Source organism: Burkholderia arboris, assembly GCF_902499125.1.
In the GTDB taxonomy this organism is placed as follows: Bacteria; Pseudomonadota; Gammaproteobacteria; order Burkholderiales; family Burkholderiaceae; genus Burkholderia; species Burkholderia arboris.
Genome location: NZ_CABVPX010000023.1, coordinates 1 through 57,671 on the forward strand (window position 1 = coordinate 1; position 57,671 = coordinate 57,671).

General features: G+C 64.4%; 52 protein-coding genes and 1 pseudogene (1 of these 53 running past the window's edge). 27 read left to right on the forward strand and 26 right to left on the reverse strand.

From position 1 onward, the window contains the following. The 5 genes from BLA15945_RS25030 to BLA15945_RS25050 all read right to left on the reverse strand — a co-directional run. The coding region (locus BLA15945_RS25030; RefSeq protein ID WP_217468167.1) for a hypothetical protein at window positions 1-230 on the reverse strand (230 nt) is incomplete at its 3' end. Between the two features lie 96 nt (window positions 231-326). Continuing rightward, entirely contained in the window at window positions 327-1,043 is a 717-nt protein-coding gene (locus BLA15945_RS25035) for an O-methyltransferase (protein ID WP_174993615.1), read from the reverse strand. 102 nt (window positions 1,044-1,145) lie between these two features. Then, on the reverse strand, window positions 1,146-1,442 hold the full coding sequence (locus tag BLA15945_RS25040) for a 4Fe-4S dicluster domain-containing protein (RefSeq protein WP_081052077.1): 297 nt from the start codon (window positions 1,440-1,442) through the stop codon (window positions 1,146-1,148). A gap of 2 nt (window positions 1,443-1,444) precedes the next feature. After that, the gene (locus BLA15945_RS25045) at window positions 1,445-1,753 is read right to left on the reverse strand and encodes a hypothetical protein (protein WP_059241051.1); all 309 of its coding nucleotides are present in this window, start codon (window positions 1,751-1,753) and stop codon (window positions 1,445-1,447) included. A gap of 12 nt (window positions 1,754-1,765) precedes the next feature. Further along, complete coding sequence (locus BLA15945_RS25050; RefSeq protein ID WP_174993616.1) at window positions 1,766-2,347, reverse strand: RNA polymerase sigma factor; 582 nt, start codon at window positions 2,345-2,347, stop codon at window positions 1,766-1,768. 273 nt (window positions 2,348-2,620) lie between these two features. Here BLA15945_RS25050 and BLA15945_RS25055 point away from each other — a divergent pair, with 273 nt between their 5' ends. After that, a complete protein-coding gene (locus BLA15945_RS25055; protein ID WP_174993617.1) occupies window positions 2,621-4,450 on the forward strand; it encodes a methyl-accepting chemotaxis protein in 1,830 nt (609 codons plus the stop codon). 259 nt (window positions 4,451-4,709) lie between these two features. On the opposite strand, the gene BLA15945_RS25060 is transcribed toward BLA15945_RS25055, so the two are convergent. Beyond that, entirely contained in the window at window positions 4,710-5,081 is a 372-nt protein-coding gene (locus tag BLA15945_RS25060) for a nuclear transport factor 2 family protein (protein ID WP_059241049.1), read from the reverse strand. Between the two features lie 62 nt (window positions 5,082-5,143). Beyond that, window positions 5,144-5,743: a hypothetical protein gene (locus BLA15945_RS25065; RefSeq protein WP_174993618.1), complete on the reverse strand. Its 600-nt coding sequence runs from the start codon at window positions 5,741-5,743 to the stop codon at window positions 5,144-5,146. 383 nt (window positions 5,744-6,126) lie between these two features. On the opposite strand from BLA15945_RS25065, the gene BLA15945_RS25070 reads away from it, so the two are divergent. From BLA15945_RS25070 to BLA15945_RS25080, 3 genes are all read left to right on the forward strand, one after another. Next, entirely contained in the window at window positions 6,127-7,632 is a 1,506-nt protein-coding gene (locus BLA15945_RS25070; RefSeq protein ID WP_174993619.1) for an aldehyde dehydrogenase, read from the forward strand. Between the two features lie 81 nt (window positions 7,633-7,713). After that, entirely contained in the window at window positions 7,714-9,105 is a 1,392-nt protein-coding gene (locus BLA15945_RS25075) for an aspartate aminotransferase family protein (protein WP_174993620.1), read from the forward strand. A 233-nt stretch (window positions 9,106-9,338) separates the two neighbouring features. Next, entirely contained in the window at window positions 9,339-10,736 is a 1,398-nt protein-coding gene (locus tag BLA15945_RS25080; RefSeq protein ID WP_174993621.1) for a purine-cytosine permease family protein, read from the forward strand. 177 nt (window positions 10,737-10,913) lie between these two features. On the opposite strand, the gene BLA15945_RS25085 is transcribed toward BLA15945_RS25080, so the two are convergent. Next, entirely contained in the window at window positions 10,914-11,918 is a 1,005-nt protein-coding gene (locus tag BLA15945_RS25085) for an AraC family transcriptional regulator (protein WP_174993622.1), read from the reverse strand. 144 nt (window positions 11,919-12,062) lie between these two features. Here BLA15945_RS25085 and BLA15945_RS25090 point away from each other — a divergent pair, with 144 nt between their 5' ends. Genes BLA15945_RS25090 through BLA15945_RS25100 form a run of 3 tightly spaced genes read left to right on the forward strand, consistent with a single transcriptional unit; the run spans window position 12,063 to window position 15,720 of the window. Further along, on the forward strand, window positions 12,063-13,730 hold the full coding sequence (locus BLA15945_RS25090; RefSeq protein WP_174993623.1) for an acyl-CoA synthetase: 1,668 nt from the start codon (window positions 12,063-12,065) through the stop codon (window positions 13,728-13,730). Between the two features lie 13 nt (window positions 13,731-13,743). Then, on the forward strand, window positions 13,744-14,511 hold the full coding sequence (locus BLA15945_RS25095; protein ID WP_174993624.1) for a 3-hydroxyacyl-CoA dehydrogenase: 768 nt from the start codon (window positions 13,744-13,746) through the stop codon (window positions 14,509-14,511). A gap of 18 nt (window positions 14,512-14,529) precedes the next feature. Next, window positions 14,530-15,720, forward strand: coding sequence for an acetyl-CoA C-acyltransferase (locus tag BLA15945_RS25100; protein WP_174993625.1), 1,191 nt, complete (start codon window positions 14,530-14,532; stop codon window positions 15,718-15,720). 81 nt (window positions 15,721-15,801) lie between these two features. Here the strand turns inward: BLA15945_RS25100 and BLA15945_RS25105 are convergent, their stop codons facing one another. Continuing rightward, window positions 15,802-16,500, reverse strand: a complete 699-nt coding sequence (locus BLA15945_RS25105) for a TetR/AcrR family transcriptional regulator (protein ID WP_174993626.1) — start codon at window positions 16,498-16,500, stop codon at window positions 15,802-15,804. A 321-nt stretch (window positions 16,501-16,821) separates the two neighbouring features. Here BLA15945_RS25105 and BLA15945_RS25110 point away from each other — a divergent pair, with 321 nt between their 5' ends. The 8 genes from BLA15945_RS25110 (at window position 16,822) to BLA15945_RS25145 (ending at window position 27,366) form a co-directional block, all read left to right on the forward strand. Beyond that, complete coding sequence (locus BLA15945_RS25110; protein WP_174993627.1) at window positions 16,822-18,102, forward strand: Zn-dependent hydrolase; 1,281 nt, start codon at window positions 16,822-16,824, stop codon at window positions 18,100-18,102. Between the two features lie 127 nt (window positions 18,103-18,229). Continuing rightward, entirely contained in the window at window positions 18,230-19,567 is a 1,338-nt protein-coding gene (locus BLA15945_RS25115; protein WP_059241038.1) for an NAD(P)-dependent oxidoreductase, read from the forward strand. A gap of 55 nt (window positions 19,568-19,622) precedes the next feature. Continuing rightward, window positions 19,623-20,933 (forward strand): NAD-dependent dihydropyrimidine dehydrogenase subunit PreA, encoded by a 1,311-nt coding sequence (gene preA / locus BLA15945_RS25120; protein WP_059241037.1) that lies wholly within the window; start codon window positions 19,623-19,625, stop codon window positions 20,931-20,933. Window positions 20,934-21,035: 102 nt separating this feature from the next. Then, window positions 21,036-22,544, forward strand: coding sequence for an NCS1 family nucleobase:cation symporter-1 (locus BLA15945_RS25125; RefSeq protein WP_059242370.1), 1,509 nt, complete (start codon window positions 21,036-21,038; stop codon window positions 22,542-22,544). Between the two features lie 63 nt (window positions 22,545-22,607). Next, complete coding sequence (gene hydA / locus BLA15945_RS25130) at window positions 22,608-24,065, forward strand: dihydropyrimidinase (protein ID WP_174993628.1); 1,458 nt, start codon at window positions 22,608-22,610, stop codon at window positions 24,063-24,065. Between the two features lie 255 nt (window positions 24,066-24,320). After that, complete coding sequence (locus BLA15945_RS25135; protein ID WP_059241035.1) at window positions 24,321-25,595, forward strand: NupC/NupG family nucleoside CNT transporter; 1,275 nt, start codon at window positions 24,321-24,323, stop codon at window positions 25,593-25,595. Window positions 25,596-25,634: 39 nt separating this feature from the next. Further along, window positions 25,635-26,951, forward strand: a complete 1,317-nt coding sequence (gene deoA / locus BLA15945_RS25140) for a thymidine phosphorylase (protein ID WP_174993629.1) — start codon at window positions 25,635-25,637, stop codon at window positions 26,949-26,951. A gap of 25 nt (window positions 26,952-26,976) precedes the next feature. Beyond that, window positions 26,977-27,366, forward strand: coding sequence for a cytidine deaminase (locus BLA15945_RS25145; RefSeq protein ID WP_059241033.1), 390 nt, complete (start codon window positions 26,977-26,979; stop codon window positions 27,364-27,366). A 28-nt stretch (window positions 27,367-27,394) separates the two neighbouring features. Here BLA15945_RS25145 and BLA15945_RS25150 read toward each other — a convergent pair whose 3' ends face one another. From BLA15945_RS25150 to msrB, 4 genes are all read right to left on the reverse strand, one after another. Beyond that, a complete protein-coding gene (locus BLA15945_RS25150; RefSeq protein WP_059241032.1) occupies window positions 27,395-28,510 on the reverse strand; it encodes an aromatic ring-hydroxylating oxygenase subunit alpha in 1,116 nt (371 codons plus the stop codon). A gap of 224 nt (window positions 28,511-28,734) precedes the next feature. After that, window positions 28,735-29,478 carry a peptide-methionine (S)-S-oxide reductase MsrA gene (gene msrA, locus BLA15945_RS25155; protein WP_059241031.1) on the reverse strand — a complete coding sequence of 248 codons (744 nt, stop codon included), beginning with the start codon at window positions 29,476-29,478 and terminating at the stop codon, window positions 28,735-28,737. A gap of 57 nt (window positions 29,479-29,535) precedes the next feature. Next, window positions 29,536-31,410: a cytochrome c biogenesis protein DipZ gene (locus BLA15945_RS25160; RefSeq protein ID WP_174993630.1), complete on the reverse strand. Its 1,875-nt coding sequence runs from the start codon at window positions 31,408-31,410 to the stop codon at window positions 29,536-29,538. Between the two features lie 35 nt (window positions 31,411-31,445). After that, window positions 31,446-31,976 carry a peptide-methionine (R)-S-oxide reductase MsrB gene (gene msrB / locus BLA15945_RS25165; RefSeq protein WP_059241029.1) on the reverse strand — a complete coding sequence of 177 codons (531 nt, stop codon included), beginning with the start codon at window positions 31,974-31,976 and terminating at the stop codon, window positions 31,446-31,448. 744 nt (window positions 31,977-32,720) lie between these two features. Between msrB and BLA15945_RS25170 the strand changes: the two genes are divergently transcribed. From BLA15945_RS25170 to BLA15945_RS38050, 7 genes are all read left to right on the forward strand, one after another. Beyond that, entirely contained in the window at window positions 32,721-33,053 is a 333-nt protein-coding gene (locus tag BLA15945_RS25170) for a hypothetical protein (RefSeq protein WP_233464288.1), read from the forward strand. 338 nt (window positions 33,054-33,391) lie between these two features. Then, a complete protein-coding gene (locus BLA15945_RS37745) occupies window positions 33,392-33,640 on the forward strand; it encodes a hypothetical protein (RefSeq protein ID WP_233464290.1) in 249 nt (82 codons plus the stop codon). A gap of 342 nt (window positions 33,641-33,982) precedes the next feature. Next, on the forward strand, window positions 33,983-36,880 hold the full coding sequence (locus tag BLA15945_RS25180; protein ID WP_174993632.1) for a type VI secretion system Vgr family protein: 2,898 nt from the start codon (window positions 33,983-33,985) through the stop codon (window positions 36,878-36,880). Window positions 36,881-36,922: 42 nt separating this feature from the next. Continuing rightward, a complete protein-coding gene (locus BLA15945_RS25185; protein WP_233464292.1) occupies window positions 36,923-38,437 on the forward strand; it encodes an N-acetylmuramidase family protein in 1,515 nt (504 codons plus the stop codon). After that, window positions 38,424-39,149 carry a hypothetical protein gene (locus tag BLA15945_RS25190; protein WP_174993633.1) on the forward strand — a complete coding sequence of 242 codons (726 nt, stop codon included), beginning with the start codon at window positions 38,424-38,426 and terminating at the stop codon, window positions 39,147-39,149. The genes BLA15945_RS25185 and BLA15945_RS25190 overlap by 14 nt, the downstream gene beginning before the upstream one ends. A gap of 681 nt (window positions 39,150-39,830) precedes the next feature. Beyond that, complete coding sequence (locus tag BLA15945_RS25195) at window positions 39,831-40,037, forward strand: hypothetical protein (protein WP_174993634.1); 207 nt, start codon at window positions 39,831-39,833, stop codon at window positions 40,035-40,037. A gap of 99 nt (window positions 40,038-40,136) precedes the next feature. Next, window positions 40,137-40,418: a PAAR domain-containing protein gene (locus tag BLA15945_RS38050; protein WP_174993635.1), complete on the forward strand. Its 282-nt coding sequence runs from the start codon at window positions 40,137-40,139 to the stop codon at window positions 40,416-40,418. On the opposite strand, the gene BLA15945_RS25205 is transcribed toward BLA15945_RS38050, so the two are convergent. Both BLA15945_RS25205 and BLA15945_RS25210 read right to left on the reverse strand, forming a co-directional pair. Then, window positions 40,300-40,605, reverse strand: a complete 306-nt coding sequence (locus BLA15945_RS25205) for a hypothetical protein (RefSeq protein ID WP_174993614.1) — start codon at window positions 40,603-40,605, stop codon at window positions 40,300-40,302. The two genes, BLA15945_RS38050 and BLA15945_RS25205, sit on opposite strands and share 119 nt — an antisense overlap. Window positions 40,606-40,643: 38 nt before the next feature. Further along, the gene (locus BLA15945_RS25210; RefSeq protein WP_174993636.1) at window positions 40,644-40,994 is read right to left on the reverse strand and encodes an effector protein Tle3 domain-containing protein; all 351 of its coding nucleotides are present in this window, start codon (window positions 40,992-40,994) and stop codon (window positions 40,644-40,646) included. A 1-nt stretch (window position 40,995) separates the two neighbouring features. Here BLA15945_RS25210 and BLA15945_RS25215 point away from each other — a divergent pair. From BLA15945_RS25215 to BLA15945_RS25230, 4 genes and pseudogenes are all read left to right on the forward strand, one after another. Beyond that, window positions 40,996-41,433: pseudogene (locus tag BLA15945_RS25215) on the forward strand (integrase core domain-containing protein); the annotation flags it as partial. 106 nt (window positions 41,434-41,539) lie between these two features. Next, entirely contained in the window at window positions 41,540-43,045 is a 1,506-nt protein-coding gene (locus BLA15945_RS25220; RefSeq protein ID WP_174993637.1) for a type VI lipase adapter Tla3 domain-containing protein, read from the forward strand. 9 nt (window positions 43,046-43,054) lie between these two features. After that, window positions 43,055-43,315 (forward strand): PAAR domain-containing protein, encoded by a 261-nt coding sequence (locus BLA15945_RS25225; RefSeq protein WP_174993638.1) that lies wholly within the window; start codon window positions 43,055-43,057, stop codon window positions 43,313-43,315. 937 nt (window positions 43,316-44,252) lie between these two features. Next, on the forward strand, window positions 44,253-44,546 hold the full coding sequence (locus tag BLA15945_RS25230) for a toxin-antitoxin system YwqK family antitoxin (protein WP_081052145.1): 294 nt from the start codon (window positions 44,253-44,255) through the stop codon (window positions 44,544-44,546). 156 nt (window positions 44,547-44,702) lie between these two features. Here BLA15945_RS25230 and BLA15945_RS25235 read toward each other — a convergent pair. After that, window positions 44,703-45,832 (reverse strand): IS3 family transposase gene (locus tag BLA15945_RS25235; protein WP_174993639.1). Its coding sequence is split into 2 segments (ribosomal slippage): window positions 44,703-45,571 and window positions 45,571-45,832, totalling 1,131 coding nucleotides; the frame shifts between segments, so codons are not numbered across the junction. Between the two features lie 250 nt (window positions 45,833-46,082). On the opposite strand from BLA15945_RS25235, the gene BLA15945_RS25240 reads away from it, so the two are divergent. Next, complete coding sequence (locus BLA15945_RS25240; protein ID WP_233464294.1) at window positions 46,083-48,011, forward strand: collagenase; 1,929 nt, start codon at window positions 46,083-46,085, stop codon at window positions 48,009-48,011. Between the two features lie 363 nt (window positions 48,012-48,374). Here BLA15945_RS25240 and BLA15945_RS25245 read toward each other — a convergent pair whose 3' ends face one another. The 10 genes from BLA15945_RS25245 to BLA15945_RS25290 all read right to left on the reverse strand — a co-directional run. Further along, on the reverse strand, window positions 48,375-49,247 hold the full coding sequence (locus BLA15945_RS25245) for a LysR substrate-binding domain-containing protein (protein ID WP_059241019.1): 873 nt from the start codon (window positions 49,245-49,247) through the stop codon (window positions 48,375-48,377). 47 nt (window positions 49,248-49,294) lie between these two features. After that, window positions 49,295-50,020: an amino acid ABC transporter ATP-binding protein gene (locus BLA15945_RS25250; RefSeq protein WP_174993640.1), complete on the reverse strand. Its 726-nt coding sequence runs from the start codon at window positions 50,018-50,020 to the stop codon at window positions 49,295-49,297. A 41-nt stretch (window positions 50,021-50,061) separates the two neighbouring features. Next, complete coding sequence (locus BLA15945_RS25255; RefSeq protein WP_174993641.1) at window positions 50,062-50,718, reverse strand: amino acid ABC transporter permease; 657 nt, start codon at window positions 50,716-50,718, stop codon at window positions 50,062-50,064. Beyond that, a complete protein-coding gene (locus BLA15945_RS25260) occupies window positions 50,715-51,479 on the reverse strand; it encodes an amino acid ABC transporter permease (RefSeq protein WP_174993642.1) in 765 nt (254 codons plus the stop codon). Before BLA15945_RS25260 ends, BLA15945_RS25255 begins: the two co-directional genes overlap by 4 nt. Window positions 51,480-51,522: 43 nt before the next feature. Beyond that, on the reverse strand, window positions 51,523-52,341 hold the full coding sequence (locus BLA15945_RS25265; RefSeq protein WP_059241015.1) for a transporter substrate-binding domain-containing protein: 819 nt from the start codon (window positions 52,339-52,341) through the stop codon (window positions 51,523-51,525). Window positions 52,342-52,381: 40 nt separating this feature from the next. Continuing rightward, window positions 52,382-53,455, reverse strand: coding sequence for an ABC transporter ATP-binding protein (locus tag BLA15945_RS25270; RefSeq protein WP_174993643.1), 1,074 nt, complete (start codon window positions 53,453-53,455; stop codon window positions 52,382-52,384). A 40-nt stretch (window positions 53,456-53,495) separates the two neighbouring features. Next, complete coding sequence (locus BLA15945_RS25275) at window positions 53,496-54,338, reverse strand: ABC transporter permease (protein ID WP_059241013.1); 843 nt, start codon at window positions 54,336-54,338, stop codon at window positions 53,496-53,498. Beyond that, window positions 54,335-55,261, reverse strand: coding sequence for an ABC transporter permease (locus tag BLA15945_RS25280; RefSeq protein WP_174993644.1), 927 nt, complete (start codon window positions 55,259-55,261; stop codon window positions 54,335-54,337). The genes BLA15945_RS25275 and BLA15945_RS25280 overlap by 4 nt, the downstream gene beginning before the upstream one ends. A gap of 4 nt (window positions 55,262-55,265) precedes the next feature. Then, on the reverse strand, window positions 55,266-56,363 hold the full coding sequence (locus BLA15945_RS25285) for an ABC transporter substrate-binding protein (protein WP_059241011.1): 1,098 nt from the start codon (window positions 56,361-56,363) through the stop codon (window positions 55,266-55,268). Between the two features lie 150 nt (window positions 56,364-56,513). Further along, a protein-coding gene (locus BLA15945_RS25290; RefSeq protein WP_174993645.1) for an aldehyde dehydrogenase family protein crosses the window boundary here: on the reverse strand, window positions 56,514-57,671 show its 3' portion. 315 nt of this gene lie beyond the right edge of the window; only the last 1,158 of its 1,473 coding nucleotides appear in the window; its start codon lies beyond the right edge, outside the window — the gene reads right to left on this strand; it ends in the stop codon at window positions 56,514-56,516.

Here is a 57,671-nt window from a genome sequence, read left to right on the forward strand (position 1 = left end):
GGTACTATCGAAGCTGGTGTCCTCTCAGGTATCTGCTGTCTTCGCGATCCACCGCCAGCACCTCTGAAATCCCCGGTACGTTCGTCGATGGGCTGCACCAGCGCACCGTTAGCCGACGTCCTGCCAAGGTCGACGCGCTCAGCTGAGACGTCGTGATAGCCGATGATGAGCGACGTTTGCCGACGATGATCGACAAATCCGGATTTCTGCCGAAAAACTCCCTGCATCATCCATCTGCCTTTCGGCGCGCCGCGTCGAGCTGATGCCCAGGCTTGGCTGCGGTAAATGGCATTCCCGCAAAACCAATCCCTCGACGACATCCCGGCTCAAGAAACGACGACCGTAAATTCAACTCCCGATTCAAATTCCAGTGTCGTGGTCGAAAACCGCGGATCGTCGTCGAGATAGCGCTTGTACGGTCGAGCGGCGTCCTCAGCCGTGTACATGTTGTCGGCAAGTACGATCGATCCCGGGCGCAGCAGACGCTCGATCTGCTTGAATACGGCGACATAGGCGTCGGCCCACACGTCGATGAATACCAAGTCGAAAATGCCGTCCAGTGCGGCAACGGTTTCGAATACGTCGCCCTCCCGCATATCGACATAGGCGTCCAGGCCCGCTGTGTCGACGTGAGCGCGCAGATGTGCGCACTTGAGCGCATCGCGTTCGGTTGCGACGACCACGCCCCGACCCAACGTGCGCAGTGCCTCGGCGAAATACAGCGTGGACACGCCGCGGGAACTGCCGAGCTCGAGGATTCTGGCCGGCCGTTGCGAGAGCACCATGTTGTGCAGGAATCTTCCTGTTTCCGCCGACACGGCTAACGACAGCGGGCTGCCTTCCGGGGACCCGAAGTCTTCGCTGGACAGCCCGATCATGTCGAGAAATCGTCCCCGCAGCCGGGGGGCCAGCGCCTCGTATTCGTCGCCGAGCGTCAGGAACGCTTCGTTCGATCCCTGGAACTGCGCGCGTGCGCGGGCGATGATTTCGGCTCGGCTCTCTTCATGAAGCCGTTGCAGCAGATCGATGGTGGATGAAGCCATTTGCATTCCTAATAGATTATTGAAGTCGACGACATATCCGGCGGCTGCCTCTCCGTCAGGCTTCCTGCGCTGCGGTTCCGTCATCGACGAACCCGGGTGATGCTAGGTCCTTCGGGCGAGCGTGATGGCGCGTTCAGGACACGCCGTCACACAAAGCCCGCATGACCGGCAGGCGTGCGCATTCGGCGTGTAGGCGACTTTCATGCCATGCACGCGCTGTTTCAGGCGATGCATCAGACCGAGGCCGAGGTAATCGGCCTGATCGATGCGCCGGATCTCGAACACGTTCTCAGGGCAGACGGTGACGCAATCCCCCTTGCCTTCGCAACGTTTCAGATCGACGACCGGCGCGATCACCCCCGGCTTCTGTTTGCAGTCGCCCGTTGATTTCTCGCGCATGTTCACTCTCCCGTGCGCGGGTTGCTGCCCGATCGCCATGCGGCCCGAAAACGCTCGCGTTCTTCCGGGGTCATGGATTCCCATTTGCGCCAGTGGCGCCGGCCGTGCCAGCCGCGGTGTCCGCGGAATCCGCCGAACAGAATGCGGCTCAACACGAGCAGGCCCAGCGCACGGGCGAAGTCGATCGTACGGGCACCGACGAATAGCGCCGGAATCACCCAGTTCCACAGCATCATGACGACCCATCCGAGCACGCCTATGGCGATCACCACGAGCACTGCTTTGCCCGCACATCTGATTCGAAAATTCATTCGCCGACTCCTTTAGAGATCCAGTTCGTCATAAATGGGCTGCAGCCGCGCGCGCAGATGCAAGACTGCATAGCGTTTGCGCGCGAGCAGGGTATTGAGCGCGATGCCGCTTTGCGCGGCCATTTCCTTGAAGGACTGCCCCTCGAGTTCATGCGCGATGAAAACCTCACGCTGATTCGATGGCAACTCGTCGAGCGCATCCTGCAAGGCCTTGAGCACGAGCGTGCGAGCGTAGAGCGCTTCGGGGCCGGCATCGTGTGCCGGTAGCGCGAGGTCCAGGCGATACTCGCTGCCCGCTTCGTCCTCGGCCTCGAGCAGGTCGGTCAGCGGCTGCTCCTTCTTCTTGCGAAAGCGATCGATGATGCGGTTGCGCGCGGTACGGAAAAGCCACGCGCTTGCCTGTTCGATTGGCGCAGGCAGTCGATACGCTTGCACGAATTCGTGAAACACATCCTGCAGGATGTCCTCGGCGTCGTCCGGGTCGCGTATTCGACGCCGGATGAAATTCACGAGCCTCGTTCGTTCACGCATCACTGTCGCTGTGATGTCGCGGTCTGGGTCGGTCATCATGTGCGAAGTGGGTGGCGATTCCATGCCTCTGAAGACGTTTCAGGCGCCCGAATATTGTGGCGCCTGTGAAAATCTGCTGCAGCACGCATTCCCGCTATGCGCCACGGGCAGCCGGCACGGTCGTCCGGCCCTGCCGAATCAAGCCGTCCCCTTCCGTTTTCGCCCCCCGCCGATCTCTTGTGTGAACTGGTCTGGCCAGTCAGGCCTTAAGTTCCCGCAGGCGCTGTCGTTAAACAGGACGTTGCCGGCCTTCGGCGACCCCATTCAAATAACGTAGTAACGGAGATCGAAGTCATCATGCTGTCCTCGATTCGTGCTCGGATACTCGCGACCTGCGTCGCCATCGTGGTCACGGCGCTGGCTGTGACGGGGGGGCTGGTCTATTGCGTCGTCAAGAACCACAACGACGAGACCATCGACCAGAATCACAAGTCGATCCTCGCCGGTCACGCGCTGGCGATCAACGAATGGGTGGCCAGCAGGGGACGGGAAACCCAGGCACTGGCCGATACGATCGCCATCGGCGAGGGCGACCCGCTGCCGGCGTTGAAGCTGCTCGGCAAGTCGGGCGGCTTCGAGGTGCTGACGCTTGGACTGCCGGACAAGACCGCCTTCTCGAATGTTCCGCTCGCGCCCGGCTACGACCCGACCGCACGGCCCTGGTACAAGCAAGCCGTCAGCGCGGGCCAGCTGGTCGTGACGGCGCTCTACCGTGATGCGACGACCGGCAAGCCGGCTGTTGCGTTCGCGGTGCCCGTGGTGCGAGACGGCACCGTGAAGGGCGTGCTCGCCGCCAGCCTGTTCATGGAGAGCGTAAGCGCGATTGTCACCTCCGTTCACCCGACACCGGCGAGCTTCGCGTTCCTGGTGGACAAGAGCGGGCGCGTGATCGCGTCGGCCAAGACCGACCTGATCATGAGGCCTGCGACCGGCTTGTCGCCTGCGCTCGACGCCGATCACCTCGGCGCGCTGCAAACGGCGTCCGCCCCCGTCGCGGTCGACATCGACGGGGCCACCAAGCTGATGCGCGCACAACCGATCGCCGGCACGGACTGGTCGCTGGTGCTCGCGCTCGACAAGGCTGACGTGACGGCCGGTATGCGTGCGGTCGCGACGACGACGCTGGCGGCGATCCTGATCGTCGCCGTCATCGCCGCGGCGCTCGTCGGCGCGATGACGAACGCGGCCTTCAAACGCATTCTGCTGGTTCGCGATGCGCTCACGGACGTCTCGAGCGGCAGCGGCGACCTGACGAAACGCCTGCCTGCCGACGGCACGGACGAAGCCGCGCAGATCGCGCATGCGTTCAACCTGTTCGCCGAAAAGATCAGCACGATCCTGCTGCAGATTCGCGAATTCAGCGCATCGGTCAACCTTGCGAGCGCCGAGATCGCCCAGGGCAACCAGGATCTGTCGAGCCGGACCGAACATGCGGCGTCGAGCCTGCAGGAAACGGCCGCTGCACTCGAGGAAATCGCCGGCACGGCCCGCAATTCGGCCGATGCCGCAAGCCAGGTGAGCCGTCTGGCGGAATCCGCGTCGAATGTCGCGCTGCGCGGCGGCTCGGTCGTGAGCGAGGTCGTCTCGACGATGAACGACATTACGCAGGCGTCCGGCGAGATCGCCAACATCGTCGGCGTGATCGACGGCATCGCGTTCCAGACCAACATTCTCGCGTTGAATGCCGCCGTCGAGGCAGCACGTGCGAACGAGCATGGCCGCGGCTTTGCGGTCGTCGCGGGCGAGGTGCGTGCACTCGCGCAGCGCAGCGCGCAGGCCGCCAAGGAGATCAAGCAGTTGATCCACTCGTCGGTCGAGAAGATCGAGGGGGGCTCCGGACTCGTCCAGACGGCCGGCGCGACGATGGATGAAATCGTCGAGGGCGTGCGCGGCATCACGGGCGTGATCGCCGAAATGACCGTCGCAGCGAAGGAGCAGAGCACCGGGCTCGAGCAGGTGAATCAGGCCGTGTCGCATCTCGACAATGCGACCCAGCAGAATGCGGCGCTCGTCGAGCAGTCGGCGGCCGCGGCGACGTTGCTGCGCGAGCAGGCCGCCAAACTCGCGCAGACGGTCGGCGAGTTCAAGCTCGAGGACAGGCGCGCATCGACGATGCAGCCTGTTTGACGACGCGCGACACCGGCCACGCTCGTCTGCTGGATGGGCGGGCGTGGCATCCCTCACGCGTGCCGGCGCGGCTGGCGCACGCAGAGGCGGCACCGCCTCCATCGACAGGCCGAAATGGACGTGACCCGCGACGGGTAGCCGTCCATCGATCCCGCGACGCAGCGATATCGAGAGCGGCCGGCGCCTGTTCCCGGTGGTGCGCGCTGAATGGGAAAGTCACGCGCACGCGGCTGTCCGGACAGACGGAATCCGGCGCAATCTACATGACCTGCGATGCATGCCCGGCAACGACGCGCCAGCCGGTGCCCGCGCGGCGCCAGAGGCGCGTATAGGCAAACGTGCCGTCGAACGCCGCGCCGTCGAAATGGCCGGCGAGGGTCGCCCTCGTCGTGGTCAGGATCATCTCGTCGATCGCGCATGCGCGCATGTCGTGGACGTCGAGTTTCTCCAGACGCAGCAGCTTCGCGCGATGCGCGGCCAGATCGTCCGCCTTCGAGATGACCTGCCCGGTCGGAACGGTGAATACCAGCGCGTCGTCGAGCAATGCGTCGAGCGTTTCGACATCGTTGGCCAGCATCGCCGCGCGCAGCGCGGCTTCAAAAGGTTCGACGACTGTACGGATTGCATCCATGTCAGGGCCTCGCATCATTCCGGAAGGGGCGCGGTTGGGCACACCGTGGTGACGGATCGTGTCTAGCGCGCGTTCGACAACGTTTGACGCCGCACCAGCATCACCATGCAGATGCCGATCGACGCGAGGAGGTTGACGGCCGGATAGAACGCGACCGCCACACTCCACGTACTCAGTGCCAGCAACGCCAGCGCGTACTTGAGCACGCACAGCGCGAAATAGGTGAGGCTCTCGCTCCACGGATCGCGAATCGTCTTGCGCACGGTCGGGCCGAGACCCGCAAGCTCGATCAGCGTGACCAGACAGATCGAGACCGTCGGATCGTCGGTCAGCACCCACAGCGGAATGGCCGACAGCGCCGCGCACAGAAACAACCAGTCGACGGCCGTCCAGCCGCGTTCGCCGCGAAACAGGCTGGCGACCAGCGTCAGGAAACACGTGACGGCAATCGCCGCCGTGCACCATGCGGACGGTCCCGCGCCGGCCACGAACTGGCCGACAGCCGCGATCGCCGTGACGACCGACCACACGAGCCACGTGAACAGATGCGGGCGAACGGTGCGCCGGTAGATCGCGAGCGCGTACGGAATGGCCGCCAGCAAGGACACGGCCGTTCCGATCACGCCAAAGACCGAAGCGGCACCCTGATCGACACCCACCATCGACGTAACCTCGTTCGGACTGGCCGACCAGTATGTGGTCTGACGGATCGGGGCGCAACGTCGTGCGCATCGCGTATCGCCGCGCGCAGGACGTTGAATCGCAGCGGAAAGCCGATGCGCGCGGACACCAACAAACGGCACCGGGACGGCGCGGTGACAGGAAAACCCACTGCACGACAGTCAAATGAATAGAAATAACCTCTTCAGTGAGAAGAAAAACTGTTCTTTCAAATCTCTTTTTGTTGACCGACAGTTTGCCAACCGGACGACGGCTGCGCATCACGGCTGACATGAAAGTCGGCCGTGCCCGCCGGCACTGTCGCCGGGTCGAACCCAGGCGGACAACAATGCACACGCGCCTGGTCGTCACAACGGAGTCTTGAATGAACCCAACTTCAGCAGAACACCATCAGCACGCGGACTGGAGACGTCTCGCGGCGCAGGTCGTCCCGGGAACGCTCGCCCATATCGGCGGCCACAGCGTGCCGGCGCGCAGCGGCCGGACGTTCGCCGCGATCAATCCGGCGACCGAGGCCGTCATCGCGGAGGTCGCATCGTGCGACGCGCCGGATGTCGATGACGCGGTGCGCGCCGCACGCAACGCGTTCGAGTCCGGTGTCTGGTCGCGCTGCGCACCGGCCGAGCGCAAGCGCGTGATGTGCCGCTTCGGTGAGCTCATCGCCGCGCATGGAGAGGAACTCGCGCTGCTCGATTCGCTCAACATGGGCAAGCGCGTCGCAGACGCGTTCAGCATCGACGTGCCGGCCGCCGGCGGCCTGTTCAGCTGGTACGGGGAAGCGGTCGACAAACTGCATGGTGAAGTCGCGTCGACCGACCCCGGCAACCTCGCGGTCGTCACGCGTGAACCGCTCGGTGTGGTCGGCGCGGTCGTGCCGTGGAATTTTCCGCTCGACATGGTCGCGTGGAAGGTGGCGCCGGCGCTCGCGGCCGGCAACAGCATCGTGCTGAAGCCAGCGGAGCAATCGCCGCTGTCCGCGCTGCGTCTCGCGGAACTGGCGCTCGAGGCCGGCCTGCCGCCCGGCGTGCTGAATGTCGTGCCGGGCTACGGCGAGACCGCAGGGCGCGCGCTCGGGCTGCATCCCGACGTCGACGTTCTCGCGTTCACGGGATCGACGGCCGTCGGCAAGAAATTCCTCGAATACGCCGCGCAGTCGAACATGAAGCAGGTGTGGCTCGAATGCGGCGGCAAGAGCCCGAACCTCGTGTTCGACGATACGGACGATCTCGACCTCGCCGCCCGCAAGGCGTGCTTCGGCATCTTCTTCAACCAGGGCGAAGTGTGTTCCGCGAACTCGCGGCTGCTGGTCCAGCGCTCGATCCACGACGCGTTCGTCGACCGGCTGATCTCGCATGCGGCCGCGTTCATGCCGGGCGATCCGCTCGACCCGGCGAGCGGGATGGGCGCGATCGTCGACGAGCAGCAGCACCGGCGCGTGTGTGAGTGGATCGCGCGCGGCCGCGACAGCGCGACACTCGCGATCGGCGGCGGCGCACCGCGTGTCGACGGCAAGGGCTACTTCATCGAGCCGACGATCTTCATCGACGTGATGCCTGGCGACGCGATCGCACGCGAGGAGATCTTCGGGCCCGTGCTGTCGGTGATGGCGTTCGATACCGAGGACGAGGCCGTGCGGCTCGCGAATGACTCGATTTACGGCCTTGCCGCGTCGGTGTGGACCGGCAGCCTGTCGCGTGCGCATCGCGTAGCGGGCCGGCTGCGCGCCGGCACGGTGTCCGTCAACACGGTCGATGCGCTGAGCGCGCAAACGCCGTTCGGCGGGTTCCGCCAGTCGGGCTTCGGCCGCGACCTGTCGCTGCACGCGATCGACAAGTACACGGGACTCAAGACGACCTGGATCAGCTACTGATTCGATGCGGTGGGCCGCTGGCGGCCGCACCGCGCTGCACGTCAACGATTTTCATCCATACAACGAACCGGAGACTCGCTCATGAATGCGCCCAACTTTCCGCATCGTACGACGCAGGACTATCAACGCAGCGACGCCGCGCATCACCTGCATGCATTCGTCGACCAGAAGGCGCTGAACGAAGAGGGCGCGCGCGTGATGGTACGCGGCGAAGGTGTATATCTATGGGATAACGACGGCAACCGCTATCTGGACGGCATGTCCGGGCTGTGGTGCACCAACGTCGGCTATGGCCGCCCGGAGTTGATCGATGCCGCCGCGCGGCAGATGAGGGAACTGTCCTACTACAACATGTTCTTTCATACGACGCACCCGTCGGTGATCGAGCTGTCGGAGCGGCTGTTCGCGCTGCTCGGCAATCGCTTCAGCCACGTCGTGTATACCAATTCGGGTTCCGAATCGAATGAAGTGCTGATCCGCACGGTGCGGCGCTTCTGGGACGTGATGGGCAAGCCCGAGAAGAAGGTGCTGATCGGGCGCGTGAACGGTTATCACGGGTCGACGGTCGGCAGCGCATCGCTGGGCGGCATGGCGTTCATGCATGAAATGGGCGACCTGCCGATTCCGAACGTCACGCACGTCGACGAACCTTACTGGTACGCGAACGGCGGCGACCTGAGCCCCGAGGCGTTCGGCAAGCAGGCGGCGCTGTCGCTCGAGCGCAAGATTCTCGAGATCGGCGCGGACCGCGTCGCCGCGTTTGTCGCGGAGCCATTCCAGGGCGCCGGCGGGATGATTTTTCCGCCGGACGGCTACTGGCAGGAGATCGAGCGCATTTGCCGCCAGTACAACGTGCTGCTCTGCGCGGACGAAGTGATCGGCGGCTTCGGCCGCACCGGCGAGTGGTTCGCGCATCGTCACTTCGGCTTCGAGCCTGACCTGATCTGCATGGCCAAGGGGCTGACGTCGGGCTATGTGCCGATGGGCGGCCTGATCATGAGTCGGCGCGTCGGCGATGCGCTGGTCGACAAGGGCGGCGTCTATGCGCACGGGCTGACCTATTCGGGGCACCCGGTCGCGGCTGCGGTCGCATTGGCGAACCTCGACGTGCTCGAGCGCGACGGGCTCGTCGAGCGGACGAAGACCGATACGGGCCCGTATCTGCAGAAGGCGCTGCGCGACGCGTTCGACGGTCATCCGCTCGTCGGCGAGATCCAGGGCGCGGGGGCGGTCGGCGCGATCCAGTTCGCGAAGAACAAGGCGACGCGCGAGCGCTTCGCGAACGAAGCGGACCTGACCTGGCACAGCCGGACCGTCGGCTTCGAACTCGGTGCGATCGTGCGTTCGACGAACGGGCGCCTGATCGTCGCGCCACCGCTGGTGATCGATCACGCGCAGATCGACGAACTGGTCGGCACGATGCGCAAGGCGGTGGATGCAACCGCGCGCGAAGTGCTGGGGATCGGCTGCTGACGGGTTGAGCGGCGCGCTTTCGTTCCGGTGATTGACGGACGGGAGCGCGTATCGCGACCGAGATTGGTCGACTTCGTGCGGTATTCGGAGCGGCAGTCAGGGGCACGGAAGTTCGGGTATCAAGGGCGGTGATTCGGTGAGATGCCGTTTCATCTTGTTTCAATTAATGAGGAATGCAGAAAACATCGCCGCCCGCGAGCCGACACACATCACGACATAGACAAGGAGACGAAATGAGTCAGGGCGAGTCCATTGCTCATCTCGAGGAAAGCACCATCCAGCCGATTCCGCTGACCGAGCGGCACGGCAGCGCGAAGGACCTGTTCACGATCTGGTTCGGGTCGAACATCATGATGCTGACGATCGTCACCGGATCGCTCGCGACGACGGTGTTCAAGCAGCCGTTCTGGTGGGCCGCGCTGGCCACACTCACCGGCAGCCTGATCGGCGCAGTGTTCATGGCGCTGCATTCCGCGCAGGGGCCGCAGCTTGGCGTGCCGCAGATGATTCAGACACGGGGGCAGTTCGGGTCGTTTGGCGCTCTGCTGGTGGTCGCGCTGGTCGTCGTGATGTATGTCGGCTTCTTCGCGTCGAACTGCGTGTTCGGCGGGCAGGCGCTGCACAGCCTGAGCCCGGCTATTCCGCTCGATGCGGGCGTCGTCGTGATCGGGCTGATCAGCCTGCTCGGGTCGATCTACGGCTACAAGCTGATCCACGCGTATGCGCGACTGCTGAGCTGGTGCTCGGGCAGCGTGCTCGTGCTCGCATTCGTGTGGATCATCTTCGTGCACGGATTGCCGGGCGATACGTTCTCGAAGCATTCGCTGAACCTGTCCGGTTTTCTCGGTGCGATGTCGGTCGCCGCGCTGTGGCAGATCGCGTATGCGCCCTACGTGTCGGACTATTCGCGCTACCTGCCGCCCGACACGGGGCCGCGCAGCGCGTTCTGGTCGAGCTACTGGGGCTGCGTGCTCGGCTCGTTCTTCCCGATGCTGCTCGGCTGCCTGGTCGGCCTCGCGACGCCCGACGGCAACGTCGTGAGCGGCCTCACGGGCCTCACGCAAGGCATCAGCGTGCTCGTGATCGTCGTGCTGTCGTTCGGCATCGCGGCCAGCAACGCGATGGAGCTGTATTGTGGCGCGCTGTCGGCCATCACCGTGCTGCAGACGCTCTTCCCGTCGTGGTCGGGCAAGGCGCGGGCGCGCGCGATCACCGCGATCGTCCTGTGCGGCATCGCGCTCGCGATCGCGCTGTTCGGACAGGACAATTTCCTCGCCGGCTACACGAACTTCATCCTGCTGCTGCTGTACGTGCTCGTGCCGTGGACCGCGATCAACCTCGTCGATTACTACCTCGTGTGTCACGGCGAGTACGACGTCGATTCGTTCTTCCGGCAGGACGGCGGGATCTACGGACGCTTCAACACGATCGCCGTCGGGTCGTATTTCATCGGCATCGTCGCGCAGGCGCCGTTCATGGCGACCGACCTCTATACGGGCGAACTGGCGAGCCGGCTTGGCGGTGCGGACGTGTCGTGGATCGTCGGCCTGTCGCTGACATCGCTCGTCTACTACGCGGGTTGCAGGCTGTTCTCGCGGCCGTTGCAGGGTGTCGCGGCGAGCGCCGACTGAGCGCTTCGTGGTGTCGGCGCCTGCGTGACGTTATGGCACGAACGTCCGCAGGCGCTTCACGCCCGAGGTCATGGCCGAGCTTGCCGGTGCGAACCTCGCAGATGTTCGCGGCGTATCGGCGTCGCGGGACGGGCGCCCCGCGACTTTCGCACGCGTCCCGGTTCAACCGCACGCGCTTCAAGGCTCCACCTCAGCCGCATGCACGTCACGCCGGAATGCGCCGGGGCTCGTGCCCGTCCACTTGCGGAACGCGCGATGAAACGCGCTCGGCTCGGTGAAGCCGAGTTCGACCGCGATCTCCGCGACGCTGAGCGCGTGCCCGCGCAGCAGCGACTGGGCCAGCGCGCCGCGCAACTCGTCCTTGATCGCCGCGAAGCTTTGCCCTTCGCTGCGCAAGCGTCGCCGCAATGTCGCTGGCGTCGTGCCGAGGCGCACGGCCAGCGTGTCGAAGTCGGGCCACTCGGCGGCAGGCAAGGCCTTCAGGTGCGCGCGTGTCTTCGCGACCCAGCCCGTATCGTGCCGGTAGCGGACCAGCAGGTTGCCGGGCGCGCCGCGCAGGAACGTTTTCAGCGCCTGCTCGGAACGGATCGTCGGCAGCGCGAGATACGCGGCATTGAACGCGAGCCGGCTGTCGGGCCGGTCGAAATGCACGGGCACGCCGAAGAACTGGTGATAGTCGCTGCGCTGATCGGGGCTCGGGCAAGCGAAATCGATGCGCTGCAGCGGGATGCGCCGGCCGGTCAGCCAGCACGCGACACCGAGCAGGATCAGCCAGAAGGTCCGGTACGCGAACGCCGGATATGGCGCGCCCGATTGCGTCAGCACGATCTGCGCCTGCCCGTCGGCCACGACGAGCGCGCCGTGCGGCTCGTCGAGCACCACGCGCAGGAACTGCAGCGCGCGCCGCAGCGCCTGCTCGAGCGTACCGGCGTGCAGCACCGCGTGGCACAGCAGCGTGAAGCTGCCGCGCCGCATCGGGCGCGCGGCGAGCCCGAAGAATTCGTCGTCGAGCACGCCGGCGATCGCCAGCCACAGCCGGCCGTACTGCAGCGGCGTGACGGGCTCGCGCACGGCGGCCGGCAGGCCGGCGGCGCGCAGCACAGGCGCCGTCGCGATGTGCTGCCGGCGCAGGCTCGCGAGCGCATCGTCGACGAAATCCGGCGAAATCATCTGCGGCCCCATTTTCCTGCATCCTCCCGACATGGCAAAAGCGATCACGATTCTAGATTCTGTTTGTCATTGATTGCAATGTACGGGCTGTCTACTATCGATGTATCCCCGTCGCGCCCCTGGCTCGCCGGCGGTCATAACGCACAGGAGACACGCATGCCTGATGGAGCTACCGCCCGGGCGGTGCCGGCCTACGCCGACGCCGTGGCCCGGTTCAGTATCGAGACCGCCGCCGCGCAACTGCACGGCGACCTGGAGCGCGGCCTGAACGCGTGCGTCGAATGCTGCGACCGGCACGCGACGGCGGGCGCGGTCGCGCTGGACTGGATCGATATCGGCGGGCAGCACCACCGCTTCACGTTCGCGCAGATGCAGGCGTTGTCGGCCCGCGTGGCGAACCTGCTCGTCGCGCAGGGCGTGAAGCCGGGCGACGTGGTGGCCGGCCTGCTGCCGCGCACGCCGGAGCTTGTCGCGACGATCCTCGGCACGTGGCGCGCGGGCGCCGTCTACCAGCCGCTGTTCACCGCGTTCGGCCCGAAGGCGATCGAGCACCGGTTGCGCATGAGCGATGCGCGCCTCGTCGTGACCAATGTCGCGAATCGCGCGAAGCTCGACGAGATCGCCGATTGCCCGCCGGTCGCGACGGTGCGCGAACCGGGCGACACGCTGCCGGAGCGCGACATCGATTTCCGCGCGGCGCTCGACGCGCAGTCCGACACGTTCGAACCGGTGCTGCGCAAGGGGTCGGACCTGTTCATGATGATGTCGACGTCGGGCACGACGGGTTTGCCGAAGGGCGTGCCGGTGCCGCTGTACGCGCTGCTCGCGTTCGGTGCGTACACGCGCGACGCGGTCGACCTGCGCGCGGGCGACCGGTTCTGGAACATCGCCGATCCGGGCTGGGCGTACGGCCTCTACTACGCGATCACGGGCCCGCTGGTGCTCGGCCATGCGACGACGCTCTACGAAGGCAGCTTCACGGTCGACAGCACGTACGACGTGATCGAACGGCTCGGCATCACGAGCCTGGCCGGCTCGCCGACCGCGTACCGGATGCTGATGGCCGCCGGACCGGAAGCGGCGGCGCGCGTGAAGGGCAAGCTGCGCGTGGTGAGCAGCGCGGGCGAACCGCTGAATCCGGAGGTCGTGCGCTGGTTCGACGCGGCGCTCGGTGCGCCGATTTACGATCACTACGGCCAGACCGAGCTCGGGATGGTCGTGAACAACCATCACGGTCTCGCACACGTGGTGCATGTCGGTTCCGCCGGCTTCGCGATGCCGGGCTACCGGGTCGCGGTGCTCGACGAAGCGGGCCGCGAGCTCGGCCCCGGCGAGCCCGGCAACCTCGCGATCGACATCGCGCGCTCGCCGCTGCTGTGGTTCCGCGGCTACTGGCAGCAGGACACGCCGGCGATCGCGGGTGGCTATTACCGGACGGGCGACAACGTCGAACTGGAGCCGGACGGCACCGTGAGCTTCATCGGCCGCGCGGACGACGTGATCACGTCGTCTGGCTACCGGATCGGCCCGTTCGACGTGGAAAGCGCGCTGATCGAGCATCCGGCCGTCAGCGAAGCGGCCGTGATCGGCGTGCCCGATCCGGAGCGCACGGAAATCGTGAAGGCGTTCGTCGTACTGTCGAAAGGCTTCGACGGTACGCCTGAACTGGCCGAGGAACTGAGCCTGCATGTGAAGCGGCGGCTGTCCGCTCACGCCTATCCACGCGCGATCGACTTCGTCGACGCGCTGCCGAAAACCCCGAGCGGCAAGATCCAGCGCTTCGTGCTGCGCAAGATGGAAGCCGAGAAGGCCGCTCAACCCTGAATATGGACTGCGAATGAATATCAAGGATCGCGTTTTTCTGATTACGGGCGCCGGTTCGGGCCTTGGCGCCGCGGTGGCGCGCATGGTCGTCGAGCAAGGCGGCAAGGCCGTGCTGCTGGACGTCAATGACGATGCGGGCGCGAGCCTCGCGAACGAACTCGGTGCGGCCGCGCGTTTCGTGAAGACCGACGTGACGAGCGAAGCCGATGGCCAGGCGGCCGTCGCCGCCGCGCGCGATGCATTCGGCCGTATCGACGCGCTCGTCAATTGCGCGGGCGTCGCGCCGGGCGAGAAGGTGGTCGGCCGCGACGGCCCGCACTCGCTCGAGCGTTTCGCACGTGCGGTATCGATCAATCTGGTCGGCACGTTCAACATGATCCGGCTGGCCGCCGAAGCGATGTCGAAGCAGGACGCCGACGCGGAAGGCGAGCGCGGCGTGATCGTCAACACCGCATCGGTCGCCGCGTTCGACGGGCAGATCGGGCAGGCGGCGTATGCTGCATCGAAGAGCGGCGTGGTGGGCATGACGCTGCCGGTTGCGCGCGAACTCGCGCGCTTCGGCATTCGCGTCGTGACGGTCGCGCCGGGCATCTTCGCGACGCCGATGATGGCCGGCATGCCGCAGGACGTGCAGGACGCGCTCGGCAAGAGCGTGCCGTTCCCGCCGCGGCTCGGCCGCCCGGAAGAATTTGCGGCGCTGGTGCGCCACATCGCCGAAAACACGATGCTGAACGGCGAAGTCATCCGTCTCGATGGCGCGTTGCGCATGGCACCGCGCTGACACTGGAGGAAGCGAATCATGACGACTCAGGATCCGATCGTAATCGTTGGCACGGCGCGTACGCCGATGGGTGGTTTTCAGGGCGACCTGGCGGCGGCCAGCGCGAGCGACCTTGGCGCGGTCGCCATTCGCGCGGCGCTGGAGCGCGCGAACGTGCCGGCCGAGCGTATCGACGAAATCGTGTTCGGCTGCGTGCTGCCGGCCGGCCAGGGCCAGGCGCCGGCGCGGCAGGCCGCGCTGAAGGCCGGGCTGCCGCTCGGCGCGGGTGCGACCACGGTCAACAAGATGTGCGGTTCGGGGATGAAGGCGGCGATGTTCGCGCATGACCTGCTGCTGGCCGGTTCGGCGGCGGTGGCCGTCGCGGGCGGGATGGAGAGCATGTCGAATGCGCCGTATCTGCTGCCGAAGGCGCGCGCGGGGATGCGCATGGGTCACGGGCAGGTGCTCGACCACATGTTCCTCGACGGGCTCGAAGATGCGTACGAAAAGGGCCGTTTGATGGGCACCTTCGCCGAGGATTGCGCGCAGGCGTACCAGTTCACACGCGAGGCGCAGGATGCGTTCGCGATCGCATCGCTCACGCGCGCGCAGCGCGCGATCGCCGAAGGACATTTCGTGTCGGAGATCGCGCCGGTGACCGTGAAGGCCGGCAAGACCGAAAGCGTCGTGTCGATCGACGAGCAACCGGGCAATGCGAAGCTCGACAAGATCCCGACGCTGAAGCCGGCGTTCCGCGACGGCGGCACGGTGACGGCCGCGAACGCGTCGTCGATCTCGGACGGCGCGGCTGCGCTCGTGATGATGCGCCGCTCCGAAGCCGAGCGCCTCGGCCTCGCACCGAAGGCCGTGATCGTCGGGCATTCGACGTTTGCGGACAAGCCGGGCCTGTTCGCGACCGCGCCGATCGGCGCGCTGCGCAAGCTGTCCGAGAAAACCGGCTGGAACCTGCGCGACGTCGACCTGTTCGAGATCAACGAAGCGTTCGCGGTCGTGCCGATGGCCGCGATGCGCGACCTCGACCTGCCGCACGAGAAGGTCAACGTACACGGCGGCGCGTGCGCGCTCGGGCATCCGATCGGCGCATCGGGTGCGCGCGTGATGGTGACGCTGCTGGCCGCGCTCGAAACGTATGGCCTGAATCGCGGCGTCGCATCGCTGTGCATCGGCGGCGGTGAGGCGACGGCCATCGCGATCGAGCGCATCGCGTAACGTATCGCCGATTACGCACGCTGCAACGCGGGCGACGGGTATCGCGTAAGGCGGACTTGCGCGATACCCGTCGCCCGTTTTTTATTCCGGAGAACTTGCCTTCGGCGATACCGCGCCGCATGCGCGGATCACGAGCTGCACGACCTGTTCGGTCTTCTCGTCGAACGCCTTCTTCGTGAAGGTGCGCTTGCCGCTCAGCGCGCGGATCTGCGCATCGAAATCCGCGTAGTGCTGCGTGGTCGCCCAGATCAGGTACATCAGCGCATGCGCATCGATCGGCGCGAGCAGCCCGCGCGCGATCCAGCCGTCGATCACGCTCACGCGCGTGTCGAACCACGGCCTCACGCGTTCCGACAGGATGTCCTGCATGTGCTCCGCGCCGTGGATGATCTCGTTGGCCCACACCTTGGAGCCGAGCGGTCGCCGTTGCGACAGCGCCATCTTTGCGCGCACGTAGCCGGCGATCGCCTCCACCGGATCGTCATCGGCCTCGAACGAGCCGGCCGCGCGATGCCAGTCCTCGAACAGGTCGTCGAGCACGCGACGGTACAGCGCGAGCTTCGTCGGGAAGTAGTAATGCAGGTTGGCTTTCGGCAAACCGGCACGCTCCGCGATCATCGCGGTGCTCGCGCCGTTGAGCCCGCGTTCCGCGAATACGGCCTCCGCACAGGCGAGCAGATGCGCTTCGTTGGACTCGCGGATGTGCGCCTTGCGTCGCCGCAAAGGCGCGGACGTTTCGTCTCGGTCGGTGGCTTCGGTTGCCGCCTCGTCATGTCTCATCGTTACCCTCGCGCGGCGGGCATGCCGCGTTGGGCTTCATTCTAGCCGCTGATCCGCGTCGAGCGCACGCGTGCGGATGCCGCGCGTGCGTAGCGATGCTGCATTGCGATGGCACGTTTCTCGCTCTGTCGCGTCATGCAAGAAAGACGTTGCGCTGGCCATTTTGATCGTCTAAAACCTGTCCAATCGGACAGGATTTGATGCGTTTTGCGAACGACGGGAACATGCACCGCACTTGGGCGGACATGCCCCGGAACAGGCATCGCACGCACCGGCACAGACCGGGCTGAAAACATTACCGACCCCACAGGAGCGATACGAATGAACGCGGTATCGGAAACAGTGAAGCGGGCAGCTTTCGACACGTCGATCAAGGTCGACGGCAAGCGGTTGTGGGACAGCCTGATGGAAGTCGCGAAGATCGGCGCGACGCCGAAGGGCGGCGTGTGCCGCCTCGCGCTGACCGATCTCGACAAGGCCGGCCGAGACCTGATCGTCGGCTGGGCGAAGGCCGCCGGCTGCACCGTGACGGTCGATACGATGGGCAACGTATTCATGCGCCGTGCGGGCCGCGTGGCCGACGCGGCGCCGGTCGTCACGGGCTCGCACGCGGATTCGCAGCCGACCGGCGGCCGCTTCGACGGCATCTACGGCGTGCTCGGCGGCCTCGAGGTGATTCGCAGTCTCAACGATCACGGGATCGAGACCGAGCATCCGGTCGAGGTCGTGATCTGGACCAACGAGGAAGGTTCGCGCTTCGCGCCCGCGATGGTCGCGTCCGGTGTGTTCGCGGGCGTGTTCCCGCTCGAATACGGGCTGTCGCGCAAGGATGTGGACGGCAAGACGATCGGCGAGGAACTGGCGCGCATCGGCTACGCGGGCGACGTGCCGTGCGGCGGGCGCAAGCTGCACGCGGCATTCGAGCTGCATATCGAGCAGGGGCCGATTCTCGAAGCGGAATGCAAGACGATCGGCGTCGTGACCGACGCGCAGGGACAGCGCTGGTACGAGATCACGTTCACCGGCCAGGAAGCGCACGCGGGGCCGACGCCGATGCCGCGCCGCCGCGATGCGCTGCTCGGCGCGTCGCGTGTGGTCGATCTCGTCAACCGGATCGGCCTCGATCATGCGCCGTTCGGCTGTGCGACGGTCGGGATGATGCAGGTTCACCCGAACTCGCGCAACGTGATTCCCGGGCGCGTGTTCTTCACGGTCGATTTCCGTCATCCGGACGACGCCGTGCTCGCGAAGATGGACGCCGCGCTGCGCGACGGCGTCGCGCGCATTGCGGCCGACATCGGGCTCGAGACCGAACTCGAACAGATTTTCTACTACAAGCCGGTCGCGTTCGATGCCGCCTGCGTCGAAGCCGTGCGCGGCGCGGCCGATCGCTTCGGCTATTCGCATCGCGACATCGTGTCGGGTGCGGGCCACGATGCGTGTTATCTGGCGCAGGTCGCGCCGACGTCGATGGTGTTCGTGCCGTGTGTCGACGGCATCAGCCACAACGAGATCGAGGACGCGACGCCCGCATGGATCGAGGCCGGCGCGAACGTGCTGCTGCACGCGATGCTGTCGCGCGCATGCGAGCCGGCTTCATGATGGATCGGTCATAGCAGCCGGGAGGCTGCGTATCGCCTGAACACAGGATTCCTCAGCATGACCGCCCCGACTGTGCGTTTGCAGCCGGCGGGGACGGCTTTGTCTCCACTCAGTCGAAGGAACGCGTATGACCACCAAGCCAACCGGCGATATCGCCGCGCATCGCCTGTCGTCCACGCAACTCTCGTGCGAATTCGCCGATATCGCGCCGCTGCTCGATCCGACTGCCGCGGCGGCCGCCGCGAGCCGTTGTCACTACTGCTACGACGCGCCATGCGTGCAGGCGTGCCCGACGCAGATCGACATCCCGAGCTTCATCCGCAAGATCGGCAACGGCAACCTGAAAGGCGCCGCGACCGACATCCTGTCCGCGAATCCGCTCGGCGGGATGTGTGCGCGCGTGTGCCCGACCGAGATCCTGTGCGAAGGCGCCTGCGTGCGTAACCACCAGGATGCGCAGCCGGTTGCGATCGGCGCGCTGCAGCGGCATGCGACCGACTGGGCGATGGAAACCGGTGCGGTGCAGTTCCGGCGCGCGCCCGATACGGGCCGTCATGTCGCGGTGGTCGGCGCCGGGCCGGCCGGACTCGCGTGTGCGCACCGGCTCGCGCTTGCCGGGCATCGCGTCACGCTGTTCGACGCGCGCCCGAAGGCCGGTGGCCTTAACGAATACGGGATCGCCGCGTACAAGACCGTCGACGATTTCGCACAGCGCGAAGTCGAGTGGCTGCTGTCGGTCGGCGGCATCACGCTGGAAACCGGGGTTGCGCTCGGGCGAGACGTGACGCTCGACGCACTGCGTGAGCAGCACGACGCGGTATTCCTCGCAATGGGGCTCGGCGGCGTGCGGGCGCTCGCGATCGATGGCGAGCAGCTGGGCGGCGTGATGAATGCGGTCGATTTCATCGAGCAGGTGCGGCAGGCCGACACGCTGGAGAACGTGCCGGTCGGGCGGCGCGTGGTCGTGATCGGCGGCGGCAATACGGCCATCGATGCGTCCGTGCAGAGCCGCAAGCTCGGCGCCGAGCGCGTGACGATGGTGTACCGGCGCGGCGTGGAGGCAATGAGCGCGACGTGGGCCGAGCGCGAGTTCGCGCAGAAGTGCGGCGTCACGCTCGTCACGCATGCGAAGCCGGTGCGCATGGCGGGCGCGAACGGGCAGGTGACGGGTGTCGAATTCGAGGCGGCATCGGGCGAGCGCTTCACCGTCGATGCGGACATGGTGCTGAAGGCGATCGGCCAGACGCTGGTGCCGGACGGTGTCGCCGCCGCGTTGCTGACGGCGGACAGTTCGCGCATCGCGGTGGATGCCGACGGGCGCACGGCGCTGCCCGACGTATGGGCCGGCGGCGACTGTGCGGCGACGGGCGGCATCGACCTCACGGTGCAGGCCGTGCAGGACGGCAAGCGCGCGGCCGCGTCGATCGACGCGGTGCTCGCCGCGCGCGACGCAAAGGCGGCCTGAACGCGCGGCGCACTGCAAGCACATCGAACACGACCCCATTCTCACGGAGCCGACCATGGCCGACCTTCGTTGCACCATCGCAGGCATCACTTCGCCGAATCCGTTCTGGCTGGCGTCCGCGCCGCCGACCGACAAGGCTTACAACGTCAACCGCGCCTTCGAGGCGGGCTGGGGCGGCGTCGTCTGGAAGACGCTCGGGCTCGATCCGCACGTCGTCAACGTCAGTTCGCGCTACGGCGCCGTGCAATGGAACGGCCAGCGCATCGCGGGGCTGAACAACATCGAGCTGATCACCGACCGGCCGCTCGACGTGAACCTGAGAGAGATCGCGCAGGTGAAGCGCGACTGGCCGGACCGCGCGCTGATCGTATCGCTGATGGTGCCGTGCAACGAACGCGACTGGAAGTGGATCCTGCCGCTTGTCGAGGATACCGGCGCCGATGCGGTCGAACTCAACTTCGGCTGCCCGCACGGCATGAGCGAGCGCGGGATGGGCGCGGCCGTCGGGCAGGTGCCCGAATATGTCGAAATGGTCACGCGCTGGGTGAAGGAAGGCACGAAGCTGCCGTGCCTCGTGAAGCTCACGCCGAACATCAGCGATATCCGGATGGGGTCGCGCGCCGCATACAAGGGCGGTGCGGACGGCGTGTCGCTGATCAACACGATCAACTCGATCGTCGCGGTCGATCTCGATCACATGGCGCCGATGCCGACCGTCGACGGCAAGGGCACGCACGGCGGCTATTGCGGCCCGGCGGTCAAGCCGATCGCGCTGAACATGGTCGCCGAGATCGCACGCGACCCGGAAACGCCGAACCTGCCGATTTCGGGCATCGGGGGCATCTCGTCATGGCGCGACGCGGCGGAGTTCATGGTGCTCGGTGCCGGCAGCGTGCAGGTGTGCACCGCGGCGATGCATTACGGATTCCGGATCGTGTCGGACCTCGCAGACGGGTTGTCGAACTGGATGGACGAGAAAGGCTATGCGACGCTCGACGACATCCGCGGCCGCGCGGTGCCGAACGTGACCGACTGGAAATACCTGAACCTGAAGTACGACATCAAGGCGCGCATCGACCAGGACCGCTGCATCCAGTGCGGGCTGTGCCATATCGCGTGCGAGGATACGTCGCACCAGGCCATCACGGCGACGAAGGACGGCGTGCGGCACTTCGAAGTGGTCGATTCGGAGTGCGTCGGGTGCAATCTTTGCATGCATGTGTGTCCGGTCGAGCAATGCATCACGATGGAGCGTGTCGACTCGGGCGACTACGCGAACTGGACCACGCATCCGAACAATCCGGCGAGCGCGGATGCGAGTGCAGGTGCGGCGGCGCCCGAGAAGCACGCGAAGAAGGCTGCCTGACCGGCGTCCGGCGGCGCGGGACTTCCCGCACCGCCGCTTTTCGTTCCACCCGGGCCGGCATCGCATGATGCCGGCACTGGCGTTTTCCGTGGAGTGCGTTCGATGAATCACGCAGCGAATCCCGCCGATCCCGACAGCGCGGCGGCGCCGGGCGGCAGCCTGTACAACGACGACCTCGCGCCGACGACGCCGGCGCAGCGCACGTGGAAGTGGTATCACTTCGCGGCGCTGTGGGTCGGGATGGTGATGAACATCGCGTCGTACATGCTTGCGGCCGGGTTGATTCAGGAGGGCATGTCGCCGTGGCAGGCGGTGACGACGGTGCTGCTCGGCAACCTGATCGTGCTCGTGCCGATGCTGCTGATCGGCCATGCGGGTGCGAAGCACGGGATTCCGTACGCGGTGCTCGTGCGCGCGTCGTTCGGCACGCAGGGCGCGAAGCTGCCGGCGCTGCTGCGGGCGATCGTCGCATGCGGCTGGTACGGCATCCAGACCTGGCTCGGCGGCAGCGCGATCTACACGCTTCTGAACATCCTGACCGGCAATGCGTTGCACGGCGCGGCGCTGCCGCTCGTCGGCATCTCGGTCGGGCAGCTCGCGTGCTTCCTCGTGTTCTGGGCGCTGCAGATCTACTTCATCTGGCACGGCACCGATTCGATCCGCTGGCTCGAAAGCTGGTCCGCGCCGATCAAGGTCGTGATGTGCGTGGCGCTCGTTTGGTGGGCGACGTCGAAGGCGGGCGGCTTCGGCTCGATGCTGTCGGCGCCGTCGCAGTTCGCGGCCGGCGGCAAGAAGGCCGGCCTGTTCTGGGCGACGTTCTGGCCGGGCCTGACCGCGATGGTCGGCTTCTGGGCGACGCTCGCGCTGAACATCCCCGATTTCACGCGCTTCGCGCATTCGCAGCGCGACCAGATGATCGGGCAGTCGATCGGGCTGCCGCTGCCGATGGCGCTGCTGTCGGTGGTGTCGGTCGTCGTGACGTCGGCCACCGTCGTGATCTACGGCAACGCGATCTGGGATCCGATCGACCTGACGAGCCGGATGACGGGCATCGGCGTGGGCATCGCGCTCGTGATCCTCACGCTCGACACGATGTGCTGCAACCTCGCCGCGAATCTCGTGGGCCCTGCTTACGATTTCTCGAGCCTGTGGCCGAAGGCCATCTCGTACCGCACCGGCGGGATGATTACCGCGACGATCGCGATCGTGATGATGCCGTGGAAGATCCTCGCGACGACGGACGGCTATATCTTTACCTGGCTCGTCGGCTATTCGGCGCTGCTCGGGCCCGTCGCGGGCATCCTGATGGTCGACTACTTCCTGATTCGCGGCACGCAGCTCGACACGCGCGCGCTGTTCGACGAGCGCGGCGGCTTCAGCTACGCGCGCGGCTGGAACCCGGCCGCGCTGGCCGCGCTCGCGGTCGGCGTGCTGCCGAACCTGCCCGGCTTCCTGCACACGGCATTCCCGGCTTCGTTCCCGAACGTGCCGGCGTTCTTCAACACGCTTTATACGTATGCGTGGTTCGTCGGCCTCGTGCTGGCGTCCGGCGTGTACGGCACCTGGATGAAGTGGCGCGCCGGACAGCGCGCGCAGATCGCGAGCGCATGACGCACACGGCATGCGATGCAAGCGCGGCATGCGGCACCCGACAGTCAACGAGGAGGCAACGAAATGGCAATCCTGATTCGCGGCGGCACGGTGGTCGATGCGGACCGCTCCTATCGCGCGGACGTGCTCTGTGCGGACCCTGAGGACGGCGGCACGATCCTGCAGATTGCGGAGACGATCGATGCGCCGGCCGGCGCAACCGTCGTCGACGCGCACGACCAGTACGTGATGCCCGGTGGCATCGATCCGCATACGCACATGGAACTGCCGTTCATGGGCACGAGGGCAAGCGACGATTTCTACTCGGGCACGGCTGCCGGGCTGGCGGGCGGCACGACGAGCATCATCGATTTCGTGATCCCGAGCCCGAAGCAGCCGCTGATGGACGCGTTCCGCGAATGGCGCGGCTGGGCCGAGAAGGCGGCTTCCGATTACGGCTTCCACGTGGCCGTGACGTGGTGGGACGAGAGCGTGCACCGCGACATGGGCACGCTCGTGCGCGAGCATGGCGTGTCGAGCTTCAAGCACTTCATGGCGTACAAGAACGCGATCATGGCCGACGACGAGGTGCTCGTGAACAGCTTCACGCGTTCGCTCGAGCTCGGCGCGCTGCCGACCGTGCATGCGGAGAACGGCGAGCTCGTGTTCCAGTTGCAAAAGGCGCTGCTCGCGCGCGGGATGACCGGGCCGGAGGCGCATCCGCTGTCGCGGCCGCCGGAGGTCGAGGGCGAGGCCGCGAACCGCGCGATCCGCATCGCGCAGGTGCTCGGCGTGCCCGTGTACATCGTGCACGTGTCGGCAAAGGATGCGGTCGACGTGATCACGCGCGCGCGCAGCGAAGGGCTGCGCGTGTTCGGCGAGGTGCTGCCGGGCCACCTCGTGATCGACGAGGCCGTCTATCGCGACCCGGACTGGACGCGTGCGGCCGCGCACGTGATGAGCCCGCCGTTTCGCTCGGACGAGCACCGCGAGGCGCTGTGGCGCGGGCTGCAGTCGGGGCAGCTGCATACGACGGCGACCGACCACTGCGTGTTCTGTGCGTCGCAGAAGGCGATGGGCCGTGACGATTTCACGAAGATCCCGAACGGCTGCGGCGGCGTCGAGGACCGCATGTCGGTGCTGTGGCATCACGGCGTGAATCACGGCCGCATCACGCCGAACGAGTTCGTGCGGATCACGTCGACGAACGCCGCGCAGATCTTCAACCTGTATCCGCGCAAGGGCGCCGTGCAGGTCGGCGCCGATGCCGACCTCGTCGTGTGGGATCCGGCCGCGACGAAGACGATCTCGGTGAAGACCCATCACCAGCAGGTCGACTTCAACGTGTTCGAGGGGATGACGGTGCAGGGCGTCGCGACGCACACGCTCACGCGCGGCGCGCTCGCGTGGGCCGACGGTGAGCTGCGCGCGGTGCGCGGCGCGGGCCGCTACCTGAAGCGCCCGCCTGCGGCCGGCTACTACGAGGCCGCGCGGATCGCGAACCGGCTGCGCGAACCGCATCCGGTCGAACGCGCGGGCTGAGCGGCGCGGGTCATGCGGGGCGTGTCCGTTCGGGCGGCGAACGGCGCGCCCCGCATACGTTTTGTGCAAAATAGATAGAATAACTGATCAAATAGACGGGATACGAAACAGGAAACGATCGACGGCAATGGCGACAGCGTTTTTGTCGGCGTTGCAGGCGTGCATATCCAGCGAGTAACATCCACCAACCCCGCACAGGGGCCGCGGGCCAGGGCCGCCCGCCGGACAGTTCAAATAGTGAGAAAGGAGCACAAGGTGGATATTCTGCGCAGTCTCCTCGGTATGCTGTTCCTGTTGCTGGTTGCCTATCTGTTGTCGAACAATCGCCGTGCGGTAAGCGGCCGGACCATGATCGCCGCGCTGCTCACGCAGTTCGCGATCGGCGCGCTGGTGCTGTTCGTGCCGTCGGGCCGCGCGGCGCTGGCGGGGGCCGCGAACGGCGTCAATCGCGTGCTCGACATGGGCAATCACGGCATCGCGTTCGTGTTCGGCGGGCTGGTCGATGCCCGGATGTTCCAGCTGTTCGGCGACGGCGGGTTCGTGTTCGGCCTGCGCGTGCTGCCGATGATCATCTTCGTCACCGCGCTGATCTCGGTGCTGTACTACATCGGCGTGATGAAGTGGATCGTCGCGATCCTCGGCGCGGGGCTCGCGAAAGTGCTCGGCGTGAGCCGCATAGAAGCGTGTTCGGCCGTTGCGACGATCTTTCTCGGGCAAAGCGAGATGCCCGCGCTCGTGAAGCCGTTCGTGCGGAACATGACGAGCGCCGAGATCTTCACGGTGATGGCGAGCGGCATGGCGTCGGTCGCCGGCTCGGTGCTGGTCGGCTACGCCGGCCTCGGCGTGAAGATGGAATACCTGCTCGCCGCATCGTTCATGGCAGTGCCGGGCGGGCTGCTGTTCGGCAAGCTGCTGTTTCCGACCGTCGAACCGAGCCGCATCGTGGTCGACGGTCTCGATTTCGACGACAAGCGGGCCGCCAACGTGATCGAGGCCGCGGCGTCCGGTGCGTCGGTCGGCCTGCGGATCGCGATCAACGTCGGCGCGATGCTGATCGCGTTCGTCGGACTCATCGCGCTGATGAACCTGATCGTCGGAGGCGCGGCCGCGTTCGCAGGCTTTCCGCAGGTCACGCTGGTGGGGCTCATCGGCCACCTGTTCGCGCCGCTCGCGTGGGTCATCGGCGTGCCTTGGCACGATGCGACGCTGGCCGGCAACTTCATCGGCGAGAAACTGATCTTCAACGAATTCGTTGCGTACGGCGACTTGTCGCCGTACCTGAAGGGCGGCGAGCACGTCGCGGCGGCCGGCTTGCAGGTGCTCGACCCGAAGACGCTCGCGATCGTGTCGTTCGCGCTGTGCGGCTTCGCGAACTTCTCGTCGATCGCGATTCTCGCGGGCGGCTTCAGCGCGGTCGCGCCCGAGCGCCGCTCGGAAGTCGCACGACACGGCTTGCGCGCGCTGACGGCGGCAACGCTGTCGAACCTGATGAGCGCGGCGATTGCCGGCCTGTTCTTCTCGCTGCATTGAACCGTGCAGTAGACTCCGACCGTTCGAAGAGAGGCAACGATGTTTCTACCGCAGGAATTCATTCGCAGGAAGCGCGACGGGCAGCCGCTCGATCGCGACGGGATCGCCGCGTTCGTGCGCGGCGTGACCGACGGCAGCGTGACCGAGGGCCAGGTGGCGGCGTTCGCGATGGCCGTGTATTTCAACGACCTGAGCACCGACGAGCGCGTCGCGCTGACGCTCGCGCAGCGCGATTCCGGCGACGTGCTCGACTGGCGTGCGCTCGATCTCGACGGGCCGGTGATCGACAAGCATTCGACGGGCGGCGTCGGCGATGTCGTGTCGTTGATGCTCGGGCCGATGGTGGCTGCGTGCGGCGGCTACGTGCCGATGATTTCGGGGCGCGGGCTCGGCCACACCGGCGGCACGCTCGACAAGCTCAGCGCGATTCCCGGCTACGACGTGATGCCCGCGAGGGATGCGTTTCGCCGCACGGTGCGCGAGGTCGGCGTCGCGATCATCGGGCAGACCGAGCGGCTCGCGCCGGCCGACAAGCGCATCTATGCGATTCGCGACGTGACGGCGACCGTCGAGTCGGTCGCGATGATCACCGCGTCGATCCTGTCGAAGAAGCTTGCGGCGGGGCTCGACGGGCTCGTGATGGACGTGAAGGTCGGCTCCGGCGCGTTCATGCCGACCGCGGAGAAATCGGCGGAACTGGCGCGCAGCATCGTCGACGTCGGCAACGGTGCGGGCATGAAGACGACCGCGATCCTCACCGACATGAACCAGTCGCTCGCGCCGTGCGCGGGCAACGCGCTCGAGGTGGCATGCGCGATCGACTACCTGACGGGCAAGTCGCGCCCGGCGCGTCTGCATGACGTGACGATGGCGCTGTCGGCGGAGCTGCTCGTCACCGGCGGGCTGGCACGCGATGTCGCCCACGCGCGCGTGAAGCTGCAGCAGGCGCTCGATTCGGGCGCGGCGGCCGAACGCTTCGCGAGAATGGTCGTGGCGCTCGGCGGCCCCGCGGACCTGATCGACGCGCCCGCCCGGCATCTGGCGCGGGCGGCGGTGATCGTGCCGGTTGCGTCGCCTGCGGCCGGCGTGGTGCAGCGGGTCGATTGTCGCGGGCTCGGGCTGGCGGTCGTCGCACTCGGCGGTGGCCGCACGCGCGCGGAGGACGCGATCGACGTCAGCGTCGGCCTGACGGCGCTGGCGGAGATCGGGCAGCGCGTCGAGGCCGGCGAGCCGCTCGGCTACGTGCATGCGCACGATCACGCGTCGGCGGCGCATGCGGTGGACGCGGTCCGGCGCAGCTACGTGCTCGGCGAGACCGGCGAAGCGCCGCCGACCCTTTACCGGCAGATCGGCTGACCCTACTCCCGGAGGCACCATTTCGATGGAACGAGACGAACTGATCGAGCAGGCCAAGGCGGCGCGCGAACGCGCGTATGCGCCGTATTCGCGTTTCAAGGTCGGCGCGGCGCTGCAGGCGCGCGACGGGACGGTTTTCCACGGCTGCAACGTCGAGAACGCGTCGTACGGACTGTGCAATTGCGCGGAACGCACGGCGATGTTTTCGGCGATCGCCGCCGGCTATCGTCCCGGCGACTTCGCGCGGCTCGCGGTCGTCGGCGACACGGACGGCCCGATCGCGCCGTGCGGCGCATGCCGTCAGGTGATCATCGAGATCGGCTTGCCCGATATCGAAGTGATCCTGGCCAACCTGAAAGGGGCCGTCGAAGTCACGACGGCCCGCGCGTTGCTGCCGGGGGCGTTCAGCCTGTAACGGCGCGCATCGTGGCGCGCCGCATGCGTCACGCGCCTTCGCGCGTCTCGCGGATCGGGATCACGGTGCGCGCGCCGCACTGGCGCAGCAGGTCGCGCAGCTCGTTGATGACCGGAAACACCTCGTGGTTCCAGTCGGCGCCCTGACGATCGTGCGCTTCCTGCTCGCGTTCGACGATCCAGCGATCCTCGCGGAAGATGCGTTCGGTGAACCACACGAGCAGTGGCCACGCGAGATCGAGTGCGAACGGGATCCCGGGTTTGTGGATCGACAGCAGTCCGAACGTGCGGTTGGTACGCTGCTCGGCGTCGAGCGGAACGTAGACGATCCACAGATCCATCACGAGCGTGCCTTCGCTCGACCGGATCTGCAGCGTCTGGTACGGGTAGCCGGTGCGTACCGTCATCACGCTCTTGTCGGACTGGTCAGCGGGCTTCTTGCTCGCGCCGAACACGAGCGCTTCGCCGACCGGCTGCTTGCCTTCCATCCGCGCGAACGTGTAGTCGACCTCGACCCAGTCGTCGCCGCGGCGGCGGCCGACCGAGCGCGCGCGCATCTGTCCCATCTGCTTGCGGTGCAGGAACTGATGGTTCATGTCCATCAGGTTCTCGTGCATGAACGAGTAGTGGCACTTGACCTCGCGGCCGAAGCGGCGCGTCTTGTACGCACGGTCGTCCGCCGATTCGAGTGCGGGGAACGGCCGTTCTTCGGCGAGCGTCGCGTCGCCCGGGAACACGAAGATCAGCCCATGTGCCTCGCGGCACGGATACGCACGTACGCCGTTGGGCAAGCGTTCGCGGCCGAGGTAGGGCACGTCGACACAGCGGCCGCTGTCGCACGCGTAGGTCCAGCCGTGATAGCAGCAGCGCAGCGTTTCGCCGCTGACGACGCCCGCGTGCAGCGGCACCTGGCGGTGCGCGCAACGATCTTCGAGTGCGTACACGGCGCCGGACTCGGTGCGCACGAGCACGATCGGCTCGCCGGCAAAATGCACGCCGAGCGTCTTGCCGCGCTTGAGCTCGCGCGACCACGCGAGCGGGTACCAGTGATCGGGGTGAATCGGCACGCGGCGCAGGTCGCGCACGGTCGCGCCGGAGGACGATTCTCCAACGGTGTTGCTGTCAGGCAAGGGCACTGCGAGCATGCGTGACGCCTCCTGGCTGGGCGGGTGGTCCGGGCGCCGCAAAAAGCGGCGGGGATCTGGAGAAGTCTACGCGAAGTTGCCCGCCGCGGCGGACGCGATGCGGGTTTGCCCCGGCATGGCGGCCGGGGGTTCGTTGATGCGGCGCAAACCGGTTCGCAGGCGGCGCGTACCGGTCACGTACGGCCGTGCGGCGGGCGGTCTCCCGTCACGCGGCCGGTTGGCGGTCAGGAACGGGCCTCGCGCCACAGCACCGCGTCGGAACGGTACAGCGCCGGGAAGCGCTGCTTCAGCCCGGCGACCTTCGGCAGGTCGTTGAACGCGATATACGGCGCGTCGGGATGCAGTTCGAGGTAGTTCTGGTGATAGGCCTCGGCCGGATAGAACCCCTTGTAGTCCTCGACACGTGTGACGACGGGCACCGGGAACACGTGCGCGGTGCCGAGCTGCGCGATGTACGCGGTCGCGACCGCGCGTTGCTGTGCGGTGGTCGGGAAGATCGCGGACCGGTACTGCGACCCTTCGTCGGGGCCCTGCCGGTTGAGTTCGGTCGGATCGTGCGCGACCGAGAAGAACACCTGCAGCAGCCGGCCGTACGTGATCTGCGTCGGGTCGTAGACGATGCGAACCGATTCCGCGTGCCCCGTCAGCCCCGAGCCGACGAGTGCGTAGTGCGCGGTTTCGGATGCGCCGCCGGCATAGCCCGCCGTGACCTGCTTCACGCCCTTCACGTGCTCGAACACGCCCTGCACGCCCCAGAAACAGCCGCCAGCGAGCACGGCCGTTTCTTCGTGCGCCGCGCCGGGCGTTTCGTCGAGCGTCGGCGCGGGCACCGTGCGCATCGGCTCGGCGGAATTGACGATGCGCTGGTAGCCGAACACGGCGGCGGCCGCGACGGCGACGGCGCCGATGCGGCGCAGCAAAGTCGCGCGGCGTCGCGCTGCGGCATCGCGGGTGGAGATCGGGATCATCGTTTGCTCCTTTTGAATGGGTCGGAGAGCGCGGCGGCCGGATGGCGGCGCATGCGATCAACCGAAAGTGAATGCGTACGCATCGACACCCGGATCGAGAAACTCGATCGCGAACGTGCGGTCGGCGACCGCACCCGGCTGCCGGACGAGCTGGTACAGACGCTGGCCGGTGATCGTGCCGTAGCCCTGCGCGTCGACGTCGGCGCCGTGCGCGGTACCGGGCGCCGCGCCGTCGAGCGTCACGCGAAAGCGCACGGGCCGGCCGTTTGCGCCCGGGCCAAGCACGAGGTGCAGGTCGCGCGCATGGAACCGGTAGACGATCCGGCCGTCGGGCGCGGCGAGCGACGCACGCTCGGCGCCGACACTCCAGGTGCCCGCGAGGCCCCAGTCGTTGAGGTCCAGCCGGGCCGGCGCGGCGTAGCGGTGTGCTGCATCGCGTACCGCGCCGCCCGGCGACGCGAAGCTCTCCGCGCGCGCATAGCCGACATAGGTTTCGGGCGAGCGGACGTCCGCGCTGTCGGCCGCCGCGAGTGCGCCTTTCGCGGGTGCCCCGGTCAGCCCGAGCGGCACGTTCACCGCTTCCGGATGGCCGGCTTCCGCGAGCAGCGACTGGATCGCGCGTTCCGACTGCGCGTATTCGCCTTCGCCGAAGTGGTGATGACGAACACGCCCTTGCGCGTCGATGAAGTAGTGCGCCGGCCAGTATTCGTTGTTAAATGCGCGCCAGATCGAATAACCGTTGTCGATTGCGACCGGGTAGTCGATGCCGAGGTCGTGCACGGCCTTCTTCACGTTGCCGATGTCGCGTTCGAACGCGAACTCCGGCGCGTGTACGCCGATCACGACGAGCCCGTACGGCGCGTATTTGTGCGCCCACGCGTTCGTGTACGGCAGCGTGCGCAGGCAATTGATGCACGAGTACGTCCAGAAATCGACGAGCACGACCTTGCCGCGCAGGCCGGCGGCCGTCAGCGGCGGCGAGTTCAGCCATTGCACGGCGCCGTCGAGCGACGGCAGCGTGCCTTCGACGGGCAGCGCGGCCGGTGTCGTGACAGCCGCGCGCATCATTGCGCTGCCGGCCATCGCACCGCCATCGGCCGGTGCGCCATCGGCCGCCGCGGCCATCATTGCGCCGCCGGTTGCGTTGCCGGCGGTGTTGTCGGTTGCGTTGCCGGTCGCGTCCAGCGCGGCTGGTGCGCGGTTCGAGCGTCCGCCGAGGCGATCGACGAGCTTCGTCTCGAGGCCGCCCGTCGTGACGGTCGACAGTTGGGCAAGCGCACCCGTATCGAGGCCGAGTGCGATCGCGCCGACGCCCGCCAGGAGCGCCGCGCCGATCCCGCGCCGGATCCATTCGCCGGCGCCGAGCGAGCGCTTCATCGCGGCAAACACCTTGCCGCCGATCACGAGCGCGACGCCGAGCGACGTCGCCGCACCGGCCGCATACGCGACGAGCAGCAGCGTCGTGCCGACGCTCGCGCCGCGCAGTGCGGCGCCGGTGAGCACGAGCCCGAGGATCGGGCCGGCGCACGGCGCCCACAGCAGGCCCGTCGCGACGCCGAGCAGCAGCGACGACGCAGGGCCGGCCGGGCGGCCGTCGCGTTGCGCGAACCCGGTGAGCCGGTTGCCGGCGGCGACGAGCGGGCGCGTCAGGTGTTCCGCGAAGCGCGGCATCAGCAGCGTCAGCCCGAACACGGCGAGCAGCACGATGGCGATCCAGCGGCCGGCCTGGTTGGCTTGCGCGACCCAGCCACCGCCGACGGCGGCAAGCGTTGCGACGACGGCGAACGTGAGCGCCATGCCGGCGAGCAGCGGCAGGCCGGTGCGCACGAACGGCTGGTCGGCGCGCGCGAACACGAACGGCAGCACGGGCAGGATGCACGGGCTCAGGATCGTGAGCACGCCGCCGAGATAGGCAAGGACGATGAGCAGCATGGTGCGTTCTCCAGTCGGTCGGGAGTGGGGCCGGATCAGGCGGCGGCCGGGTGGAAGGCGAGCGCGAGGCCGTTCATGCAGTAGCGCAGGCCGGTCGGCGGCGGGCCGTCGTCGAACACGTGGCCGAGATGGCCGCCGCAGCGGCGGCAGTGCACTTCGGTGCGGACCATGCCGAACGTGGTGTCGGCGTCGGTGCCGACCGCGTGGTCGAGCGGCTTCCAGAAGCTCGGCCAGCCCGTATGGCTGTCGAACTTGGTGGCGGACGAGAACAGGGAGAGGCCGCAGCCGGCACAGGCGAACGTGCCGGCCCGGTGCTCGTCGTTCAGCGGGCTGCTGTATGGCCGCTCGGTGCCGGCTTCGCGCAGGATCGTGTACTGGGCGGGCGTGAGCCGGCGATGCCATTCGGCGTCGCTGAGCGTGATCTCGAAAGGGGGGGCCTTCGGTGCGCCGGCCGGCGGCGCGGCGAACGCGCGGCCGACCAGCGCGCGGCGACCGGCGGAGGACAGCGCCGCGAGCGCGGCAAGGCCGGTGGCGCCGGCGAACAGCAAATGTCTGCGGGTAGGCATGGCGGGCTCCTGAAAGCAGGTCCTGAAAACATGCGCCCATCGTAGGCAACGGCCGGTGTCGAAGTCCTCACGGAAAGTTAAATGAATTGTGATGTCTGGGGTGTTTCGTGGGGGGCGGTGAAATCCGTCCGTACCCCAACCGGCAAGGGCCTTCTAGCGGGTGCGCCGCCGATGTTTTACCGAGCACCGGTTCGCGCTGCGATTTTTGGTGTCGTTTTAGTGTTCGTCGAGTTGCGTGGCGAATCCGGACTTTGGCTTGCCGATCAAATCAGGCTGGGAAGCAAGCGTTGTTTGACTGCGGTCGCGAATCACACCGAGCGTCTGATGCGCATTGATAGACGGATGAGTTTGCAAGCTGGCGCGACCGACGTGTGGTGCGCGTGTGGACGCGGAAGTTTGACAGTTTTTACGTAGAAACTTCAGGGGCGAGTTAGGACGTGCGCGGTTATGCGGTGAAAGAGGAGCACGATGCGCTCCGCCGAAATGGTCCATGTCGAGGTAGGATCCGGCGGAATGAAGGGGAAAATAGTAAGGGCCATGTTGCCCTTCATTTCGGGACATCCTGCGAAGCCCCTGCGCCCGTCCCGCTCACGCAACTAATGTTGTGACGCGCCCGAGCACGGCGCTCAGGGTGACCTGATCAAGGTGCTACGCGTAGAACCACCCACACCGCAGCCGGGTAGAGGCCGTCGGCGCGAACACGTGCTCGGCACGTTTCGCGCCGACGAACCAGTACCACCTGGGTTGCTCGACGCGTTGACGCGAGAGGAGCGCAAGGCGCTCTTGCGCTGGCTTGCGGCCTACCGGGAAAGCCAGGCGCGCGCAGATGCGCGCCCGGTGTTGACCGCGGCGCCCGCGCAGCTTGAGTCGCTCGTCAGGGCACTCGAGGTAGCGGCCGACACGTTGTCGGCCGCTGACGCGGATCAAATGTGGGCGCAGCTGCACGCGATCGCGCGAACGCTGAAGCGCACCGGCCATCCGCGGCCTCGCGCGGCGCGCCGGCCGCCGGCGCCGCTGCCCGGACAGCGAGACTTCTTCGATGAATGCGACGATCTCGAGGATCTGGCGGAACAGTGAGCACGTTCTCCGCCACACAAAGATCCCGACTCGAGCAGTCAATGTGCAGATCACGCATTTGCCGAGTTGGGGAAGACGGCTTGCGTGGATCCTCCACGCCTACAGGAAGTTGCCAAAGGCCCATTGAGGGCTAGGCGAGAAATGACGATGCCCACCCGACGAACACCCTCAGTACAACGACACAGGTCTTCCGCGCACGCGAAGCTTGCCAAGACCCTATTGCTTCCGATGCCCCATCAGCAGGCCGAAAAGCTCTCGCTGGAGTATCACGCGGCGTTCGAAGCGTTGCGCATGCACCCGGTTCGGCGCGCGGACTCGCTGTTCTGCTCCAGATGGTCGTGCTCGCTCGCCTTATCGACGAGGCCCGCAAACGCGAACTACGCACTGAGATCCTGGTGGCCAGCGAACGCGGCATCAACGACGCGCTCGAGCGCGGCGGGGACAGCGGCGAATGGTGTCTGGATCCGCAGACGGACGAGCTCGTCGCCGCGCTGATCGCATGGCACGACGATCAGCTGCGCGGGGCTCCGCTCGGCGTGTTCGCCGAGGCGCTCGAGCGGCTTGAACGGATTCGCGACAAGCGCTAGCACCACAGGCCGCCGGCGCACCGTGGTGGTGCCGGAACCTGACTCGGTTGGCGCGACATAGCCAGCGATCTGCTCGTGCATCGCCGTAATGCCATTACATTGACGTTGGCGCGTCACTGGGATTATCCAATATTCTTTCATTAACATTACATAATTTGCAAAAACGTGGCCACATCCTCTTTTCTGATCGGAAATCAGACTTAAATTTTTGTCAAATCTATAAACCGCCTAATCTCTCTGGTCAACTTTGGATAAAATCGCGCGAGCGACACTTAGTCGCAGTGGCTGACCGTCGCCGACGTCGCGTTCTTGGCGGTCGAACCTGAGAGACAAGGAAAAGAAATGGCTCTTCGACCTGTCGGCGCCGCCGATTTGCAGGCGACCACGCTGTACGAATCGATACACCGGGGCTTAATGCAGCACGAGCGATTGCTCATGTTCCGCTCCCCGCTTGGAGCGCAGACCCTGATCCCCGTGCGCGCGAAGGGTTGGTCCAGAATTGGACGAGGCTATCGCTGGGTAGTCGACGTTGTCTCGTTGCGTGACGATATTGACAATCTGGAACTGGAACACCAGCCAGTCACACTGTTTATCCAGCAGAATTCAGCACCCTTTACTGCGTCAACTTATCGTCCAATTCATGGCTTCGTTCACAAATTCCATACTCTCGGGCAAGACGGAAACCTGACCGTCTACCAAATTGAGTTCGAGTCGGCGCTCTTCTTTCTTGGGAAGGCGAGGAAGGACGATCATTGGTTTGATAAAAATGCACGGGATATTATCGTCGAGCTTCTTGGTGCATATCCGCAATTGGCCGGGTGCGTACGTTTTGCCCTGATGGACGAACCGCGCGTACGCTCGTACACGCGGCAGAGCGATACCGACCTGAACTTCTTCCACCGGATTCTCGAAGACGAAGGTTGGTACTTTTACTTCGAGCACGCTCCGGTCCAATATGAAGGCGATCCGCGGGTGTCGACGCTCGTGATCGTCGATCGCCTTTCCGCGTTACCTGAAGCTAAGCCTATCGAGTTCGCTAACGGTAACGTAGGTGGCGAGGTAGACGGCTTCACGCAATGGGCAGCGTTGCAGGTCGCGCAAAGCCTTGCCTACGCAACGACCTCCTTCAATTACAAGGATCCGGAACGCAATTATTCCGTGCAAAGTGATTTGGGCGATAGCGCAGTCACGTACACGACGGAAGAACGACGCCAGCAAGTAAAGCGTGAGGTTCCATATGCGCCCATGATCGTGCGAGAAGCACTGTCGTATGCGTACCCAAACTCGGATGACGGGCGCCGGCGCGCATCCACTCGAACCGAAGCGTGGACTTCCGCCGCCCGCCGCTATTTAGGCGTCGGCGGTGTGCGGTGGATCGATGCCGGATTGCGATTCACGCTCGAGCATCACACACGGCACTTGACTGTCGATCCGAACCTCCGGGAATTCCTGGTCGTCGAGGCCGAATGGTTCATCGAAAACAATGTGCCGGTGTCCAACCATGCCGCGACTTATCCTCTGAGCTTGCAAAGTGACTTGTCCGACTTGCGTCGAGACCACGACCGCCAGTTCAACTCACAAGCCAACCCGATCGACGGCCTTGCCGGCTTCTACTTTGTCAAGGTAGAAGCGCAGCGAACCGGCATCGAATATCGCAGTCCGTTCGAGCATAGGAAGCCCCTGATGCACGCCGAACATGCGCTCGTGAACGGACCTGATGACGAAGAAGCGTGGGCCGATGAGCGCAATCGTATCTACGTGACTTATCCGTGGGATCAGCACCGCGGGACCGGCCTATTGCGGACATCTCCGCCGCTGCTGGTGATGCAGGCGGACACCGGATATGGGTACGGCGGTGTTCATGTCCCCCGGAAGGGCGAATGGGTGCTGGTCGGCTATTTCCAGGGCGATTGCGACCGACCATATGTACTCGGCCGCCTCCCATCCCAGACGACATCGCCGCAGTGGCATACCAACGTCCTGCTCTCGGGACTGATGTCCAACGGCTTCGGAAAGAGCGGCGCATATAACGCATTCGTCCACGACGATTCGACTCATCAAGGGGCTACGCGCCTGACGACGTACACGGGCAAGGTCGGGAATAGCTACAGTCTGTATCACCAGGGCGTCTTGGTCGACCATACGGGCAACAAGAACGCCCGCGGCCGATACCTCGGAAAGGGCGCGCTACTGCATACGGACGACTACCTCGGTTTGCGCGCGAATCGCGGTGCATATATCGGCACGTACCCGAAGGCGCACAACGATGACCAGCTCGACGTCAAGGAAGCACAGGGCCAGTTGATCGGTGCTGAGAGTATCGTTGAGACACTGTCGAATGTCGGCGTCCAACACCACGCTGACAGCCTGCAAGACAGCCACGATTCGCTCAAACAGTTCAGCGACGCTACGCAGCAGTCGGAGGCGCCGGAAGCCAGCGGTGGACGTACTGCCGGCGGAGGAACAGGAAGCGCGAACGCCTTCAAGAAGGCGATTCTGCTGCTCGCCAGTCCGTTCGGCGTCGGTACCTCTACGCAAGACTCGCTGCACATGACGGCTGATCGCCATATCAATCTGGTCAGCGGTCTGAACACACATATCGGCACGGCGGGTGCGTTCATCGTCAATGCCGCCAAGGCGATTGGGATGTTCTCCCAGACGGCGATCAGATTGTTCAGCAAAGGGCCGGTGCAAATTCAGTCCCATGACGCTGACGTCGAGGTGATCGCCAAAGCAGTCCTCAAACTACTGTCTCAAGGTGACATCGAAATCGCCGCCGGCGGAAAGCTGGTACTGACAGCTGGCGGTGCGTCGATCACCCTGGAAGGCGGAAATATCCGGGGACATGCCCCCGGAACGGTCGAGTTCAAGGGCGCGCAGCATTCCTTCAGTGGCCCGGCGAGCATGCGTTACGCGATGCCAGCACTACCCGTCAGTACGCTGGCGCAAAACTCCGCGCATGAATATACGCAGATCTTTGATGTCTCCTCCGTAATCGCGAATCTCGGTTTGGGCCAAAGTCTGGAGGCGCAGACGTACCGCATCTATATGCCGGACGGCACGACGATCCAGCAGCAGGGCGGACTACTCGACGGGGTCACGGCAGCCGTTCATACGCCGGAACCTACGAAGGTTAAGTGCGAAGTAGGCGGTGGCGAGTGGGGCGCTCTGGAGGCCGCGTACGATTATGAAGCGCCGAGTGGTGCCAACGAATTGTCCGACCTGCCGCAAATCGGCTAATGACGCCAGGACGGCCGGATTCGAACCTCATCAGGAGCACATGTGGCAACTAATCAAACACAGGATGCCGCGCCGAAAGCTGGCGTGGCAGTAATGTTTATGTTTCAGGACGTGATGCACACGCCCATCGAGGGACTTTCCGTGCAGTTCAAGGTCGGCACTGGCACCCCCCCAGCACCGCCCTGGGTGGCCGGACCGGATCCGACGAAAGTACAGGAGCCGCCCCCGGCTCCCGCGCCAAGCGCAGCGACCGCAGCACCTGGCGCGGCGTCCGCTCCAGCCTCGGCTTCTGCTCCAGCGGCGACTTCGACGGCGGCGACCGCCGGACAGGCTGCATCAGGCACCAACGCACCCTCGCCTGCCGCCGCAAAGCCGGCAGCGCCGCCACCTCCGCCTCCGCCCCCCATTTCTGACAACACTCTTGAGGCGACAAGTGACAAGGACGGTTATGCGGCGACGATCACCAATGCCGTGCGCAATCAACCGATCGACGTCTTCGTTAAAAATCGACGTGGAGAGTACGCGTGGAAAGCGAAGGTTGTGCCGAAGAAAGATATCAACGCGTTTACCATCATTAGCCCTGAGTTTCACCTTGAGGCGACGACAAAGCCCACACCTAAAGACGATTTTGAGCAAGAATTGAATCTCCCTGTTGTAAAGCAGGGCGAGATCATGACGTTTGATCGCTTGCTGAATGAGTTTTCTCAATATATTACATTTTCTCAAAAAGTAACCGAACAAGGTTTGCTGAAGAAGGACTTCCCGACGAAAAATAAGGAAGTGACCGTCGACGCCAAAACACACAAGAAAAAGACGAAAATCACCGTCGAGCACCACTACAAGGTAGTGGAAACAGGGAAACCGCGAACAGTCGTGCTCAACGTCCTGGGGACGAGACTGAACTATCCCAAGAACCTCGAAATTACCGACGAGAAGTACAAGCAGGTAGCCAAAGATCTTTCATGCGAGGTAGCTGCAATCAAAGCAGTTGCGATGACGGAGAGTCATGGTTCTGGTTTTTGCGTGAACGGCCTGCCAAAAATTCGTTATGAACGGCATATGTTTATGAGGGCCAGTTTGCCGAAGGAGAGGCGAATGGAAGCACCGGCTCTTTTTAGAAAGGAGACAAATCCATTTCCTAAATATCCGAATCTCTGTTTCCCAGCACAAGGCGACTACCAGAACGGCGAGAAAGACGAAAGCGGGTGGGCGAATCTAGAAGATGAGCAGATCATGTATCAGTATGAGCGACTCTTTCGCGCGTGTGCGCTCAATCGGGATTGCGCTATTATGGCATGTTCATGGGGCGCCTTCCAAATCATGGGTATATTTTGGGAGGAGATGGGGTACGCAAGTCCAGTAGAACTGGCCAATCTCTCCATGCAAGGAATCGATGGGCAGCTCGATCTTTTTGTTGCATACTGCAAGATGAACAAAAATGCTATAACTGCGCTCAAGGATAAAAATTGGGCTAATTTTGCAGCAGCATACAACGGCAACAACGCCCCTCCTTCTTACGCTGCATCGATGAGTAAATTCTACAATGAATTTAAGTAAACTATTTAGGATATTGGTCACCCTTGGGACGCTTGCATTCGCGCCGGAGATTGCATTTTCTGGTACGCTCACCATCTATAGCGATCCTGATTTTGTAACCTATAAATCAGGAGATGATATTTATGGATATTACAATGCATATCAGGATCAATTTTCATGCAGCTTCATGTTTTTTGCGAATTCTCGCATCGTAAAAAATCATGATTACGATGGCGTTACGGCTCTCAAGAGCAAGACTTTTTATATTTCGGCGTACAAGAGGCCAGGTGACGGCACGTTTTCATATAAAAACAGAAATCCTGATGCGAGTATCGATGGCGTCCTGTATATAGGTGACGGCGCAGTAGGACTAACGACGAACTCCCCACAGGGGGGATGTCTAAGCGTTGCAGGCATATTTACTGCCAAGCCAGGTACGCGTGGAGCTGAGCAGTTTGAACCTACAACCGAACTTGAAGCGATAGGGATTGCCGTCATTTCTCGGAAGACATTCCTTCACAAAGCACCAGGTTCGGGGAAGGAAGTAAAATATCTTGTGCCTGGAGATTGGGTCGCGGTAATTTCCAGAAAAGGGAAATATTCTTTTGTCCGTTACATTAATCCAAATATGATGATTGAGAGCACGGACCCTAAGAAAATCACAACTGGTTGGGTCCGGGATCTAGATATTTCAAACCCCTTTCCCAGCTCCCTGAAAGCAGAATTGCAGTAGTGAGCGCCGCTATATCGGGGGCTTGATTTTCGTGCACTCTTCCGGCTAGAGGGCTCATGGCACAATCAGTCTCCGAAGGATATTCCCTTCAGAGATGCAACCCCGGCGATTGAAAGCTCACCGACTCCTCAGCCGTTGGCAGCCGGATCGTGTCGACCAGGCCGCATACACCAGTCTCGACGATTGCTCCTACGAACAGGGCTATACCTTCTAGATGTGGTGGAGACCGGGCATAGCCGGCTCGGACATGTGCCGATTAGCATGTCGCCTGCTTCATAAATGGGGGGAATTCGGAGGTGTGCAGACAGTCACGTCATCGCCAAATGCTGGCGTGGGGTGGTGGGATGGTTGTCGCGGGAATCGCCATCCTCTCTTTCTGTATCGTTGCCCTGGCAATTGGAGCTTCGATAAGCTTCAGATTCGGATCGATGAGGTTTCGTTAATTGTCATCGTGCCTGCTCTGGTCACGGTAGCAGGAATCGATGTGATCGTTGTCGGCCTGGTCAACGCATTCAGGGCGCGCTCACAGTCAGTCCGGGCAAAGCAATAACCACTGAGCACGCGAATGATGCGTTAGATCGGGTGCGGCGCACGGCCCGCTGATTCGCGCGTCGTTCGCTTTCGTTGTGGGGAACTATTATGGAACCGAGAACGTATAGACCCTCTCGCCATCAGCAGCTCATGGGGTGGGGCGTTGGGCTGGTTATCGCGGGGATCGGGCTGTTCTCTGTCTTCATTGTCTTTATGGCCATTGGTGCATTCGACCAGTGGCATATTCAAAACGATACGCAGTTAACGTTGGTCTTTTCTGTGCCCGTTTTAATGGCGGTGGTCGGACTCATCCTGATCGTCGTGGGCTTGGTCAAAGCATTCAGAGCGCCGAAATGAACCGAGATGGCCACCTTGCAGGGGGTGTCGTAATGATAGAAGTGCGATGTGATTGCGCGACGGGTCAACGTCAAACAGGAACCGGGGACAGGCGCTTGCATGCGCGGTGTAATTCAGGTGGGAGACGTACACAGTCACGGCGGGCGCGTTGAGTCCGGTGCTTCGAACAGCGAGGTGACGGGACGGCCAGTCGCACGAATCGGCGACCGCTGCACCTGCCCTATCCAAGGCGAGTGTGTGATTGTGGAAGGCGATTCCGATTTCACCGTGGAGGGTAGTCACGGCGCTGGAGCGGGTTTAGCCACGCGAGACCGACCACCTGTGCACGAAACGGCATGTTTTGAGCCGGTGCTGCAACGGCAGCGGGCACCGCTTCAGTAGACGCCGCCTTGGGCGCACGAGACTTCATGAACGCGACGCCGAGCGCCACGGCAGCCACAATGATCAAAATCGGCAGCACGAACAGTTGCTTCATTAAGCCCTCAGGTGTCAAGGGTTGGCCGGCAACCCGAGTCGAATAGTAGAGCGAAAGCGCCGCGACGCCAAAGGCTATCAGCACCAGCACCACAGCGCCGATCCGGCGCGGCCATGTCGAAGACAGCGCACTCATAGGAAGCGAGACACATCGAGCACCCACGACCCGTCTCGTTCATCCGAGATGCGTTTCGGCATCACCGCATCCGGATCGCTCTTGACCCATGCGTCGAGTGGCGTGTTGCTCATCGTTCCTTTACCGAAATACTCTGAGTATTTTTTGCTTGGAGTAGCCTGACTTACGCTGCTGCTGAATCGCCAATCGGCCTCAATGCGCAAGTCGGCCCAATCCTGCGACGTCAACAGACACACGCCGATCGCCACATCATAGGCGAGCGCTTTTTCGGCATGCATCGGATTCGTCATTGTTATCGAATGGTTGGTCGGATTGTTCTTCTCGGTACTCTCGCGATAGGCCTTCACCGTGCTGTTCGCATACACCTGCGAGTGCCTGGCGATCGAGGTCGGCGCCAGCTTGCGGTCGCAGGATGTGATTCTGAGGCTGTCGCGACTGAGGCGGCTGTACGGCAAGCCTGCGTTCGTACGGTCGGACAACGGCGCCGAATTTACCGCCGTCAAGGTCATGCGCTGGCTGCGAGATGCTGCAATCGGCCCGGCCTTCATCACGCCAGGCAGTCCGTGGCAAAACGGGTTCGTCGAGAGCTTCAACGGCAAACTGCGTGACGAATTGCTGAACCGGGAATGGTTCCGCAGCCGCGCCGAAGCCAAGGTGCTCATCGAACGCTGGCGACAGTTCTACAACGAGCGCCGACCCCATAGCGCACATCGCTATCAACCTCCCGCCACGGTCCGTCGAGCCTGGCTGGATTCCGATAATATCGACGCGAGACTCACTGCCTGATTGGCGACAAAATTCCGCCGCGGGTCAGATGGTCCTGGCGTTGCTCTGGGCCGCCATATTGAAGCTGCTCACCGTGAGCAGCACTCTATCCTGGGGAACCATACCAATGACTCAACGCGTGATGCTCTGGCTGCTACCGATCGCTCTGATTGGCGGCATCGTGTATGCCGGCTACAGTGTGTGGGCACGCCAACAGGCGCCACGCTCGTTTGATCCGGCGGCTGTGCAGGCCACCGCCGTTCATGACGATGCAATCGCTGCCGCCGCCGCTCGCGATCCGCGCTTCACGCTGGAGATCCGTCGCTTCGGTGTCACGGTCGATCGCTTCCGCCAGCGCGCGCTACTGATGCGGCTCGATGAGGCCGGCGTGAATGGCAAACTGCTGCTGCAGGATCCGAAAGAGTACCCGTGGGAAGCCATGGCGCGGATGTCCGCTGAGGGACAACGCGAAAACAATGTGTTCGGCTACACGCTGCGCAACTGGACGGATTACTGGCCAATACCTGTTATCGTGGCTGGCCCGCCGAGAGATGAGAACAACATTGATGCGGATCGCATGGCAACGCATATCAGCAGCGCCGACAACGGTGCCGGCATTGGCAACACCCTCTACATTCGTCTCGATGAGATCCATACCGAACATGGTGACGAAGTAATGTCACGTGTATTCAACTTCTTCGATCAGCATCCAGACCTGCCAGCAGTCGTGCTGCTGATCGAGGATGGGTTGAATACCCGGGCATACCTACGCACTCCTGGCGAAGTAGATGTCGAGCAGCAGCGTAAAAATGGCAATTTCGTACCGAAACGCCCCGATAGCTTCGTAGCGTTGCTGGTGACACGCAAGGACCGTGTCGACAAACTGATCCGACCATACACGGTTGACGCGCCGGAAGCGATCGACAACACCAAGACGCAGTACGACGTAATCAAGCTATGGAATTACTTTTGGGCCGAACAGAAAGCCTATTGGGCAGCAAGCGACGCTGCCGGCGAATCAACGCATAAAGAAATGCCCTGGGACTACTGGCAATCGAAGCTGCCGGAATTTTGGAAGACCACGCCGCTGAAAGCGCCGGAAGGTTTCAAACCGAATCCGTGGGTGCCGATTCCATGGACGACCTGGCAGTTGAAAGAGTATGACGACTGGCCGGTGCTGGCCTATCTGCATCGGCCGGTACGGGTGGATCTCAGCGACGGCCACGGCGAATCGCTGAAGAAGGGCGAAAAAATCGAGAAACTACGTGCGGGTTGGCAGCAGGCACTGGACACACTTCCGACTGGCGGCCAGCCGGGCCGCATGTTCTACGACACTGGCGCGTCGAACAGCCAGTTGGCGCTACTGGTGCAGTCGCTCCACGACAATCCGCAGCACATCGATCTGGATGACCCGAAAGATGCATTCGACATGCAACGTCGAATTGGAGGCGACACCGGGACGAGCTCGACTTGGGTTCAACTCGCGCTCGCACTGATGTTGGATTACGGCGACGGCAAAACGAGCGCGTTGGTGAACCTGCGCGACCCGCTTCACGGCACGATCGTGATGCTGACACCACCGGACGAAGCGTCTCGCAAAGCAAACCCACAGACGTTCAGCTGGGATTTTTAGGGGCTAGTCGTGAGCGATAAACCCTACGTCCTCGAGGGCGATACCCATAGTCATGGGGGGCGCGTCCTGTCGGGCGCGCCCCACTCTCGGATCAAGGGTCGAGCGATCGCGCGCTTACACGATCCTGCGATTTGCGAAATTCACGGTCCGACGACCATCGCGAAGGTATCGGGTCGTGGCTGTTTCGACGGCCAGCCAGCCGCGTGTGATGGCGACGAGTTGGCTTGTGGCGCGAAGTTAATCGCAAGCCAAACCAACACGGGCGGCTGATCGGGTGACTTATCATGGCACGGCCAATGGCGTCGTGCTCACGAGCGCGTGCGAACTGGGGATCGCCCGGTGGGCCAAGACGGGAAGCGTGAAGCCGTAGACCAGTCACATGCCGTAGAGCAAAGCAAAGATGTCAATCCGAGGTGTCCGTTGCACGTGGCTCTTGGAGTCCGAGTTGACAGTTTTATCGACAACCTCACCGAAATAATGTCGTCACTTCGTCTATGTCCGAAGCAAAGTCGTCAATTTGCATCGTACGCTCCCCCGCCCGACCGTAGAGCTATGATTTATATGCGATTTGTGGTTTGCGAATCGTTCGGTGGCGGCGCCGCGCCCGGGCTACGGCCTGGAGGCGTGTATAGCCGATGGCGGCTCGGATGCTACGGTCGGCTGCCCGAGTTTACCAGTGGCCTGAACGGGACCGCTCCAAGTTCGCCATCCGGCCAATTGTCACCGATCACGATGGGCCGCTCGCAGTGCATGTTCGACAACCAGGACTGGATCGGCAACAATTCCTCAGTCAAGTCAACACGAAAGCCCTTGCGAGCTATCTACCACCCATCATGTGCGTCGACAGTCAGCTTCGCCCGTTTCGGTCAGAGCAAGAGGTTCTTTCTCAAATCGCCCAATTTAGTCCAGCTGGTGGGGACTGGTTACCGCTCGAGCGTCTTTTGGAAGATCTCTGGAGCGTCGGGGTGTCGGAAAAGTCGTTCAGTGTTCTATTCGGCCTTTTTGAACGATTCCCCGATAGTGATGGGGCGGGAGTGCAGTGGAGCATTGTTCACGGGGTCGAGAGTCTTGACATTCCTTATGAACAGGAGCTGGCAAAGTCGCTCGCGCAATGCTCGTCTCACATGGGCAACATAATGATGTCGCGATTACGGCGCAGTCTTGAATGATGTGCTGGCTGACGAAGAGGTGCAAAGCGGAGGGCGTAATGGTGGAATTGAACATCGCGGAAATTTTGTATCCAAGCGGTGCGCTTAGATACCGCTATAGCAGATACCTGGCCGCTGATGGGCGGCGATGGATTCGACACGGCCTCTTCGTTGAATACAGAGAGGACGGCACGCTCGCGTCTGAAGGAACCTACGAACACGGCGTTGAGCACGGAGTCTGGAAGGATTTCCATCCAAACGGACAACTAGCCGCCCTTGGGGATTACGATCACGGAACCGAAGCAGAGAACTGGACGTATTGGGACACTGAAGGGCAACGCGAGATAAAGTGACGACCGATCTCGACAGCGGCGAGCGTAGGTCTCAGCGTAACTATCTACGCTAACCTTTGTCAGAAAAGGCGCAGGCACTGCTGCATCATTGGCGTGACGGATGCAGGTGCTGCCGTAGTTTGCGTGCTTGAGGTTAGCCCAATTTCCGTCCCGGTATTAGTTGGAAAATTCCGACTCTTCGGGGTGGGCCGAATCGGCCCGATCGGTGCACTGGCGGGCGAATTCCGCCGGCGTCATCCACTGCAGCGCAGAGTGAGGGCGCGCCTCGTTAGAGTACTCGCGCCAGACCTCGATTTTGTGTCTGGCATCCTCCAACGACAAGAACCAATGCGCATTGAGGCATTCCTCCCGGAAGCGTCCGTCGAAGGATTCGTTCTTCGCATTGTCGGTCGGCTTGCCAGGACGCGAGAAGTCAATCTCCACGCCATTCTCGTACGCCCATTTGTCGAGCGCCTTCGATATGAATTCGCTGCCATTGTCTGCCTTGATATAGCGGGGAAGCGGACGATGATGTGCAAGCCGAGTCAGCGCGGCGACAACGTGCTCACCACGCAACGAGCCATCGACTTCAATCGCCAAGCATTCCCGCGTGTAGTTGTCCACGATCGTGAGGGTGCGCAAGCGTCGACCGTCAAACAGCGCGTCAGCGACGAAATCCATACTCCAGATTTCGTTGATTGCGTTCACTGACTGCTTCGGCCGTCGGCGCCGAGCGGATTTGTTTCGACGGGGTCGCTTGTGGCGCAACGAAAGGCCCAGTTCGCGATACACGCGTTCTACTCTCTTATGGTTGTCCCTCCAGCCTTCCCGGCGAAGCATCACGTACACGCGGGGCGCACCATAATGCACCCGCACTTCCGTGATCTCCTTGATGCGCATCTCCAGCGCGCCCTGATCCCGCGCGACCGACTCGTAACGGTAGACCGTGCGGGATAGCTGCAACAACGCGCAGGTCTGCCGCTGGCTTGCGCCGAAACGTTGCATCAAGTCCGTGACAAGCTCACGGCGCCGAGAAGGCTTCAGAGTTTTTTTGACAGCACGTCCTGCGGCATGGCCTTGTCCAGCGACAGATCGGCCACGAGCCGCTTGAGCTTCGCGTTCTCTTTCTCAAGCCGCTTCAGCCGGCGCAGCTCCGAGGGTGAAAGCCCGCCGTACTTCGTCCGCCAGTTGTAAAACGTCGCGTCGCTGATCCCCATCTTGCGGCAGACCTTCGCGACCTGCGTGCCCAGCTCGGCCTGCTTCAACGCGTATGTGATCTGCTCGTCGGTGAACTTGCTCTTCTTCACGGCATGACCTCCTGGTCTCGATGACAACGTCATGCCGGAATTTTCCACTTTCAAAATGGGACAGTTTTGTGGGCTAGGGTCACGCCCGGGCGATCGGCTGAATTATTTCGGAAATAGATTTTAATTGGCGAATAATAAATACAATCTAGGCTTATCTGCGTCGCGTCGATTAAATTGACATTACAATATGTAATGTTATATCTTGGTTTCTCAAAAACAACCGAGAGAAGATAAAGTGGCAATTAACGAGGTGCGTCAAAATAATCATCGCTGGTCGGCCATCGTCGCGTTGTCGGTATTCGTGGGGCTGGCCGGCGCCGCGTCGGCCAATACCGAGCCGTCTCCGACGACGCAACCAAAGCAGGCGCGCATGCCTCGCGTGCCGCAGAATCTGCCGGTGTCGCCCGAACAGGCCCAGTACAACCTGCCGCTCAGCCAGCAGGATCGCGCGGCGCTGACCAAGCCGTCGCAGTTGAAGCAGCCGGCCACGCGCAGCAAGCGCAGCGCGTCGGGCGCCGATTGCCGCGACATGTCGGTGATGACCCAGTATCGCGGCGCGGCGCTCGCCGATTACATCGCGAATCTTCCCGATTACGAATGCCATTACGGCTTGTTCTCGGTCGACAAAGCGCAGGCCACGCAGATTTTCAATGCCGAGAACGTTCACGCCGTCGCGAGTCGTTTCGTGCAGGAAATCTATAAATACGACGCGAGCAATTTGATCCTGGTCAATTTGCTGATTTACCTGCGCTCCGCTTATTACCAATATGACGTATCGGGCATTGCCAACCCGATTCCGGATCTCGCGGTGTCGCTGCGCCCGTATATCAAGCAAAGCCTGGAGGGCGATGCGCTCTATCGCGACAATTCGCGTGCGCCGAGCACCGCGAACGAGCTGATGAAGCTCATCACGAACATGCGGGATGAAGCGTACTACCTGCCGACGCTGAAGATCCGCATCGCGTCGTACACCGTGAGCGCGGCGAATCCGCAGGCTGCGGCGCCGCTGCTGCAGCGCAGTGCGGCGGGCGGCTTCACCGGTTTGCTCACGGTGTTCTTCTACGCGCACCAGCGCAGCGGCGCGCAGCCGATGCTCGACAACGACGCGACGCTCCCGGAGACGCTCGATCGCTTCGTCACTGCGAACCGCGTGAGCCTGTCGAACACGAGCGCCGCCTATCAGCTGGCCGACGCGGCGCGCGAAACGTTTCGCTTCCTCCGCTATCCGACGCAGAAGCCGCGCGTGAAGAAAATGATCCAGGACATGCTCGCGTCGACGAGCATGTCGGGCGCGGACAGCGATCTCTGGCTCGCGGCGGCGGAAGCGGTCGACTACGGCGATCCGGGCCACTGCGCGGACTACGGAACCTGCGACTACAAGAAGCGGCTGGCCGACGCGGTGCTCTCGAATCGCTACGCGTGCAACGCGGGCGTGCGCATTCTCGCGCAGGACATGACGATGCCGCAGCTGCGGTCCGTCTGCACGGCGGTCGCGCAGCAGGACGACTACTTCCACCGGATGATGAAGACCGGGCGCAAGCCGGTCGCGGGCGATCGCAACGACACGATCGAACTCGTCATTTTCGATGACTACGCGAACTATCGAAAATACGCGTCGGTGATCTACGGCATCAGCACCGACAACGGTGGCATGTATCTCGAGGGCGATCCGTCCGCGCCCGGCAACCAGGCGCGCTTCATCGCGCACGAGGCGTCGTGGCTGCGGCCCGAGTTCAAGGTGTGGAACCTCGAGCACGAGTTCACGCACTATCTCGACGGCCGCTACGACATGGCGGGCGACTTCTCGGTGAGCACCGCGAAGCCGACCGTGTGGTGGATCGAAGGCGTGGCCGAATATCTGTCGAGAAAGAACGACAACCCGGAGTCGATCGACGCGGTGCGCACGGGCGCGTACCGGTTCTCGGACGTGCTCGGCACGCGTTACGCGTCGAGTGACTACATTGCGCGCGCGTACCGGTGGGGCTACATGGCGACGCGTTTCATGTTCGAGCGCCATCGCGCGGACGTCGACACGATCGTGTCGCGCTTCCGGGTGGGCGATTACGACGGCTACGCAAACTATGTCGCGTACATCGGCAATCGCTACGACACCGAGTTCGCCGACTGGGCGCGCAACGCGACGACGGCGGGCGAGCCGCCGGTGCCGGCGAAGCGCTGACAGGCACGGGCGGGCGCCGCGTGATCGGATGCCGGTCACCGTGGCGCCCGGCGCAAGTGAGGCGAACGCCACTCTCGGTCGACCGCCACCGATCCGGAAAGCGCGAGCGTAGGTCTTGGCGTGGGTGTGTTCGTCGAGTCTTGTCAGATAAAGAGCAGGTACCCAGGTCGACTACGAGGCCAGCTCGATCGCTGCACACGTTGCTGTACGTGGAAACGAGGCAGGGTCAAGGTTCCGACTCGCATCGTCATCCCAGTCGACTTCATGCCGAGCAGACCTGCGCACTCGATCTGAACTGAATGACCCGGTTCATCCAAGCGGTCGAGAATGCTGCGTTCGCGGACCTGTCTGCCTGAGGGGGCGTCACGCGCGCTCGTCTGCGATCCAGTCGCCGAACAGCTGGATCTTCTGTGGCTGCCCGGACCCGCCCGGATACACGAAGTAATACCCCATCCCAGTCGGGAGCGAGATGTCGAACGGCATCACGAGCCGGTGCGCCGCCACGTTTTCGTCCACCAGCGTCCGGTCGCCGATCGCGATGCCGTAACCGTCGATCGACGCTTGCGTCGCAAGGTCCAGCGTTTCGAAGCTCAACCCGCGCGTCGAATCGACGTGAGGCGCGCCAGCATGGTCGAGCCACCGTTTCCAGTCCCGATGATCGCGGGTCGGATGCAGCAGCGTATGACCGGCCAGGTCGTCGAGACTGGCCAGTGGCTGCCGCTCGAGCAGGCCCGGCGCACAGACGGGCGTCAGCTGCTCGTCGAACAGCGGGATCGCATGCATGTCGGGGCCGGCGCCGGCCGCGTAGATCACCGCGGCATCGAACGGTTCCATGCGGAAATCGACGTGATGGTCCCAGGTCGTCGTGATCTGTACCTGGAGTTCGGGGTGCTCGGCCTGGAACCGCATGATGCGCGGCAGCATCCATTGCATCGTGCAAGTCGGCACCTTCAGCGCGAGCTCGGTGCGCCGGCGCGACAGGCGCATCGACACCTCTTCGATGCGCGCGAAACTTTCGCGCACCGTCGGCAGCAGCAGTTCGCCTTCCACCGTCAGCGTCAGGCCCTTCGGCGTGCGCTTGAACAGCGGGAACTGGTAGAAGCCCTCGAGCGCGAGGATCTGCCGGCTCACGGCACCCTGCGTCAGGCACAGCTGCTCGGCGGCGCGCGTAAAGCTGCCGTTGCGGGCGACGATGTCGAAGATCTGCAGCGCGTTGAGGGAAGGAAGTCGTTTCATCGGAAGGGCTGGCGTGGAACGGACGGCAGGATGCGCCGCGGCATGGCTCAGTGCAGGATCTTCGCGAGGAAGTCCTTCGCGCGTTCCGATTTCGGATTCGAGAAGAAATCGTCCTTGCGGTCGTCCTCGACGATCGCGCCCTTGTCCATGAAGATCACGCGATGCGCGACCTTCTTCGCGAAGCCCATCTCGTGCGTGACGACCATCATCGTCATCCCTTCCTGCGCGAGTTCGACCATCACGTCGAGCACTTCGTTGATCATCTCGGGATCGAGCGCGGACGTCGGTTCGTCGAACAGCATCGCGATCGGGTCCATCGACAGCGCGCGCGCGATCGCGACACGCTGCTGCTGACCGCCCGACAACTGGCCGGGAAACTTGTGCGCGTGCGCCTTCAGGCCGACGCGATCGAGCAGCTTCATGCCCTTCTCGTTCGCCTCGTCCTTGCCGCGGCCGAGCACCTTGACCTGCGCAAGCGTCAGGTTCTCGGTGATCGACAGGTGCGGGAACAGCTCGAAATGCTGGAACACCATCCCGACCTTCGAGCGCAGCTTCGACAGGTTCGTCTTCCTGTTGCCGACCGACTGGCCGTTCACGAGGATCTCGCCCTGCTGGAACGGCTCGAGGCCGTTCACGGTCTTGATCAGCGTCGACTTGCCCGAGCCCGACGGGCCGCACACGACGACCACTTCACCTTTGTTGACCTCGGTCGTGCAGTCGGTGAGGACCTGAAACTGGCCGTACCACTTCGAAACGTTGCTGATGGAAATCATGGGGGATACCTGCATCGTAATGAGGCGCGCGTGGCGCCGGTTCAGCGTGCCTTCGCGACGCGGTAGCGGCGTTCGAGCACGCGGGCGTACCACGTCAACGGGAAGCACATCGCGAAGTAGAGCAGCGCGACCATCGCATAGATCGGAAACGGCTTGAATACCGCGTTGGTGATGATGTTGCCGGTCTTGGTCAGTTCGGTCAGCCCGATGATCGACGTGAGTGCGGTGCTCTTCACCGCCTGCACGAGGAAACCGACGGTCGGCGGCAGCGCGATCTTCCACGCCTGCGGCCACACCACGTAGCGCAGCTGCTGAGTCCACGTCATGCCAAGGCTTGCCGCCGCACTCCATTGGCCGCGCGGTACCGCGTCGACACAGCCGCGCCAGATGTCGGCCAGATAGGCGCTGGCGTTCAGCGTCAGCACGACCGACGCGGCGACCCATGGCGTCACGTCGATGCCGATGAGCGGCAATCCAAAAAATCCTAGGAACAGTTGCATCAGCAACGGCGTGCCCTGGAATACCTCGACGTACAGGATCACGAAGCGGCGCAGCGCGGCCGACGCCGAGATGCGCATCGCGAGCAGCGCGAAGCCGCCGATGCTGCCGCCGACGAACGTGATCAGCGACAGCAGCAAGGTCCAGCGTGCGGCGAGCAGCAGGTTCCACGCAATATCCTGGAAGGTGAATTCGATCATCGTGCACGCTCCGTCGACAGGCCGGTTTCAGGGGAGCGGGCGCGCCACGCGAGGCGGGCAATGCAGGTGCGCCGCGGTGCGGCGGCCGCGCCGTGCGCCGTGCGGCCCGAGAACAGTCGCCGGCCGATGCGATTGAGCAACATACGCAGCGCGATCGACAGCAGCAGGTAAATTGCGGTCACGACGATGTAGATCTCGAACGCACGGAAATTGCGCGACTGGATGAAGTTCGCCGCGTAGGTCAGGTCGGGCACCGAGATCTGCGACACGACGGCCGAGCCGAGCATCACGATCAGTACCTGCCCGAGCAGCGCGGGGTACACATTCGCGAGCGCCTGCGGCAGCACGACGTGACCGAATACCTGCCGGCCGTGCAGCCCGAGCGCCCGCGCGGCCTGCACTTGCCCGTGCGGCACCGATTCGATGCCTGCGCGCAGGATCTCGACCGCATACGCGCCCAGGTTGACCGTCATGGCCAGCACGGCCGCCTGCGCTTCGTCGATGTGTACGCCGATTGCTGGCAGCCCGAAGAAGATGAAGAACAACTGGACCAGAAACGGCGTATTGCGGATCAGCTCGACGTAGGCCGAGACGAGCGCACGCGCCCAGCGCGGGCCGGCGAGTGCGGTCCATGCGCCGGCGGTGCCGATCAGGCCGCCGAGCGCGGTGGCGGCCGCGGTGAGGCCGAGCGTCACGCCGATTCCGCGCGCAAGCATGCCGGCGTAGAGGCCGAAATCGCTGAAGTCGAACACGTAGGTCATCGCGATGCCTTTCGTCGTGAATACGGGGCGGGGGCGGCGCGCATCACAGGTCGGCCGGCAGCGCCGCGTGCAGCCACTTCTGCGACAACGTGTTCAGCGTGCCGCTCTTCTTCGCGCCGGCGATCGCGTCGTTGACCTTCTGCATCAGGCGCGCTTCGTTCTTGTTCAGGCCGACGTGATCGGGCGAGCTGAACAGCGAGAACTTCTGTTCCGGATCGATCGACGGATGACGCGCGATGATCGTTGCGCCGACGTCGTTGCCGACCACCAGCAGCTGCGCCTGTCCCGACAGGAACGCCGCGATCGCACCGTTCGGATCGTCGAAGCGCTTGATCGTCGCGCTCGGCGGCGCGACCTTGCTGACGCTCAGGTCTTCGAGCGTACCGCGCGCGACCGCGACCGATTTGCCGGCGAGATCGGCGGTGCCCTTCACGGCGAGCGACTTCGGGCCGAATACCGCAAGGTAGTACGGCGCGTATGCGTTCGAGAAGTCGATCACCTTCGCGCGTTCCGGCGTCTGTCCGACCGACAACAGCATGTCGGTCTTGCGGTCGGCGAGATAGGCCATCCGGTTGTCGCCGGTGACCTGCACGAGCTCGACCTTCGCGTTGAGCGCCTTGCCGATCAGCGTCGCCATGTCGATGTCGTAACCTTGCGGCTTCATGTCGGGGCCGATCGAGCCGAACGGCGGGTAGTCCTCGAACACGCCGATGCGCACGACGCCGGATTTCGCGATCGTGTCGAGTGCGTCGGCATGTGCGAGCGGCGCGACGGCGGCGAGACCCGCCGCGCAGGTGCAGACGAGGGCGGTGCGGGCGAGCAGGCGTCGCACGAGACGGTGGGCTTGGGTCGATGCGTTCATGATGGAGTCCTTGTTGCTGCGCTGGGGAAAGAACAGGAAATCAGGCGCCGCGTGCGGCGATCAGCTTGCATGCATGCGCGGGTAGCTCGGCGGCGACCGGCATGCCGACGTGCAGGTCGGGCGTTTCGCGCGGCGTCGTCGCGGCCGTCAGCGTGAAGCCGCGGCAATCGATCGTCGCCTCGATCGACGCGCCGACGTCGCGCACGAACGTGACTGTGCCGGCGAGCGTGTTCGGCGCGGACGGCGAGACCGAGGCCGCGCGCACGCACACGTCCTCGGGGCGAATCAGCAGGCGCACGGCGTCGTCCGCGCGCGGCGCGTCGGGCGCGCGCCGGATCGCGAGCCGTTGTCCGCCCGGCAGCACGATCGCGTCGTCTCCGTCGCACGCGACCGGTAGGATGTTGCCGAGGCCGATGAAGTCGGCGACGAATTCGTTGACCGGATCGCGGTAGATGTCGAGCGGCCGGCCCACCTGCTGTATCCGGCCTTTCTCCATCACGACGATCTCGTCGGCCATCGTCATCGCTTCGCGCTGGTCGTGCGTGACCATGATCGTCGTGATGCCGAGCCGTTGCTGGAGCAGCCGGATCTCGACCTGCATCGCCTCGCGCAGCTTCGCGTCGAGCGCCGACAACGGTTCGTCGAGCAGCAGCAGGCGCGGCGACGACGCGATCGCGCGTGCAATCGCGACGCGCTGGCGCTGCCCGCCCGAGAGTTGCGTGACGAGCCGGTCGGCCATGTGCGGAAGCTGGATCAACTCCAGCAACTCGGCGACGCGCCGCGCCTGCGCGGCCTTGGCCGTCTTGCGCAGCCGCAGAGGGTACGCGATGTTCTGCGCGACGGTCATGTGCGGAAACAGCGCGAGCGACTGAAACACCATGCCGAAGTCGCGCCGGTTGGCGGGCACGTTCGTGAGGTCGTGGCCGGCGAACGTCAGGGTGCCGGAGGTCGGCGTTTCCAGGCCGGCGATGATCCGCATCAGCGTGGTCTTGCCGCAGCCGGACGGGCCGAGGAAGCAGACAAGCTTGCCGTCCGGCACCGACAGGTCGACGTGATCGACCGCATACGCCTGATGGAAGCGCTTCGTCACGTTCTGGAGGATGAGCTGGGTCATGAGGGGTCCTTGCGCGGGCGGGAGCGGGGCAGGGCGCGCGTCAGAGCGCGACGCCCTTGTCGCCGACGAGTTTTTCGAGCATCCAGATCAGCGCGAAGTCGATCGCGACGGTGAACACGGCGAAGCAGAACACGGTCGGGTCGAGCGACGACACGGTGCGGCTGTAGAGCCAGACGGGCAGGGTCATCGTGTCGATGCTGTACAGGAAGAACGTCACCGTGAATTCGTTGAACGACACGATGAACGCGAACAGCATCCCGGCGAGAATGCCGGGCCGCATCAGTGGCAGCACGACGTCGACGAGCGCGCGGCGCGGGCTCGCGCCCATCAGGCACGCGGCTTCCTCGAAGTCGGGGCCGATCGAGGCGACCGAGGCGGCGCAGTTCTTCACGGTGAACGGCAGCGTCAGGATCACGTGGGCGACGACGAGCCGCGCGATGCCGAGTTCGACCGGCAGCGCGTTGAACACGATCAGCAGCGCGAGGCCGAGCATCACGAGCGGATAGACGATCGGCAGCGCGACGAGCTGCTCGACGAGCGTCTTGCCGCGGAAGCGGTAGCGCGACAGTGCGTACGCCGCGGGTACCGACACGGCGGTCGCGATCAGCATCGTCGCGACCGCGACGACGAGGCTCGTCGTCAACGCGGCGCCCATCGACTGCGCGCTGCCCGCGTCTGACGAGACGAACGTCTGCCATGCGGCGCGATACCAGTGCAGGCTGAATTCACGCGGCGGGAATTCGAGCGTGCCCGACGCGCCGAACGACATCGTGATCATCGTCAGGATCGGCAGCGCGGCGAGGAACAGCACGAGCGTCGCGAGTGCCCCCGTTACGCGTCCGAGGCGGCCGGGCATGGGCGTGCGCAGGAGCAGGGCGTTCATCGGTTCACCTCGCCGGAACGTTGCAGGGTGCGCACGAGGCGCTGGGAAACCGCCATGACGACGAGCGTCGCGCCCATCAGCACGATGCCCGATGCCGATGCGGCCGGCCAGTTGAGCAGCGGTGCGACCTGGTCGTGCACGAGCACCGCGAGCATCGGCACGCGCCGGCCACCGAGCAGCAGCGGCACCGCGAATGCGCTGGCGTTGTACGCGAACACGAGCAGCGCACCCGAGACGAGGCCGGGCATCGCGAGCGGCAGCGTCACGTGCCGCAGCGTTTGCCAGCGGCTCGCGCCGAGCGTCGCGGCGGCTTCGTCGTACGCGCGGGACACCGCGCGCAGCGCGCTCGACAGCGGCAGCACCGCGAGCGGGAACGCGGTCTGGATCAGGCCGAGCAGCACGCCGTGCTCGCGGTACAGCAATTGCAGCGGCCGCCCGATCATGCCGGTGGCGAGCAGCGCGCGGTTGAGCAACCCGGCCGGGCCGAGCATCACGAGCCAGCCGTACCCTTGCAGCAGCAGGTTCACGAGCAGCGGCAGCAGTACGCCGGCGAGTAGCAGCCGGCGCGCGAGCCGCGATTCGGTGCGCGCCATCGCGAGCGCAACCGGGATCGCGAGCAGCACCGCGCATACCATGCTCTGGAACGCGAGACGCAGCGTGAGCCACAGCGACGTCGTGAAGTACGGATCCGCGAGATCGGCGTAGTTCTGCAGCGTGAAGGTCCGCCATTCGTCGCCGGACACGCCGACGCTCATTCGCAACACCGTGAGCGTCGCGGCGGCAAGCACCGCGAGGAACGCGAGGATCGGTGCGAGCAGCAGCCACGGCGGCATGCCGGCCAGCGCGGCGGCGGTGTCGGGGTCGGCACCGGCCGTTCCGGCGCCGGCCGACCCTGCATCGCGGGGGGAGGGCAGGGAGGCCATGTCGTTATGCCGAGAAGAGGCCCGTGTAGCGCTTGATCCACGCGGGCTGGACGGCCGCGAGCGCCTTGTCGTCGTGCAGCAAGGCCTTCTCCGCGATCTGCTGCGGCGACGGCACGAACGCGCGGCTTTCCGCGGGAATCACGGCCTTGCCGTTCACCGGGCCGTTCAGCACATCGGCCGCCATCCGGCCCTGCACGCCCGCGTCGAGCGAATGGTTGATGAACGCATGAATCAGGTCGAGGTCGCCCGGGTGCGCCTTCGGGATCACGGTGAACATCAGTTGCGTCGCGAAGCCTTCCTTCATCCCGTACGTCACGCCCATCTTGTAGTCGGGCTTGCGGATCTGGTCCGGGAAGAACGCGGGCGAATAGATGCCGCCGATGTCGAGCGAGCCGGTGCGGAACAGGTCGGCTACCTGGTTCGGGTTTTCGCCGAGCGTCATCACGCGATCCTTCAACTGCGCGAGCTTCCTGAATCCCGGATCGATGTTCTGCTGCGAACCACCGGCCAGCTTCGCGGCGATGATCGCGAGGTCGACCGCTTCGGCCCACTCGGGCGGCGGCAGGAACAGGCGGCCCGCATACTTCGGATCCCACAGTGCCTCGTAGCTCGACGGCGCGCTCTTCACGGTCGCCGTGTTGTAGATCAGCCCGTCCGACCACAGCAGGTAGCCGATGCCGAAGCCGTTCGCGCCGGTGCGGTATTGCGGCGCGACGTCCTTCAGGTTCGGCAGCCGGTTCAGGTCCGGCTTCGCGAGCAGGCCCGCATCGGCGAGACCCGCCGCGCCCACGCCGGCGAGCGTGATGACATCGTAGGTCGGCCGTTCACCCGCGGCCTTGACCTTCGCGACCATGCCCGACGTGCCGTCCGCACGATCGGCGATCACGCGTGCGCCGGTCTGCTTGCTGAAGGTTTCCGCGATGTTGCGCAGCGCGGCCGCGCCGGTATCGTCCGACCAGGTGAGCAGGCGCAGCGTCTTGCCGGCGAAGCTGCTCGACTGTGCCTTCGCAGTACTGATGAACGGCATCGGAAGGGCGGATGCGGCGAGTGCCGTGCCGAGGGTTTTGATCACCTGCCTTCTGCCCGCCTTGAAGTGTTGCATGGCCGTCTCCTGATGAACGATGCCGTGTGGTTCGATGCCGCTCGCCGAACGGCGGCGCGGGGTGTGGATGAACTGTAGGGAGGTCAAATTTCCGCAACAAACGAAATATCCGCATGCGCGGCATGACATAAACGCATGGGCTGCGCGACCTCAGCGGGCCGGCAACATGACCTGCTTGATCTCCTGGAACGCGGCCAGCCCGAACGGACCGAGCTCGCGTCCGATGCTGCTGCGCTTGTAGCCGCCCCATGAGGTTTGCGGATAGATCAGCTGCGGCGTGTTGATCCACACGACGCCTGCCTCGAGCGCGTCGGCGACCCGCTTGCCGCGTGCCGTGTCGCGCGTGACGACGGTGGCGACGAGCCCGTACTCGGTATCGTTGGCGGCCGCGATCGCGTCGTCTTCGGTGTCGAACGCGCGTACGCACAGCACCGGGCCGAAGATTTCCTCATACCAGAGCGTGCTGTCGGCCGGCACGTCGGCGAACAGCGCGGGCCGGATGAAGTAGCCGGGGCCGTCGAGCACGTCGCCGCCCGTCACGAGCCGCGCGCCGTCGGCCCGGCCTTGCGCGATGTGGCGCTTCACGCGTTCGTATTGCGCGCGGTTCGTCAGCGGACCCATCTGCACGCCGGGCGAGAACGGCGGGCCGACGACGGTCGCGTCGATCCGCCGCGCGAGGCGCGCGATCAGCTCGCGGGCGAGCGGGGCGGCGACGAGCACGCGCGAGGTTGCCGAACACATCTGCCCGGCGTTGAAGAGGCCGCCGCCCGCGATCAGTTCGACCGCATGATCGAGATCGGCATCGTCGAACACGACGATCGACGACTTGCCGCCGAGTTCGAGGCCGACGCCCTTTATCGTGTCGGCGGCCGTTTTCATGACCTGTGCGCCGACCGCCGTGCTGCCGGTAAACGACACCTTCGCGACGAGCGGATGCGCACACAGCCGCGCGCCGACATCGTGGCCGGTGCCCGTCACGACGTTCAGCACGCCAGGCGGCAGGCCGGCCTCGGCGACGATCGCGGCGAGTTCGAGTTCGGGCAGCGGCGTGATCTCGGACGGCTTCAGCACGACGGTGCAACCGGCCGCGAGCGCGGGCGCGAGCTTCCACGCGGTCGTCACCATCGGGAAATTCCACGGCACGATCAGCGCGGCGACGCCGGCGGGTTCACGCCGGATCCACGCACGATGGTCGCCGCCGGGCAGCGGCACCTCGGTTTCGCCGTCCATGTCGAGGCGGTCCGCGAGGCCTGCGTAGTAGTCGAAGGTGGCGATCACGTCCGCGACGTCGATCTCGGCTTCGGCGAA

Excerpts from the sequence above, each read along its gene's own strand:
- BLA15945_RS25035 (WP_174993615.1), bottom strand. The coding sequence starts at position 1,043 with ATGGCTTCATCCACCATCGATCTGCTGCAACGGCTTCATGAAGAGAGC.
- BLA15945_RS25040 (WP_081052077.1), bottom strand. The coding sequence starts at position 1,442 with ATGCGCGAGAAATCAACGGGCGACTGCAAACAGAAGCCGGGGGTGATC.
- BLA15945_RS25045 (WP_059241051.1), bottom strand. The coding sequence starts at position 1,753 with ATGAATTTTCGAATCAGATGTGCGGGCAAAGCAGTGCTCGTGGTGATC.
- BLA15945_RS25050 (WP_174993616.1), bottom strand. The coding sequence starts at position 2,347 with ATGGAATCGCCACCCACTTCGCACATGATGACCGACCCAGACCGCGAC.
- BLA15945_RS25055 (WP_174993617.1), top strand. The coding sequence starts at position 2,621 with ATGCTGTCCTCGATTCGTGCTCGGATACTCGCGACCTGCGTCGCCATC.
- BLA15945_RS25060 (WP_059241049.1), bottom strand. The coding sequence starts at position 5,081 with ATGGATGCAATCCGTACAGTCGTCGAACCTTTTGAAGCCGCGCTGCGC.
- BLA15945_RS25065 (WP_174993618.1), bottom strand. The coding sequence starts at position 5,743 with ATGGTGGGTGTCGATCAGGGTGCCGCTTCGGTCTTTGGCGTGATCGGA.
- BLA15945_RS25070 (WP_174993619.1), top strand. The coding sequence starts at position 6,127 with ATGAACCCAACTTCAGCAGAACACCATCAGCACGCGGACTGGAGACGT.
- BLA15945_RS25075 (WP_174993620.1), top strand. The coding sequence starts at position 7,714 with ATGAATGCGCCCAACTTTCCGCATCGTACGACGCAGGACTATCAACGC.
- BLA15945_RS25080 (WP_174993621.1), top strand. The coding sequence starts at position 9,339 with ATGAGTCAGGGCGAGTCCATTGCTCATCTCGAGGAAAGCACCATCCAG.
- BLA15945_RS25085 (WP_174993622.1), bottom strand. The coding sequence starts at position 11,918 with ATGGGGCCGCAGATGATTTCGCCGGATTTCGTCGACGATGCGCTCGCG.
- BLA15945_RS25090 (WP_174993623.1), top strand. The coding sequence starts at position 12,063 with ATGCCTGATGGAGCTACCGCCCGGGCGGTGCCGGCCTACGCCGACGCC.
- BLA15945_RS25095 (WP_174993624.1), top strand. The coding sequence starts at position 13,744 with ATGAATATCAAGGATCGCGTTTTTCTGATTACGGGCGCCGGTTCGGGC.
- BLA15945_RS25100 (WP_174993625.1), top strand. The coding sequence starts at position 14,530 with ATGACGACTCAGGATCCGATCGTAATCGTTGGCACGGCGCGTACGCCG.
- BLA15945_RS25105 (WP_174993626.1), bottom strand. The coding sequence starts at position 16,500 with ATGAGACATGACGAGGCGGCAACCGAAGCCACCGACCGAGACGAAACG.
- BLA15945_RS25110 (WP_174993627.1), top strand. The coding sequence starts at position 16,822 with ATGAACGCGGTATCGGAAACAGTGAAGCGGGCAGCTTTCGACACGTCG.
- BLA15945_RS25115 (WP_059241038.1), top strand. The coding sequence starts at position 18,230 with ATGACCACCAAGCCAACCGGCGATATCGCCGCGCATCGCCTGTCGTCC.
- preA (WP_059241037.1), top strand. The coding sequence starts at position 19,623 with ATGGCCGACCTTCGTTGCACCATCGCAGGCATCACTTCGCCGAATCCG.
- BLA15945_RS25125 (WP_059242370.1), top strand. The coding sequence starts at position 21,036 with ATGAATCACGCAGCGAATCCCGCCGATCCCGACAGCGCGGCGGCGCCG.
- hydA (WP_174993628.1), top strand. The coding sequence starts at position 22,608 with ATGGCAATCCTGATTCGCGGCGGCACGGTGGTCGATGCGGACCGCTCC.
- deoA (WP_174993629.1), top strand. The coding sequence starts at position 25,635 with ATGTTTCTACCGCAGGAATTCATTCGCAGGAAGCGCGACGGGCAGCCG.
- BLA15945_RS25145 (WP_059241033.1), top strand. The coding sequence starts at position 26,977 with ATGGAACGAGACGAACTGATCGAGCAGGCCAAGGCGGCGCGCGAACGC.
- BLA15945_RS25150 (WP_059241032.1), bottom strand. The coding sequence starts at position 28,510 with ATGCTCGCAGTGCCCTTGCCTGACAGCAACACCGTTGGAGAATCGTCC.
- msrA (WP_059241031.1), bottom strand. The coding sequence starts at position 29,478 with ATGATCCCGATCTCCACCCGCGATGCCGCAGCGCGACGCCGCGCGACT.
- BLA15945_RS25160 (WP_174993630.1), bottom strand. The coding sequence starts at position 31,410 with ATGCTGCTCATCGTCCTTGCCTATCTCGGCGGCGTGCTCACGATCCTG.
- msrB (WP_059241029.1), bottom strand. The coding sequence starts at position 31,976 with ATGCCTACCCGCAGACATTTGCTGTTCGCCGGCGCCACCGGCCTTGCC.
- BLA15945_RS25180 (WP_174993632.1), top strand. The coding sequence starts at position 33,983 with ATGGCTCTTCGACCTGTCGGCGCCGCCGATTTGCAGGCGACCACGCTG.
- BLA15945_RS25190 (WP_174993633.1), top strand. The coding sequence starts at position 38,424 with ATGAATTTAAGTAAACTATTTAGGATATTGGTCACCCTTGGGACGCTT.
- BLA15945_RS25195 (WP_174993634.1), top strand. The coding sequence starts at position 39,831 with ATGGGGTGGGGCGTTGGGCTGGTTATCGCGGGGATCGGGCTGTTCTCT.
- BLA15945_RS38050 (WP_174993635.1), top strand. The coding sequence starts at position 40,137 with ATGCGCGGTGTAATTCAGGTGGGAGACGTACACAGTCACGGCGGGCGC.
- BLA15945_RS25220 (WP_174993637.1), top strand. The coding sequence starts at position 41,540 with ATGACTCAACGCGTGATGCTCTGGCTGCTACCGATCGCTCTGATTGGC.
- BLA15945_RS25230 (WP_081052145.1), top strand. The coding sequence starts at position 44,253 with ATGGTGGAATTGAACATCGCGGAAATTTTGTATCCAAGCGGTGCGCTT.
- BLA15945_RS25245 (WP_059241019.1), bottom strand. The coding sequence starts at position 49,247 with ATGAAACGACTTCCTTCCCTCAACGCGCTGCAGATCTTCGACATCGTC.
- BLA15945_RS25250 (WP_174993640.1), bottom strand. The coding sequence starts at position 50,020 with ATGATTTCCATCAGCAACGTTTCGAAGTGGTACGGCCAGTTTCAGGTC.
- BLA15945_RS25255 (WP_174993641.1), bottom strand. The coding sequence starts at position 50,718 with ATGATCGAATTCACCTTCCAGGATATTGCGTGGAACCTGCTGCTCGCC.
- BLA15945_RS25260 (WP_174993642.1), bottom strand. The coding sequence starts at position 51,479 with ATGACCTACGTGTTCGACTTCAGCGATTTCGGCCTCTACGCCGGCATG.
- BLA15945_RS25265 (WP_059241015.1), bottom strand. The coding sequence starts at position 52,341 with ATGAACGCATCGACCCAAGCCCACCGTCTCGTGCGACGCCTGCTCGCC.
- BLA15945_RS25270 (WP_174993643.1), bottom strand. The coding sequence starts at position 53,455 with ATGACCCAGCTCATCCTCCAGAACGTGACGAAGCGCTTCCATCAGGCG.
- BLA15945_RS25275 (WP_059241013.1), bottom strand. The coding sequence starts at position 54,338 with ATGAACGCCCTGCTCCTGCGCACGCCCATGCCCGGCCGCCTCGGACGC.
- BLA15945_RS25280 (WP_174993644.1), bottom strand. The coding sequence starts at position 55,261 with ATGGCCTCCCTGCCCTCCCCCCGCGATGCAGGGTCGGCCGGCGCCGGA.
- BLA15945_RS25285 (WP_059241011.1), bottom strand. The coding sequence starts at position 56,363 with ATGCAACACTTCAAGGCGGGCAGAAGGCAGGTGATCAAAACCCTCGGC.